Below are 54,876 nucleotides of genomic sequence, written 5' to 3' on the forward strand. Positions count from 1 at the left end.
CTGGGCGAGCACGTCGAGGTCCGCCAGACCGATGACGAGGCCGAGCTGATCGGCTGGCTGCACGAGGCCGCCGACGGCCGCATCCCGGTCGTGCTCAACCCGGCCGCGTTCACCCACTACTCCTATGCGGTGCGCGACGCCATCGCCCAGCGTACGGCGCCGCTCGTCGAGGTCCACCTCACCAATCCCGCGGCCAGGGAAGAGTTCCGGCACAACTCCGTCGTCGCCGGGGTGGCGACGGGCACCATCGCCGGCTTCGGACTACAGTCGTACGTCCTTGCGCTGCACGCTATCGCGGAGTTGAACACCACCTCATGAGGCACTACAAGTCCTTCGTCGCGCTCGGCGACAGCTTCACGGAAGGACTGAACGACCCGGGCCCCCACGGCCACTACCGTGGCTGGGCCGACCGGGTCGCCGAGCGGCTGGCCGCCGACGACCCCTCCTTCCGCTACGCCAACCTCGCGGTACGCGGCAAGCTGCTCGACCAGATCATCGCCGAGCAGGTGCCCGTGGCCGTCGAGATGGCGCCCGACCTGGTCAGCTTCTGCGCCGGCGGCAACGATCTGCTCAGGCCGGGCAGCGACCCCGACGTGATGGCGAAGAAGCTCGCCCGCGCGGTGCGGGAGCTGCGGGCGGGCGGGGCCGACGTGCTGCTGTTCACCGGCGTCGATCCGCGCGACACGCCGCTCATGCGCCGGCTGCGGGGCCGCTTCGCCGTCTTCTACCTGCACCTGCGCTCGATCGCCGACCTCTACGGGTGCCGGTTGGTCGACCAGTGGTCCATGCAGGGGCTGCGCGACTGGCGGGCCTGGAGCCCGGACCGGCTGCACATGAACGAGGACGGGCACCGGCTGGTGGCCGCCCGGGTCCTGGACGTGCTGGGCGTGCCGTTCGACGACTGGCGCAAGGACTGGCCGGAGCGGTCCGTCGACCCGCGGGCGCGGCGGCGCGAGGACGCCCAGTGGATCCGCGAGTACCTGGTGCCCTGGGTGGGGCGCCGACTGCGGGGCGTCTCCTCGGGCGACGGCTTGTCCCCCAAACGCCCCGAACTCACCCCCTGGGGCTGACCCCCGCCCTCCACCTCACGTCCTGGGCGGCGGCCGCCCTCCGCCTCACACCTTGGGCGGCGGCCGCCCTCCACCTCACATCTTGGGCGGCGGCCGCCCTCCACCTCACACCCTGAGCTGCGGCGGGCCTGCGGCTCACGCCCTGAACGGCCGCCGGCCTGCGGCTCACGCCCTGAGCGGCCCCGGCGTCCGGCTCGCGTCCTGGGCGCTGCGACGTCTGGCACACGTGCTGGATGGCCGTCGGCCTGCAGCTCGCGTGCCCGGTGGCCATTGGCATCCGGCCTCAAGTCCTGGAGGCCGCCAACCCTTCAGGACGTGGGCCATCGGCTGAGCGCTCGCCTCGGCTCAAGCTCCGGGCCAAGCACCTGCGGGCCGTCCGCTGTGCTTCGGTGGGGGCGGCCCTTCGCAAGCCTCAGGCGTCGGCTGGTTCCGTTGACTCGGCGGCCAGGCGCTTCAGGGCGGCGCGGGGGATCGCCGGGTCGGTGGTGCGCCAGAACGGGGGCAGCGAGTTCAGCAGGAAGCCGCTGTAGCGGGCCGTCACCAGGCGCGGGTCGAGGACCGCGATGACGCCCTTGTCGTGCTGCGAGCGCAGCAGCCGCCCCGCCCCCTGGGCCAGCAGCAGCGCGGCGTGGTTGGCGGCCACCGCCATGAAGCCGTTGCCGCCCCGCGCGGCCACGTGCCGCTGGCGGGCGGAGGTCAGCGGGTCGTCGGGGCGCGGGAACGGCACCCGGTCGATGATGACCAGCCGCAGCGACGGCCCTGGCACGTCGACGCCCTGCCACAGCGACAGCGTGCCGAACAGGCAGGTGGGCTCGTCCTCGGCGAACTGCTTGACCAGCAGCATCGTCGAGTCGTCGCCCTGGCACAGCAGCGGCACGTCGAGCCGGTCGCGCAGCGCCTCGGTGGCGGCCTTGGCGGCCCGCATCGAGGAGAACAGGCCCAGCGTGCGCCCTCCGGCCGCCTCGATCAGCTCGGTGATCTCGTCGAGGTATTGCTGCGGCAGGCCGTCGCGGCCGGGCTGGGGGAGGTGCTTGGCGACGTAGAGGATGCCTGACCTGGGGTGGTCGAAGGGGGAGCCGACGTCGATGCCCTGCCACTCGCCGGGCCCGCTGAGCCCCCACTGCGCGGCCAGCGCGTCGAACGTGCCGCCCAGCGCGAGCGTGGCGGAGGTGAGGACCACCGTACGCTCGCCGAACAGCTTGTCGCGCAGCATGCCGCTGACGGTGAGCGGCGCGACGCGCAGCGCGGGCGGCCGGCGGTCGGTGCCCCCGTCGAGCCAGACGACCTCGGCGCGGTCGGCCTCGGAGGCGTGGCCGTAGGCGTCCAGCATGCGCACCGCCGTGTCGTGCACCTCGTCGAGGGCGGTGAACGCGGCCTTGCGCTGGCCCGCCTTGTCGGGGTCGTCCTTGTCGGCGTTGCGCGGCCCGAGCGCCGTGACGCAGCGCCAGGCGGTGTCGCGGATGAGCTGGAGGGTCAGCCCCAGCACCTGGGGCAGCTCGTCGACGCGCCCCGGAGGGGCGGCGGCGAGCAGCGCCTTCAGGTCCTCGCCGGCCTCCTGGAGCTGGTCGGCGACCGACTGCTCGATGAGCCGGCCGACCCGTCGTACGGCCAGCGACACGGTCAGCTCCGACAGCTCGCCGGTGACGACGGACGTGACCCGGTCGACCAGCTCGTGCGCCTCGTCGACGACCACGACCTTGTGCTCGGGCAGCACCGGCAGCTCGCCCATGGCGTCGATGGCGAGCAGCGCGTGGTTGGTGACCACGACGTCGACCTCGCCGGCCCGCTGCCGGGCCAGCTCGGCGAAGCACTCGGCCCCGCTGGGACACCGGTTGGCGCCCAGGCACTCCTGCGCGCTGACCGAGAACTGCCGCCAGGCCTGCTCGCTCACGCCCGGCACCAGCTCGTCGCGGTCGCCGGTCTCGGTCTCCTCGGCCCACTCCTGGATGCGCTGCACCATGCGGCCGGTGGCGCTCACCTCCCGCGGGTCGAAGAGCTGGTCCTGCTCGTCGTCCTCGGGCCAGCCGGCGGTCGCCTTGTAGCGGCACAGGTAGTTGCGCCGGCCCTTGAGTATGGCGAACGTCGGCTCGTGCGGCAGCTCCTTGCCCAGCGCCTCGGCCAGGCGGGGCAGGTCGCGGTCGACGAGCTGGCGCTGCAGCGCGATCGTGGCCGTGGAGACGACCACGGGCTTGTCGCTGTCCATGGCGTGGCGGATCGACGGGACGAGGTAGGCCAGCGACTTGCCGGTGCCCGTGCCGGCCTGCACGGCCAGATGCTCGTCGGCGTCGATGGCCTGCTGCACGGCGCGGACCATGGTGACCTGGCCCTGCCGCTCGCTCCCTCCGACGGCGTTGACGGCGATGCTGAGCAGTTCGTCGACTGACGGGAGATGGGAGTCCGGCACGGCAGTAAACGCTACCCGCATTTGCCGGGTCGCCGCGCCGAACGCGGTGTGATCGGCCAGACGCATCCCGGCATTCCCGAACGCGTGCGGCGGCGGGCGTGGCACACTGGGCGATCGGGACCCCAACAAGTCGGACACGCGCTCACGGTGGTTGACGAGGGGGCCTGGGGTGTGTATGGGAGAGCCGGTTCAGTAGGGTTTTCCGGGGTTGAGTGGACGCATAAAGGCTGGTTAATACAGTATGTCTGCCATGTCGGAAGTTGTCCCGTTGCCGTCGTTCGGCGAAGTCTTCTTCGATGCACGAGGTCAGGAGCGCTGTCTCCGGGTCACGTGGCACGAGGGCACCTTGGTGCTCAGCCTGTGGCGTGGGGAGATGTGCACAGCGAGCTTCCGCATGCCGATGGAGGACGTCGGCCGGCTGCTCGACACCCTCGACGAGGGCTTCGCCGAGGCCACGGGCGAGCAGCCCGCCGTGCCCGAGCACGACCCGGGCACGGAGGTCATGCCGGGCACCGGCCAGTACCAACGCCCGGCGCAGCCCCTCCACCAGCCGCAGCCGCCGCTCGACGAACGGCCGGTCGCGCTGTCCCCGAACGACGTCCTCGTGGCCCGGGGCCCCGCGCCCCAGGACAAACTCGTGGCCGGGTTCGGCGAGACGACCGGGTCGAGGGAGCAGACCCCCGCCTACGGCGAGCGGGCGCCCTTCACCGGCCCTCAGTACGTCGAGAGCACCGGCCCCCAGCCCCGCTACACCGGCGACCCCTACAGCGGCCCGCAGTACACCGGCGACCCGGCGAGCGGCCCCCACTACTCCGGCGACCCCGCCAGCGGCCCCCAGTACACCGGCGACCCGTTCAGCGGCCCGCAGTACACCGCCGACCGGCCGGCCTACCAGCCGCCGCAGCAGCAGCCCGACCGCTTCACCGGCCCCCAGTACGCCGAGCCCCAGTACGCCGAGCCCCAGTACGCCGAGAACGAGCCCCTCTACCAGATGCCCGGCGCCGACCAGCGCCGCCCGGCGCCGCTCAGCACCGACCCCCTCGGCTTCCCGTCGCAGGCCGCCGGCACGTACGCAGGGAGCGGGCAGCAGGCCCAGCCCTACCAGCCGGACCCGTACGGGTCGGACTCCTACGGATCGGACTCCTACGGCCGCCGGGACTCCTACGCCCAGCAGCCGGCTCAGCAGCAGAGCCAGGGCGCCTCCGGCGGGGCCGGGCTCGGCACGCCCATGCACGGCATCCCCGGCGCGGGCCGCCGCCGCAGCGCCCCCCAGCAGTCCGCCCCCCAGCAGCCCTCCGCCGGCTACGGCGCCGACTACCGGGACGACTACGGCTCCTACCAGCAGCCCCAGCCCAACCCGGTGGACCCGCTGCTCGCCCTCGGCCGCCAGGAGCAGTACCAGCAGCAGCCCGACCCCGGCATGACCCGCCCGTACGTCGGGGACCCCATGTTCTCCACGGGCGAGCGCCTGCGCCCCGACCAGCCCGACTACCACGAGCGGAGCGACCGCAGGGACTGGTGAGCGGACTGCGGAGTCCGCGCGGCCAGGTACGCTCTCGTCGGCGAATCCGATCAGCCGACGGGGGGAGGCACAGCGGTGAGTCCCATCATGGGCCTGCAACTGCTGCTGGTGGCGGGCGGCGCGATCGCCGTCGCCGCGGTGGCGAGGCGCAAGGGCTGGCCCGCGCCGCTGCTGCTGGTGGCCGCCGGGCTGCTGGTGTCCCCGCTGGTGCCGTTCGTGCCGCTCGACCCGGAGCTGGTCCTCTTCGTCTTCCTGCCCCCGCTGCTCTACTCCGCCGCCCTCGACAGCTCCTACCTGCGCCTGCGTGACGCCAGGCGGGCCGTGGGGCTGCTGTCGATCGGGCTGGTGCTGTTCACCGCGGCGGCGGTCGGCTTCGTCGTGCACCTGCTGCTGCCGGACCTGCCGCTGGCGCTGGCGTTCGCGCTGGGCGCCATCATCGCGCCGCCCGACGCGGTCGCCGCCGTGGCGGTCGGGCGGCGGCTCGGGCTGCCGCGCCGCACGCTGACCCTCCTCATCGGCGAGAGCCTGTTCAACGACGCGACCGCGCTGACGGCCTACCGGGTGGCGATCGGCGCGTTCCTGGGCGGCACCGTCGATCTGCTGCACAGCGTCGGGGAGTTCCTGCTGGCGGCGGTCGGCGGCGTGGCGATCGGGCTGGCGCTGGCCCTGGTGTTCGCCTGGCTGTTCACGCTGACCCGCGACTCGCTGGTCGAGAACACGCTGACGCTGCTCATCCCGTTCGCCGCCTACCTCGCGGCCGAGTCGGTGCACGCCTCCGGCGTGATCGCGGTGGTCATCGTCGGCCTCTACCTCGGCTCCCGCATGCATCTGCGCGGGTTCGGCACGCGGCTGGTGTCCGACGCGGTGTGGCAGGTCACCGCCTTCTTCCTCGAGACGATCGTGTTCGCGCTGATCGGGCTGCAGCTCGTCACCGTGATCCGCGGCATCTCCGGCTACAGCGCCTGGGAGGTGGCCGGCTACGCCGCCGCGGTGCTCGGCGCGACCATCCTGACCAGGTTCGTGTGGGTGTTCGCCGCCACGTTCCTGATCAAGGCGCGGGGCGGTCCGGCCGGGCCCGGCCGGCAGCAGGCCGTCCTACTGGGCTGGGCGGGCATGCGCGGCGTGGTGTCGCTGGCGGCGGCCTTCGCCATCCCGCCCGAGGTGCCGCCGCGCGACCGGGCGATGCTGCTGTTCCTGACCTTCACCACCGTCATCGGCACCCTGCTCATCCAGGGCACCACGTTCCCCGCGCTGATCAGGCGGCTCGGCGTGTCCAGCGAGCAGGAGCGCTACGAGGACCGGCTGTCCGAGGCGGCGGCCCAGCAGGCGGCGCTGGAGGCGGGCCTCGCCGAGCTCGACCGGCTGGTGGCCGAGCTCGGGAGCGAGCCCGACGAGATCCAGAAGCAGGTCGTCGACCAGCTCAGGGAGAAGTCCTGGCGGCGCTCGCTCACCGCGTGGGAGCGGCTCGGCGGCGGCACCGGGCAGGGCGGCGCGGAGACGCCGAGCACGCTCTACCGGCGGCTGCGCCGCGACATGCTGCAGGCCGAGCGCCAGGTGTTCGTCCGCCTGCGCGACGAGCGGCGCCTCGACGACGAGGTGCTGCGCGAGGTGATGGCCCAGCTCGACTTCGAGGAGGCCATCCTGGAGCGCTGAGGCCGGCCGGCCTCAGCCCATCTGATTGTCCACGAAGCACCAGCGCCAGTTCTCGCCCCGCTCGAACGACTGCATCACCGGATGCCCGGTGTCGTGGAAGTGGGCGGTGGCGTGCTTGCTCGGCGAGGAGTCGCAGCAGCCGACGTGCCCGCACTCCAGGCAGCGCCGCAGATGGACCCACCGGCCGCCCGCCGCCAGGCACTCCTCGCAGCCGTCAGGAGTGCGCGCCGCAGGGTCGTCGGCCTGGGAAAGATGTTCGCAACTAGCCATATCAATCATCCTAGTACGCGGTGACAAAGGCGATCATTGGGGCGTTCTTCCTGCTCACCGCCCTTGCGGCCGATCCTCGGGAGGCGTCTCCTCCTGGCTCTCCCGCTCCGGATCGGTGTCCCCGGCCGGACGGCAGTGGGCCGCGCAGCCCTCGAAGCGGTCCCGGTCGATCGGGGTGAACGACGTCGGAGGGACGTTCTTCAGCGCCGCGAGCATCGTCGCCTTCCAGATCGGCCCGGGAAGGCTCGCCCCGGCGACGATCCCGTAGTACCGGCCGCCGATCGTCATCCCCACCAGCTTGTGCCGCTGCGAGCCCCGCGGGTCGCCGATGCTCACCGCCGCCGCCAGATCGGGGGTGAAACCGGCGAACCAGGCGGTCGCATAGTCGTCGGTGGTGCCGGTCTTGCCGGCCGCGTCCCGGCCGATGCCGCCGACGCCGCGCATCGTGCCCTGGGTGAACACGCCGGACAGGACGTCCGCCGTGGCGTCCGCGACGGCCGGTTCGAGGGCCTGGCGGCACTTCGGCCGGTAGCGGGCGGTCTTGCCGTTCCTGTCGGTGATGGCGGTGATGGCCATCGGCGCGCAGTACGTGCCGCGAGCCGCGATCGCCGCGTACGCGGTGGCCACGGTGACCGGGTCCATCTCGTTGATGCCGAGCGTGAACGTCTCGTACTCCTGGAGCGGGCGGCCGTCGGCGCGGCGGATGCCGAGCGACTTGGCCGTGGTCACCGTCTCGCAGAGGCCGGCCCGGCGCTCCAGCTCCATGAAGAACGTGTTCACCGACCCCCACGTGCCCGTCCTGAGGGTCTTCCAGCCGGGGGAGCCCTCGTCGTTGGTGACCGTGTGGGACGGGTCGCCGACGTTCTCGCCCGCGCAGTTCTTGAACGTCGCGTACGCGGGCGCGCGGTAGCCCGCGCCAACGGTGAACCCGTCGTCCACCTTCATGCCCTGCTTCAGCGCGCTGATCAGGGTGAACGTCTTGAACGTCGAGCCCGCCTGGAACCCGATCCCGCCGCCGTGCGCCGCGTCGGCGACCACGTTGTACGAGATCTCGTGGCGGGCGGCCCGGTTGCCGTAGGGGCGGCTGGCCGCCATCGCCTCGATCGCGCCGGTGCCCGGCCGGACCAGGGCCTCGGCGGCGACCGGGCCGTCGGAGGCGTGGACGTACGCGCGGATCGCCCGCTCGGCGGCCGCCTGCTTGACCGGGTCGAGGGTCGTCCTGATGGTGAGGCCGCCGCGGTTCAGGGTGGCGAGGCGGGCCTTGGCGGACCGGCCGAAGTCGGGGTTGTTGAGGATCTCCTGGCGGACGTACAGGCAAAAATAGGGATATTTGCTGACTTCGCAGCCGCCGGGAAGCTTCGTGCCCTTGTAACCGAGCTTGGTGCGCTTCGCCCGGTCGGCCGCCGCCTGGGTGATCTTCCCCAGCTCCGCCATCCGGTCGAGCACCACGTTGCGCCGCTTCAGCAAGCGGGCCCGCTGCTCACGGCCCAGGTTGGGGTCGGTCGCGTTCGGGTCCTGCACGGCGCCGGCCAGCGTGGCGGCCTGCGGCAGGGTCAGCCGGGCGGCGTGGACGCCGAAGAAGCGCCTGGCCGCCGCCTCGACCCCGTACGCACCGGCGCCGAAGTACGCGATGTTCAGATATTTCTCAAGAATCTGGTCCTTGGTGTATTTCTTCTCCACGCCCATCGCATAACGCAGCTCGTTCAGCTTGCGCGTGTAGCTGGCCTCCAGGGCGGCCTCGCGCTCGGCGTCGGTGCCGGCGGAGTTGAGCAGCACCTGCTTGACGTACTGCTGGGTGATGCTCGAACCGCCCTGCGCGACCTTGCCCGCCCGCAGGTTCGTGGCGAGCGCGCGCAGCGTGCCCTCCACGTCGATCGCGCCGTGCTCGTAGAAGCGGTAGTCCTCGATCGCCACGATGGCCGTCTTCATGACCTCGGCGATGGCGTCGAAGCCGACCACCTCGCGGTACTCCTCGTAGAAACGCGCGATCTCGCGGCCCTTCGCGTCCCGCACGATCGTGACCTCGGCGGGCGGCGGCTCGACCAGGTCGACCGGCTTGAGGTCCACCTCGTCGGCCGCCGCCACCAGCCCGAACCCGGCCCCGCCCACGGCCGGGACGGCGATCCCGGCCATGAGCACGCCCGCCGCGGCCCCCGCGGCGGCCAGGCGTACGATCTTCGTCCCCCGGCCCGCCATCAGAGCCTGCCGAGCCCGCGGGCGAGCACGGTCGCGGTCTTCGCGAGCACCTTGTCGTCCACCGCGGGCGTCGAGCGGGTGGTGTAGACGGCCATGATGATCGGGGCGGCCGCCTTGTCCGGCCACACGACGGCGATGTCGTTGGCGCCGCCGACCTCGGCGTTCGTGCCGGTCTTGTCGCCGATCGTCCAGCTCTTGGGCAGGCCGGCGCGGATGCGCTTGTCGCCGGTCCGGTTGGCCCGCAGCCAGCCGTTGAGCCGTCGCCGGTCCTTGGCGTTGAGCGCGTCGCCCCAGGTGAGCAGGGACAGGTCGCGGGAGATGGCGGCGGGCGTGGTGGTGTCCCGCTTGTCCTTCGCGGTCCAGTCGTTCAGCTCGGTCTCCCAGCGGTCGAGGCGCGAGACCGGGTCCTTCAGCGACCGGAAGTAGCGGGTGAGCCCGGCCGGGCCGCCGATCTGCTTGAGCACCATGTTGCCCGCGGTGTTGTCGCTGAGGGTGATGGTCGCCTCGCAGAGCTGGGCGACGGTCAGGCCGTCGGCGACGTGCTTCTCCGTCGTCGGCGAGTTGGGCTTGAGCTCGTCCTTCGTCCACTTGACGACCTTGTCCATCAGGCCGGGCTCGGACGTGCGGGCCTTGTGCAGCGCCGCCGCGCAGGCCGGCGCCTTGAACGTGGACAGCAGCGGGAACCGCTCGCCCGAGCGGTAGCCGACCGTCCGGCCGGTGGCGGTGTCGATGGCGTACGCCCCGATCCGTCCCTTGTAGGACTTCTCCAGCGCCCGCAGCTCCTTCGTCACCTGAGCCTGCCCGCCCCGCTGCGGCGCGACGGCGGCGTCCGCGGTCGCGGCCGTCGCCGTTCCCAGTGTGCTCCCGGTGAGCAGCGTGGCCGCGAGGGCGGCGGCGAGGCGGCGGGCGGAGGCGTGTCGCATGTGACCTGTCCTAACTGTCGTCCGTCAGAAGGCAGCAGCACACCAGACCGGATCACCAGATGTCTAATAGCGATATCGGCAATCAGGCGATATCCATTTCGATATCACCCCTGGTCGGGATGTCCGCGAATTTCGGCGACCGCGCGTCGGCACCTGCTTGGGTAGGGTCGGGGCATGCGACTCCACAAGAGCCGATTGCTGTCCCTCGCGGTCCTCTCCGCCGCCGCCCTCGCCGTCGCGGGATGCGGCGAGGTCAACCAGACCATCGACAAGGCCCAGGCGTGCCTGGAGGCGCCGAAGATCGTCACCGACCTGGGCGCGCAGATCACCAAGCTCACCGACGATCCCCAGGCCATGGACAAGGCGCTCGACGACGCCGCGGCCAAGCTCGGCGACGTGGCCGACCAGGCCGCCAACACCACGCTCAAGGAGGCCTCCGACAACCTGGCCGACAAGCTGAGCGGCATCTCGGTCCAGAACGTCAACGACGCCGTCGACGCGGCCCAGCAGGTGGGCAAGGAGACGGTCGCGTACCTGGAGACGGTCCGGCAGGCCTGCACCAACTGAGCGGGCGGGCAATCCCGCCTTCTCTAGGGGAAAAGTGGACGAATTACCGTTTTTCCCATGGAACCCGACCCGCGTTTCACCTTGGCCAACGAACGCACCTTCCTCACCTGGCTGAGCACGGCGCTGGCGCTCAGCGCGGGCGGGGTGGCGATGGCGGCGTTGCCCGCCGACGTGTTCGTGCCGTGGATCCGCACCGCGCTGGCCGTCGTGCTCGTCGCGCTCTCGGCGCTGGCCGCCGGCCTGGCCTACCCCCGCTGGCGCAACATCCAGCGCGCCCTGCGCGCCCAGGCGCCGCTGCCGCCGCCCGCGCTCGCCGCCGTGTTCGGCTACGGCGTGGCGCTGGTGGCGGTCATCGCGCTCGTCCTCGTCCTCCTCGCGGCCTGACGGGGGTACGCGGCCATGGGGAGCGCGCCGGAGGAGGAGGTCTGGGACAGCGGCCTGCAGAGCGAGCGGACCCGGCTGGCCTGGGTGCGCACGGCGGTGCTGCTGGCCACCGGCGGGCTCGGCGCGGCCGGGGTGGCGCTGCGCAACGGCCTGCCGGTCGCCGCGGTGGCGGTGTTCGCGACGGCCTCGTTCTGCGGCGGCGTGCTGCTCATCAGGACGCGCGCCCGCTACCGCCGGGTGCAGGCGGCGCTGCACGGCGGCCGGCCGCTCGACCACGGCGCGGACGTGCTGGTCGCCTGGCTCGGCACCCTCTGCGTGGTCCTGGGCGCGGCCGTCTTCGTCGCGTCGCGCACCCTCTGACCTGCGAAGAGCCGGTTTGCGTGATCCGGCGTCCAGGGCGGAGACTCTAGATGAGGGGGTGATTTCGTTGGAGGAAGAACGCAGAAACGTGCCCTTCGAGTGCCGCAGCTGCTGGCACGTGTGGGAGGAGGAATACCTCGTCCGGCACGTCGAGGACGAGCACGGCAACGAGGCGACGCTCTGGTTGCGCAACAGGGTTCCGGTCCCGCCGCCCTCCCCGGGGGCCAGGTGCCCGAGGTGCGGCTGCGAGCACGCGACCACGTTCCCCGAGGGTTACCTGCTGCGGCATCCCGAGCTGGTCCCGCCGGATGCCGCGGCGGCGCCCGACGAGACGCCGTTGCTGAGCCCCGTCCCGAGGCGGCTCTATTAGGGCAAACCTGACGGTTGGTGAGCTTTCCCTGACGTCAGGTGTCACAAGACCGCCTTGCCGGTCCAATGTGACCAGGCGGACACTGAGGGCGAACGGCGATCCGCGGTCGGGGGTGATCATCGTGCCCGATGGGTTCGAGACCCGGGTGTCATGGCTTTTCGAGTGCCTGCGTTGCTTACACGTGTGGGAGGAGGACTACCTCCTCCGCACCGTCGTCGACGCGCGCGGCAACGAGAGGCAGATCTGGCTGAGCTCCGGTGTGGCGGTGCAGCCGCCCTGGTCGGGGCCGTCCTGCCCGGGATGCGGCGCCTACCGGGTCACCTCGTTCCCGTCCGGCTACCTGAGCCGCCACCCCGAGCTGGTGGCGGCCCAGGAACCGGACCCCGACCCCGTACGGGTGCCGGCCGTCAGGCCGCCGGACCGGGTGGCCGCCGTGGAGCGGGTCACCCTGCCCGGCCGGCTGCTGGTGGCGCTCGGGGCGCCGATCGCGTTGTTCGTCGGCTACGAGCTGTATGCCGCGATCGTGCGGCCCGTGCACCACTGACGGGTCAGCTGCTCAGGCTGTCCAGCCACGCCTGGTGCAGACCGGCGAACCGGCCCGCGGAGGCGATGAGCCGGTCGGGCGGCCCGTCCTCGACGATCTGGCCGCGCTCCATGACCAGCACCCGGTCGGCGATCTCGACGGTCGACAGCCGGTGCGCGATGATCAGCGCCGTACGGTCGGCCAGGATGGTCCGCAGCGCGCGCTGCACCAGCCGCTCGCTGGGCACGTCGAGGCTGGAGGTCGCCTCGTCGAGGATGAGCACCGCGGGGTCGGCCAGGAACGCCCGCGCGAACGCGATGAGCTGCCGCTGCCCCGCGGACATCCGGCCGCCGCGCTTGCCGACCTCGGTGTCGTAGCCGTCGGGCAGGCTCGTGACGAACTCGTGCGCGCCGATCGCCTTGGCGGCCTCGCGCACCTCCCGGTCGGAGGCCCCCGGACGGCCGAACCTGATGTTGTCCGCCACCGTGCCGCTGAACAGGAAGTTCTCCTGGGTCACCATGACCACGGCCCCACGCAGCGTCGGCTCGTCCAGCGTGCGCAGGTCCACGCCGTCGAGCAGCACCCGGCCCTCGGTCGGGTCGTAGAAGCGCGAGATCAGCTTGGCGAGCGTCGTCTTGCCCGCGCCCGTCGAGCCGACCAGCGCCACCGTCTGCCCGGCGGGGACCGTCAGGTCGAGGTCGGGCAGGATCGGCATCTCCTCCACGTAGGCGAACCTGACGTGCTCGAAACGGATCCGGCCGCGCGCCCGGCCCTGCGGAAGCGGCTGCGGATCGCGCGGCTCGGGCACCGACGGCTCCTCCTCCAGCACGCCCGACAGCTTCTCCAGGGCGGCGCTCGCCGACTGCAGCGTGTTGTAGAACTGGCTGACCTCCTGCATCGGCTCGTAGAACTGGCGCAGGTAGAGCAGGAACGCGGCGAGCACGCCGACCTTGACCTCGTCGTGCAGCGCCAGGTAGCCGCCGTAGAGCAGCACCCCGCCGACCGTGAGGTTGCCGACCAGCCTGATGCCGGTCATGAACGTCGCGCCGAGCTTCATGCCGCCCGCGTTGGCGTCGCGGTAGTCGTCGTTGAGCTGCTCGAAGATCTCCTGGTTGCGCGGCTCCCTGCGGAAGGCCTGCACCGCGCGGATGCCGGTCATCGACTCCACGAAGTGAACGATCACCAAGGCGACCGTCTCACGGGTGCGCCGGTAGACGATGGCCGACTGCCGGCGGAACCAGCGGGTGAACAGCAGCAGCAACGGCAGCGGGAGCAGCGCCATCAGGCCGAGGTGCGCGTCCAGCACCAGCAGCAGCACGGCGGTGCCGACCATGGTCAGCAGGGCGCGTACGAGCGCGTCGAAGCCCGACTGCAGCAGCTCGGCGATGCTCTCGATGTCCGAGGTGAGCCGCGAGATGACCCGCCCCGAGGTGTACTGCTCGTGGAAGCTCAGCGACAGCCTCTGGAAGTGGTCGAAGACCCGGCGGCGCAGCTCCAGCAGGGTGTTCTGGCCGATCCGGCCGGACATGTTGAGGAACGTCTGCCTGGTCACCGCCTGCACGAGGGTGGCGAACAGGATCACCCCGACCACGGTCAGCAGGACCGCCGGGCCGTCGCCGCGGGAGAGCGGCGGGATGCCCTCGTCGATGCCGATCGAGACCAGGAACGGGATGGACAGCCCGGCCGCGCTGGAGAGCACGATGGTGGCCACGAGCAGCGCGATCTGCTTGCGGTAGGGCCGCAGCAGCGCGCCGAGCAGCCGCCGCGACCGGTCGCGCAGCAGGACGGAGACCTTCTCCGGCAGCTCGTCCTGGTCCTCGGAGGCGACCCCGCGCCAGGACGCCCGCGAGGACCCGGTGGTGGTGGTGCTCATCGCAGCGCTCCTTCCGAGGCGTCGTCGAGGTCGGCGTCCTGGGCCAGCAGCTCGCGATATTCGGGCACCTCGGCCAGCAGCTCGTGGTGCTGCCCGACGTGGGTGATCGTGCCGTCGCGCAGCAGCGCCACCTTGTCGGCCAGCAGCACGGTGGAGGCGCGGTGGGCGACCACGATGCCGGTCGCGTCGCGCAGCACGTGCCGCAGCGCCTCCTCCACCAGGGCCTCGGTCTCCACGTCGAGCGCGGACAGGGTGTCGTCGAGCACCAGGATGCGCGGCCTGCTGAGCACGGCGCGGGCCAGGGCCAGGCGCTGGCGCTGGCCGCCGGACAGGGACAGGCCCTGCTCGCCGATGCGGGTGTCGAGACCCCACGGCAGGTCGTGGACGAACCCGGCCTGCGCGGTGCGGATGGCCTCGGCCAGCTCCTCCTCGGTCGCGTCGGGCCGGCCGAGCATGAGGTTCTCGCGCACGCTCATCGAGAACAGCGTCGGCTCCTCGAACGCCGTGGCCACCACCGTGCGCAGGGCGGTGAGCTCCAGGTCGCGCACGTCGTGCCCGTCGATCGTGACCCGGCCCTCGGTCGGGTCGAGCAGGCGGGGCACCAGGGCCGTCAGCGTCGTCTTGCCCGCGCCGGTCGGGCCCACGATCGCCACGGTCTCGCCGGGCCGCACCTCCAGCCGGACGTCGCGCAGCACCGGCCGCTCGGCGCCGGGGAAGCTGAACCCGACGCCCTCGAAACGCAGGTGGCCGCGGGGCCGCTCGATGGTCTCGGTGCCGCTCTCGATGGACGGGACGGTGTCCATGACCTCCATGAGGCGGTCGGCCGAGGTCATCGCCTCCTGGGCCATCGCCAGGATGTAGCCGAGGCTCGCGATCGGCCACACGAGCTGCAGCATCAGCGTGGTGAAGGCGACCAACGCGCCGAGCGTCAGCCCGCCGCCGCCGACCGCGAGCGCCCCGAGCAGCAGCACCAGGGCGAGCGTGACGTTGGGGATCACCTCCAGGAAGGAGAAGAAGCGGGCCGACATGCGCACCTTGGCGAGCGAGGTGTCGTACACCTTGAGCGCCGCGTCGTCGTAGCGGTCGTAGACGTGGTGGCGGCGGCCGAACGCCTTGATGGTGCGGATGCCGAGCGCGGACTCCTCCACGAGGGTGGCGAGGTCGCCCTGCTCGTCCTGGACCTGGCGGGAGATGCGGATGTAGCGCTTCTCGAAGCGCAGCGACGTCCACACGATCGGCACGGCCGAGGCGAGCACCAGCAGCCCGAGCGGCCAGTACATGTTGAGCAGCAGCACGGTGACGGTGATGAGCTGCAGGATGTTCATGACCAGGAACAGCAGGCCGAAGCCGAGGAAGCGGCGGATGGTCGACAGGTCCGTGGTCGCCCGCGACAGGAGCTGGCCCGACTGCCAGTCGCCGTGGAAGCGCATGGGCAGGCGCTGCAGGTGCTGGTAGAGGTCGTCGCGGATGGCGGTCTCCAGGCCGAGCACCGGTTTCACCTGGGCCCACCGCCGCAGCCAGATCAGCCCCGCCTCGATCACGCCGACGCCGAGCGCGAGCAGCCCGAGGGGGAGCAGCGCGCCGGCGTCCTTGTGGTAGACGGGGCCGTCGATGACCTGTTTGCTGATCAGGGGGAGGGCGATGCTCGCGCCTATGCCGATGATCGCCGACAGCCAGATGAAGATCAGCCTGACGACGTAGGGGCGGAGGTAGGACTTCATCCGCCACAGGGAGTTGGAGGAGAGTGAGGAGAGCAGGGGACGGCGAGGTACGTCAGTATCGGGAGGCATCCCCTCAAGGCTAATACCGGCGATCAACCCGTTTTTTGTGGCCCCGAGGTGCGTTTCACGTATGTGACCTGGGAAAACGTGAAGGATCATGCACAATGCGCGGCGTAGACTGAGAAGATGATCTCCGAAATCGACCTCGGCCATCTGCGCCGCTGCGTGGAGCTGGCCGCCGCGGCCCTGGAGGCGGGCGACGAGCCGTTCGGCTCCGTGCTCGTCTCCGCCGACGGCGAGGTGCTGTTCGAGGACCACAACCGGGTGGCCGGCGGCGACCGCACGCGGCATCCGGAGTTCGCGGCGGCCCGCTGGTCGGCCGCGCACCTCACGCCGGCCGCGCGGGCCGCGGCCACCGTCTACACCTCGGGCGAGCACTGCCCGATGTGCGCGGCCGCGCACGGTTGGGTGGGGCTCGGCCGCATCGTGTACGTCGCCTCGTCGGCGCAGCTCGCCGCCTGGCTGGGCGAGCTGGGCGTGCCGGCGCCGCCCGTCCGTACGCTGCCGATCGCCGAGATCGTGCCCGGCGTGCCGGTCGAGGGCCCGGTGCCCGAACTGGCCGAGCAGGTCAGGGAGCTGCACCGCCGCTTCCACGGCGGGACCTGACGACCTCCTCCTTGCCCTTCTGGTACAGAATGAGCCATGCCCACGAAGCCGCTCTCCCGAGCCCGGATCGTCGCGGCCGCCATCGACCTCATCGAGCGCGAGGGCGCGGACGCGGTCTCGATGCGCCGCATCGCCGCCGAGCTGGGCGTCGGCGTGATGTCCCTCTACAACCACGTGCCCAGCAAGGACGCCCTGCTGAGCGGCGTGGCCGAGGCGGTGCTGAGCGAGATCGAGTTCACCGACGACCCCGACGCCCACTGGGCCGACCGGGTGCGCGTGCAGGCGCGGGCCTTCCGGCAGATCGCCGGCCACTACCCGCGCTCGACGATGCTGGTGGTCAGCAGGCAGCTCCACTCCGCCGCCGGGCTGCTGCCGGTCGAACGGGCGCTGGCCACGCTGCGCAGCGCCGGGTTCGACGGCGCGGAGGCGGTCAGCATGCTGCGGGTGTTCATCGCCTACATCGTGGGGTCGCTGCTGCGCGAGGTCGGGGTGACGCCGGCGTTCGCGCCCGCGAGCGCCCCGGCGCTCCCGCCGGCGGGCGTGGATCCCGCGCTGTTCCCCGAGGTCGGCGCGATGGCGTCGCTGCTCGGCACGTGCGACCACGAAGGGGAGTTCGAGTTCGGGCTGGAGATGCTCATCCAGGCGGCCACGGCCCGCGCGCCGGGCACGCAGATAGGCAGGTGAGCCGGGAGGGCGCCCGTTGACCGGGCGCCCTCCCGGGCGTCGGCGAATCAGGCGTCAATACCAGTTGTGCGACCTCCAATGTCCCCATGCGCCGCACGGCCTGCCGTAGCGTCCCTTGATGTAGGCGAGGCCCCAGCGGATCTGCGTCTCCGGGTTGGACCGCCAGTCGCGGCCGGCGCCGCTCATCTTGCCCGCGGGCAGCGCCTGCGGGATGCCGTACGCGCCGGACGAGCGGTTGTAGGCGTGATGGTTCCAGTTGCTCTCCCTGGTCCAGAGCTGGTCCAGGCAGCGGAACTCCCTGAGGTTCCACGATCGCTGGACGACGTGGCCGAGGGCTATCCGCTTGTTTCTATTGGCCGGCACGACGGCCGGGATGACGGGTTGCGCTGATGTCGTCCACGTCCTGGTTCTGATCGGGAACGGCGTCTCCGCCGTCCCCGCCCAGGCCGTGGGCGTGGTGATCGTGCTGAGCGCGATCACGGGCGCGGTGAACGCGGTCAGGCCGATGAGCGTGCCGCCGCGCGCGCGTTTGCTGTCCAAAGCGATCCTTGCTTCCGGGTCGCGCGCGGACGGGCGCCCCGCAGAAACGGGGCGCCCTGCCGCTCCGCGTACGTGGCGCGCACGCGAAGGGGTCCGCCGGCTCTCCGGGATTCTGGTTCCGCCTGATCCTGCTGGGCGGCCCGGAGGGCACCGCGACGTGTCCTTTAGCACGATTCCTATTACGCGGTGTCACCACGGGTCATACATCGGGACACGCGAAGGACAGGCCTTTGTGTGATCGTTGCGGATAAAAGGCGGCCTCGCTGGGCCGGTATTGCCGGGCCGGTCGCGGCACTGACGAGGTCTTGCCGCAAAGTGCGGACAATCCTGGGGTTTGGGTCAGTACCAGTTGTGGGAGAGGAAGTGTCCCCACGCGCCGCACGGCGTGCCGTATCGCTGCTTGATATATCCGAGGCCCCATTTGATCTGGGTGCGGGGGTTCGTGCGCCAGTCGCGGCCCGATGAGGACATCTTGACGCCGGGGAGCGCCTGCGGGATGCCGTAGGCGCCGGAGCCGTTCGCGGCCCGGTGGTTCCACCCGCTCTCGCGGGCCCAGAGCCGCTCCAGGCACCTGAACTGGACGCTGTTCCAGCCGCGCGCGGCCACCATGGGCTTGGCGATCGACTTGTTCCTGCTGCTGCTCGTCTGGGAGCTCTGCGCCTGTGCGGCCGAGGCGCCGCCCGCCGCCACCAGGGTGGCGGTCAGGACGAGGACGCCGGTACGGCGGAGCATGGGCATGGATTCCCTTTCGAAGGTGACATGGACCGCGTCACCCTGCCCGATAAGCACCTTTCGTTGCGAATTGACCATGAAAGAGTAGATCGTTAGTAAAGGTAGTCGTATCTCGCTGTCCAGGGGTTTTGTCAGCTAAATGAGGTCTGCGTCACATTTTGGGCGGACCGACCGCCGAGCGGGGTTCTGTATCGTCGGATCATGAGCCTCAGTGACATCCCGCTCCGCACGCTCGCCGACGCCCCCACCACGCTCCGCGAGCTCACGTCGGGCCGCCCCGCCCTCATCGTCAACGTCGCCTCGCGCTGCGGCCTGACGCCGCAGTACAGCGGCCTGGTCAAGCTCCAGGAGCAGTACGGCCCGCGCGGCCTCACCGTCATCGGCGTGCCGTGCAACCAGTTCGCCGGGCAGGAGCCGGGCTCAGCGGAGGAGATCCAGACCTTCTGCGCCACGACGTACGGCGTGGACTTCCCGCTCCTCGCCAAGACCGAGGTCAACGGCCCCGGCCGGCACCCTCTCTACGCGGAGCTCACCCAGCTCGCCGACGCCGAGGGCGAGGCCGGCGACGTGCAGTGGAACTTCGAGAAGTTCCTGGTCGACGGCGAGGGCGCCCCGGTCGCCCGCTTCCGCCCCCGCACCACGCCGGAGGACCCGGCCGTCACCTCGGCCATCGACAAGCTCCTGAGCTGAGAGAGATCGTCCGGTTACGGTACGCGATTTCCGCTGCGGGGTATCGGTGACCCATGACGAGCAACCCGTACGCAGGAGCCCACGTCGGCTACGCCGCCGAACCCGCCGCCGCGCCGTACTCGATCGTCGAGCTGATGCCCGGCGTCCGTAACGCGCTGGACTACCTGCGGCTGCGGGCAGGGGAGCGGGTGCTGCTCATGATGGAGCACGCCGTCGACCCGGTCGTGGTGCAGGCGTTCGCGGCGGCGGCCGCGTTCCGTGACGCGGACGTGCGGATCCTGTCGGTGCCGCCGTTCAGCGCCGGCGGATGGGACCGGGAGGCGCCGCTCACCATCGAGACCGCCGCCTTCCGCGAGGCCGACGTCATCATCGCCGGGACGTGGTGGGGCGAGGTGCACACGGCCCCGCTGTTCTTCGACCAGATCAAGGCCCGCCCCTCGCGCTGGCTGTCGCTGCACATGACGGCCACCGCAGGGGCGCTGCTGACCGGCGGCCGGCTGCCCGCCGAGGTCTTCTACGCCCTGCTGCGGCGGACGCTGGAGCGCCTCTCGCCGGCCCGTTCGATCCGGGTGACCAGCGACCGGGGCACCGACGTGACCTACTCGGGGTTCACCTTCGACCCCGATCCGGGGGCGATGCGGCCGGGGGACTGGCGGCCCTTCCCGTACGGCGGCGCCAACTTCTGGCCCACGGACACCGAGGGCGTGATCGTCATCGAGGACTCCACGGTCACCGGCGTGCCCGAGGAGCCGCTGCGCGTCACGCTGGAGGGCAACCTGGTCCGCAAGATCGAGGGCGGCATGGGGGCCGAGCAGCTCCGCCGCTACGCGCCCGGCGGCTTCTACATGCGCCACGGCCTCCTCGGGCTCAACCCGAAAGTACGCGTGGCGGGCGGCACCCAGTTCGAGCGGGAGAAGCACGCGGGCGCCTTCTACTGCGGCCTCGACGGACTGACCGACGGCGTGCCGGTCACGAGCGGGCCCGGCTTCGCCCACTGCGACATCCAGGTGGACCGGCCGACGATGGTGGTGGACGGCGAGCTGTTCATCGAGCGGGGGCGGCTGCTGCTGCTCGACGATCCGGAGATCAGGGAGGTGGCGGCGCGGTTCGGGCCGCCGGAGGTCATCCTGGACGACAACCCGACGATGATCCTGCCGCGCCGCTACACCGGAGCCGTGACGGACACGGGTGCGGAGCCGGTCAGCGGCGCGGGCCGCAGCTTCCCCGGATGATCAGCTCGGTCGGCAGCACCACCGTGCGCGGCCGTCGGCCGCCAGGACGCAGCACCAGCTCGGCGGCCCGGTAGCCCATGTCGCGCCCCGGCTGCGCGATCACCGTGAGCGGCGGGGAGCAGAGCTCGGCCCACGGCACGTCGTCGTACATGACGAGCGAGACGTCCCGGGGCACCCGCAGGTCGAGCTCCCTGGCCGCCAGCACCGCCGCCTCGCCGAGCACGTTGCCCCCGGCCACCACCGCCGTCAGGTCGGGACGGCTCTGGAACAGCCCGGAGGCCGCCGCGTAGGCCGAGTCGCGGCTGCCGGTGGCGAAGACCACCAGCTCCTCGTCCACCGGCGCGCCCACCGCCTCGCGGAAGGCCGCCACCCGCCGGTCGTGCCCGGGGCCGCCGAGGAAGGCGATGCGCCGGTGCCCGAGGCCGCGCAGGTAGCGCACGGCGGTGCGGATGCCGGCGCGGTCGTCGGCCAGCACCGACGGCACGTCCGGCGGGCGCGGGCGCGCGGCGGGGATCAGGCCGTCGAGGCGCATGAGGTCGTCCACCGCGTCCTGCTGCTCCTCCTCGGCGGGCCGCGCGGGCAGACGGTCGGCGAAGACCACCGTCATCCCCGCCCGTACGGCCGGCGCCCAGGTCTCGGCGTCGCCCGTGGGGACCGCGATCAGCCGGTCCACGCTCTGCTCCAGCAGCATCCCGATCAGCTCCGACTCCTGCTCGGGGTCGTCGCCCGTGGAGCCGACCACCACGGGCTCGCCCGTCGAGCGGGCGCAGGCCAGCACGCCCTCGGCGAGCTGGCCGTAGAAGGTGTCGGTGAGATCGGGGACGAGCAGGCCCATGCCGCCGGTGCGGCGCTGGCGCAGGTTGCGGCCGAGCGCGCTCGGCCGGTAGTCGAGCTGCGCGGCGACGGCGAGCACGTGCTCCCGTGTGCGGGGGCTGGCCGAGCCGCCGGACAGCACCCTGGAGACGGTCGCGACGCCCACGCCGGCCGCCTCGGCCACATCCTTGATGGTCGCCCGCTTCTCCATGGAAACGATTCCATCATGGTTTCCGCGAAGAGGGAAGCTACGCATGCTGCCAACGCCTGGTCACACGGGAACTCTTGACACGGATCACCCTTTCCGGTGAGATGTTTGAAAACGTATCCACGTACGTGGGGACACGCTACCAATCCGGGCTTCAACGCGCCCTGGAGCACGAAGGACTGTCATGGCATCCATCGTTCTGAGCAACGTCGACAAGATCTACGCCGGTGGCGTGAAGGCCGTGAACGGACTCAACCTTGAGATCAAGGACGGCGAGTTCATGGTGCTGGTCGGCCCGTCCGGTTGCGGTAAGTCGACCGCGCTCCGGATGATCGCCGGCCTTGAGGACATCAGCGGGGGCGAGATCTCCATCGGCGAGAAGGTGGTCAACCACCTGCCGCCGAAGGACCGCGACATCGCGATGGTCTTCCAGAACTACGCGCTCTACCCGCACATGACCGTCGAGGAGAACCTCGCCTTCGGCCTCAAGCTGCGCAAGATGCCGAAGCCGGAGATCCAGAAGCGCGTCAACGAGGCCGCCAAGATGCTCGGCCTGGAGCAGTACCTCAAGCGCAAGCCGGCCGCCCTCTCCGGTGGTCAGCGCCAGCGTGTCGCCATGGGCCGCGCGATCGTGCGTGAGCCGCAGGCCTTCCTCATGGACGAGCCGCTGTCCAACCTCGACGCCAAGCTGCGCGTCTCGATGCGCGCCTCGCTCAACCAGATGCACGAGCGCCTCGGCGTCACCACCGTGTACGTCACCCACGACCAGGTCGAGGCCATGACCCTCGGCGACCGCGTCTGCGTGCTGCGCGACGGCATCCTCCAGCAGGTCGACACCCCGCAGAACCTGTTCGACAAGCCGGTCAACCTGTTCGTGGCGGGCTTCATGGGCTCCCCGGCGATGAACTTCGTCACCGCCGAGCTGGTCCGCGACGAGGGCGGCGCCGCCGTGGCCTTCGCCGGCTACAAGCTGCCCATCCCCGACTCCACCTTCACCGACAAGCCAGGCCTCGACCAGTACGTCGGCAAGAAGATCATCCTCGGCATCCGCCCGTCCGACTTCGAGGACGCGAACTCCGCCGGCAACCACGCCAACGGCTGGGCCACCCTGCCGGTCCGCGTGGAGGTCACCGAGGAGCTGGGCTCCGAGATCAACGTGCTGTTCCTCATCGACGCCCCGCCGGTCGAGCACAAGGACACCGTCGCCGCCGCCGACACCGGTGACGACGAGGAGGCGACGCTGCCGCTGGCGGGCGACAAGTCGCTGTGGACCGCCCGCGTCAACGCCCGCAGCCACGCGCGCTCCGGCCAGAGCCTCGACCTGGTCGTCGACACGCACAACCTGCACTTCTTCGACACGACCTCCGGCCTGTCCATCGGCCACGAGGCCAACCGCTGAGCGGGCTTCCCGTCTCCTGAATCCCGGCCGTGAGCTCCGCTCACGGCCGTTGGGCCCCCACCGCGACCCCCTCCCGCGGCGGGGGCCCGTTCTCATGCGGAGCCGTCAGCGGCCGATGCGGGAGGAGACGTAGCGCTGCAGGCCGCGCGGCACCAGCCGGCCGACCGCCACGATCGCCTTGTAGCGCGGGTCGGGCACGGACACCCGCTTGCCCAGCGCCAGGTCGCGCAGCCCCTCGCGGACCACGTCGTCGGCCCTGAGCCACAGGAAGCCCGGGATGCCGTTGGTGTCCATGCCGGCCCGCTGGTGGAACTCGGTGCGCACGAACCCCGGGCAGAGCGCCATGATCTTGATGCGCGGGTTGCCGACCTCGTTCGCGGCCGACTCGCTGAAGTTGACCACCCACGCCTTGGACGCGCTGTAGGTGCCCCGCGTGAAGAACGCCGCCACCGACGCGACGTTGACGATCGCGCCCCGGTCGCGCTCGCGCATGCCGGGCAGCGCGGCCAGGGTGAGCCGCAGCACCGCCTCGCAGTGCAGCCGCAGCATGCGCACCTCGTCGGCGACCGGCACCTCGGGGAAATGGCCGCGGTTGCCGAAACCGGCGTTGTTGACCAGCAGGTCGACGCCGTCGCGGACGCGCGACTCGACCGCCGCCAGGCCCTCCTCCGTCGTCAGGTCGGCGGGCAGCACCTCGACGCTCACGCCGTACCTCAGCTTGAGCTGGCCGGCGGTCTCGGTGAGGCGGGCCTCGTCACGGGCGACCAGGACGAGCGAGAAGGACTCGGCGGCCAGGCGGCGGGCGAAGGCGGCGCCGAGGCCCGCGGTGGCGCCGGTGATCAGAGCGGTGGGCATGCCCGCAACCCTAACGCCTACCCCGCGTGCCCCGCGGCACCGGAGCGGGGCCGGCCGGCGCGTTCGATCAGGCTCTCCACCTGGTCGTTGAGGCGCGCTCCCCGCGCCCAGCCGGCGTAGTGGGACAGGAACACGACCACCTCGCGCAGCTCCGTCTCGGTGAGCTCGCCGGTGCGGAGCGCGGCGTCCAGATGGATCTCCACCTGATCGTCCAGGCCCTGGCCGACGAGCAGTCCGAGGAGGAGCATCCTTCGCTCCCTGACCGGCAGGACGGTCCTCGCCCACACGTCGGCGAACCGGCGCTCGGCCATCATGCCGAAGGAGTCGACGATCTGCATTGCGGGTTCCGTCATCACGAGCTCCGGGTCGATAGGGATCCTCATATCTTTCGCTACTTCCTGGATTGAACCAATGGGGGTTGCATGAACGTTGTAGTGACCCCGACGCCACCGGAGACTCCGCCTCTCGGGCGGATCTGTAACAAATCGAGCCAAGAGCCGGGCAAGATTTGGTCAAGATTTCTCATTCCGTCGCGGGCTCATTCCCTCTGCAAAGCGGGCACAACAACTCCGTCGGTCCGTAAACCGGAGGTAAGCCCTGGTGACCAAGACACGGGCTTTGATCGCGCTCATGGTGACGGTGACCTTGCTGTCCGCCTGCGGGCAGCCGGAGTTCACCTACGTCCGTGACCGCGACGGGACGACATACTTCAAGGTGCCGTCCTCGTTCAAGCAACTCGACGCCAACCCCATCGAGCAGTATCTGTCGGGCGACCACCCGGGCTCGGCGGCGGCGGCAGTGCGCGCCCAGCGGGTCTGGTCGACGGCCTTCGACCAGTCGGCCGACCCCTCGGTCGACCATCTGCTGGGCTCCAAGGACCCCTTCGTCTACGCCACCGTGCACCAGCTCACCGAGGAGCAGCGCGACGGCATCTCGCTCAACCGGCTGCGCGACTTCGTGCTGCCGGTCACCGAGCAGGTACGCGAGCTCTACGCGCAGCAGGCCGCCGCCACCGGGCAGCCGCCGGTCTTCAGGAACTTCGAGCTCCTCGACGACCAGGTCCTGAGCCTCGACGACGGCGCCAAGGGCGTACGGGTGCGGTTCAACTACCAGATCGGCGGGGACGTCCAGACCTTCGACCACACCGCCATCCTCGGCGCGAAGGGCGACACGGTCTCCGTCATGCTCATCGCCTGCCAGACGACCTGCTACCGGCAGCGCGCCGACGAGTTCGACAGGATCGCGAGTTCCTTCAAGCTGCTCCGGCTGCCTGGATGAGGGAGCACCATTGACCAATCACCTTGAAGGGCTGCGCGCACCCGGCAGCGGGCCCTCCGATCCCGAATCCGCGACCAGGAAGAAGATGCAGTTCTGGGACCGGAGCAAGTTCCTCATCGCCCTGGTGCTCGCCTTTCTCGTCCTGGCGTGGAAGGAGACGGTCGACTTCACGGGCATCATGCCCTTCATCGACGGCATGCGGGAGATCGCCAGGAAATACCCGTGGATCTTCTGGCTGCTGGGCATCGAGTCCGTGCGTCAGCTGCACTTCCTCGTCAGCGAGCACTGGTCCGGCTACCACCGCTTCTGGAGCCAGGGGGTCTTCGGCGGCTTCGAACGGTGGGCGCACCGGCGTTTCGACGACTGGACCCGCTACCGGCTCTCCCGCGCGCTCAAGATCGCCTTTCTGATCGCGCTGGCCGCCCTGGTGCTGGGGGCGGTGCTGGGCGTCAGCCCGTTCACCGCGCTGCTGCAGGCGCCCGCGCTGATCTGGCAGGCGCTGCCGTTCTTCCTCCAGATCGTCTTCCTGTTCTTCTTCGTCATCATCCAGTTCGTCGGCCTGTTCTGGTTCCTGTCGCGCGGCGGCGTCGAGACGTACTTCCCCGACGACATCAAGACCCGCTTCGACGACGTGTGGGGGCAGGACCACGTGGTGGAGCGGGTCCGCGAGAACATCGTCTTCCTGGAACGGCCCGACGAGATCGAGCGGCGCGGCGGGTACGTCCCGAGCGGCCTGCTGCTGTGGGGCCCGCCCGGAACCGGCAAGACCCTCATGGCCGAGGCCGTGGCCGGCGAGACCGGCAAGCCGTACGTGTTCGTGGACCCGGGCGCGTTCACGAACATGTTCATGGGCATCGGCATCCTCAAGGTCAAGACGCTGTTCAGGAAGCTGCGCAAGCTGGCGCTCCGCTACGGCGGCGTCATCGTCTTCTTCGACGAGGCCGACTCGCTCGGCAAGCGCGGCCGGCTCGCCCAGCAGGGCCCCAACGTGCCCGGCGGCGGCTTCTCCGCGATGACGGACGCGCACGGCTGCCACGGCTTCGGCTACCTGTCGGAGCCGACCCGGCAGATGCTCACCTTCCGCTCCCGGCGCGAGGAGCGCGACGAGCCCGGCACGCGCGAGCGCTTCATGATGGGCGGCGGCATGATGGGCGGCGGCGACCCCGGCACCCTCCAGGCGCTGCTCACCGAGCTGTCCGGGCTCAAGAAACCGCGCGGCTTCGTCAACCGGTTCGTCCGCCGGCTGCTCGGCATGCGGCCCAAGCCGCCGCCCAAATACCGCATCCTCGTCATGATGGCCACCAACCGGCCCGACGCGCTCGACGAGGCGCTGCTGCGGCCCGGCCGCATCGACCGCATCTACAAGGTCGGCTATCCGTCCAAGGCCGGGCGGGTGCGCACCTACCAGGGCTACTTCGACAAGGTCTGGCACGAGCTCACCCCGGAGCAGATCGACAAGCTCGCCACCATCACCCCGTACGCGACGGGCGCCACGATCAAGGACCTGGTCAACGAGTCCCTGATCACCGCCATCCGCGACGGCAGGGAGATCATCACCTGGTCCGACGTGCTGCGCGCCAAGCGGCTCAAGCAGCTCGGCCCGCCCGAGGACGTCGAGTACATCGAGCGCGAGCGGCACGCCGTCGCCGTGCACGAGGCCTGTCATGCCGTGGTGGCGTACGCGACCAGGTTCCACCTGGAGATCGACATCGCCACCATCGAGAAGGGCGCCGACTACCTCGGCATGGTCGCCTCGATCAAGCCCGAGGACCAGTTCACCCGATGGAAGTCCGAGCACGAGGCCGACATCATGGTGTCGCTGGCGTCGCTGGCCGGCGAGCGCATGTTCTTCGGCGAGGACAACTCCTCCGGCGTCTCCGGCGACCTGTTCTCAGCGACCTATCTGACGGCCATGATGGAGTCGTACTGGGGCATGGGGTCGGGCGTCACCTCGCTGCCCGCGCTCCAGGAGCTGGAGATCCTGGGCGGCAAGGCCGTGCGCAAGCGCCCGGCCGGCGGGGGCGGCGGCATCGGCATCACCGACAGGGAGCCGGCCAGGCGCGAGCCCGACCTCACCCCCGACGTGCTGGGGGAGCGGATCGAGTTCAACCTGGTACGGCTGCTGGAGCGGACCGAGGAGCTGCTGCGCGAGCACCGCAGGGAGGTGCTCTGCGTGGCGCACGCGCTGGAGACGCACAAGACGCTCAACGGCGACGACGTCGTGGCGATCATCCGGCGCGAGCCGGGGCCGCTCGTCGACGGCACCGTCTACGCCTCCGACACGCTCTACGAGGAGCTGGAGGAGTACCACGCGGAGGCGGCGCGGGCGCACCGGGAGCACAGCCGGGTCGAGCGCGAGCTGCCGGGCCCGGCCCGCGCGCCCGTCCCGGCGGCGGCGGCCCACGCGGGGGGCACCGTCGCGACGACCGTCCAGATCGGACCCCCGCCCCCGCCCCCGGGGGTGATCGTGCCGCCCCCGACCCCACCTCCCGCAGCCCCGGGGGAGGGCGTCGAGCGGCCGGAGTTCGTGCCGTGGGCGGCCGAGCAGCGGCCGCCCACGCCGGCGGCGCCGGTGGTGGTCGGGCCGGCGGCCACCGTGCCGGGGCCCTCGCGGGGACGCCGGGCCGCGGGCAGGGTGTGGCTGGTCGTCGCCAGCCTGCTCGGCCTGGTCGTGCTGTCCGTCATCGCCGCGCTGGCCGTGACGGGCGCGGGCGGCGACCTGCTCAACGCCGCCGGTTCCCCGGGGATCGCCTCTCCGGGGCTGCTGCTGGTGCTGTTCGTGGTGATCGTCGCGGTCATCGTGGGCGGCGGGCTCGCGCTGGTCGCGGTCAAGGGCGTGCGCGCGGCCCAGGCGAAGGCCGAGCGAGAGCGCGACGAGGCGCACGCGCGGGCCCAGCTCCTCGCCGCCGCCATGGACCCGGACACCGCGCTGCGGCTGCTCGGCTACGACGGCAACGGGAACGGCAACGGGCGCGACGGCCGTACCTGACCCCGGGCCCGAGGAGCGCGGCCGGAGCCTTCAGCGGCTCCGGTCGCGCTCCTCGCGTTCCTGGTGCCGGTCGTGCTCCTCGTGGACCCGGCGCAGCAGCGCCAGCAGCTTGTCCTCCTCGCGGATGCGCCTGCGGTACTTCTCCGGCAGCTCCCGCAGGTCCCGCTCCTTGGCGCACACCTTCGCGAACAGCTCCGCCCGCCGCTTCGGGTCGTGCTCGACCTCCAGGTACTCCTGGGTGTAGCGGCGCGCGGCCGAGACGGTGCTCTGCGCCCGGCCCTTCGGGCTGGCCAGCGAGGCGACCACGGTGATCAGCAGGACGGAGATGATCACTATCAGGGACAGGCCGGTGCTGATCTCGACGACCGGCACGGGCTCGCCGTCGTTGATGAACGGCACGTTGTTCTCGTGCAGCGCGTGCAGGATCAGCTTGACCCCGATGAAGCCCAGGATGACGGCCAGGCCGTAGGCCAGGTAGATCAGCCGGTCGAGCAGGTCGTCGATGAGGAAGTAGAGCTGGCGCAGCCCCAGCAGCGAGAACGCGGTGGCGGTGAAGACGATGTAGACGTTCTGGGTGAGGCCGAAGATCGCGGGGATCGAGTCGAGCGCGAACAGGATGTCGGTGCCGCCGATGGCGATCATCACCAGCAGCATCGGCGTCATGACCCGCCGGCCGTCCTTGACGGTGAACAGCCGGTCGCCGTCGTAGGCGTCCGTCGCGGGGAAGACCCGGCGGGCCAGGCGCACCATGAGGTTGTCGGGGGAGTGGCTCTCCTCGCTCTCGGGCTTGAGCAGGTTGCCCGCGGTGAGCAGCAAGATCAGGCCGAACAGGTAGAACACCCAGGCGAAGGTGTTGATCAGGGCCGCGCCCAGCAGGATGAACAGCGTCCGCGCGACGAGCGAGAACACGATGCCGAACAGCAGCGCCTTCTGCTGGTCGGCGCGCGGCACCTTGAAGCTCGACATGATGACGAGGAAGACGAAGAGGTTGTCGACCGACAGCGCCTTCTCCGTCACGTAGCCGGCGAAGTACTCGGCGCCGGGGTCGGAGCCGCCGAAGAACCACACGCCGGCGCCGAAGACGAGGGCGATGCCGACGTACAGGGCCGACCAGAGCGACGCCTCGCGCAGCGTGGGGATGTGCGCCTTGCGCACGTGGAAGAAGAAGTCGAACAGCAGCAGCGCGACGATCCCGGCGATCGTGAGACCCCAGACCAGCGGCGAGACGCTCATGAGTAACGTCTGTCCCACCTTCCGCTGGTTATGCCTCCCGTGACCCTCCCGTGAGGCTGCCTGCGCCTTAACACGGCGTTCACATTCGGGCAAAAAGCGGGAAACGGCCGTCCGCAAGACTCGGCGTGGCTGGAAGAGACGTGAAAGGGACCACCGTGAGCTACAAGGCTGAGTACATCTGGATCGACGGCACCGAGCCGACCGCCCTGCTGCGCTCGAAGACCAAGATCGTGGCTGACGGGGTCGAGCCGCCGGTGTGGGGCTTCGACGGCTCCAGCACCAACCAGGCCCAGGGCCACGCGTCCGACCGCGTGCTCCGCCCGGTCTTCACCTGTCCCGACCCGATCCGCGGCGGCGACGCCAAGCTCGTGCTGTGCGAGGTCGAGGAGATCAACGGCGAGCCGCACGCCAGCAACACCCGCGCCCTGCTGCGTCCGATCGCCGAGCAGTTCGCCGACCAGGAGTCCTGGTTCGGCATCGAGCAGGAGTACACCTTCTTCAAGGGCAGCCGCCCGCTCGGCTTCCCCGAGGGCGGTTTCCCCGCCCCGCAGGGCCACTACTACTGCGGCGTGGGCGCCGAGGCCGTGTTCGGCCGCGAGATCGTCGAGCTGCACCTCGACCGCTGCCTGGCCGCCGGCCTGAAGATCTCCGGCATCAACGCCGAGGTCATGCCCGGCCAGTGGGAGTTCCAGGTCGGCCCGGCGGGCCCGGTCGAGGTCGCCGACCACCTGTGGGTCGCCCGCTACCTGCTCTACCGGACCGCCGAGGAGTTCGGCGTGGAGGCCACCCTCGACGCCAAGCCCGCCCGCGGCGACTGGAACGGCGCCGGCGCCCACACCAACTTCTCGACCAAGGCCATGCGTGAGGGCTACGACGCCATCATCACCGCCTGCGAGGCGCTCGGCGAGGGCGACAAGCCGATGGAGCACGTGCGCCAGTACGGCGCCGACATCGAGCTCCGCCTCACCGGCCACCACGAGACCGCCCCCTGGAACAAGTACACCTACGGCGTCTCCGACCGCGGCGCCTCGGTGCGCATCCCGTGGCAGGTCGAGGTGGACAGGAAGGGCTACATCGAGGACCGCCGCCCCAACGCCAACGTCGACCCGTACGTGGTCACCCGCCTGCTGGTGAACACCTGCTGCGCGGCGCTGGAGAAGGCCGGCCAGGTCTGATCCCAGACGTGAAAGGGGGCTCCCGCCGGGCGGGAGCCCCCTCTTCGCGCGCTCAGGGCAGGCGGGTCTCGGCGAGCCGGAAGTCCAAGTCGGGGACGATCTCCGCGACGTCCATCTGCGCCTTCTGCAGCCGGCCCGAGTGGTCCCAGTTCATCGCCTGCCAGCGGGTGAACTGGTCGAGCACCCACATGCCCGACTGGCGGCTGCCGTTGCCCGACTTGCCGTTGCCGCCGAACGGCAGGTGCGCCTCGGCCCCGGAGGTGGAGTTGTTGACGCTGACCATGCCGGCCGAGACGCCCTCGCGGAAGCGGAAGGCGCTGCGCGCATCGCTCGTGTAGATCGAGCTGGACAGGCCGTAGCCGGGCAGGTTGGCCAGCTCGACGGCCTCGTCCAGGGTGCTGAACGTCGTGACGCCCACGATCGGGCCGAACGTCTCCTCCATGAACAGGCGGTCGCCGGGACGTACGCCGTCCACGACCACCGGGTGGTAGTAGAGGCCCTCGCCGCCGTCGAAGCCGCCGCGCGGGTTGTCCTTCGTGATGCGCCCCACCGGCCCCGACACCACCGTGTGGTGCGGCTGGATCCAGGTGAGGTATTCCTCGTAGCGGTCGGCGAACTTGCGGTCGAGCAGCGGCCCGGCCAGCACGTCACCGGTGGGGTCGCCGACGGTGGCGGCCGCCAGCGCCCGCACCAGCCGCTCGACGAACGCGTCGTGGACGCTCTCGTGCACGATCGCCGTGCCGAGGCTGGTGCAGCGCTGACCCGCGGTGCCGAAGCCGGAGAACAGCGCGCCCTCGGCGGCGAGGTCGAGGTCGGCGTCCGGCATGATCACCATGGGGTTCTTGCCGCCCAGCTCCAGGCAGGCCGACTGCAGGTGCCGGCCGGTCAGCTCGCCGACGCGCCGCCCGACCTCGCTGGAGCCGGTGAAGCCCACCTTGTGCACGGTGCCCTCCCCGAGCGCCCGCTCCAGGCCCGCGAACGTCTCCGCGCCGTCCGCGAAGAGCACGTTGAGCACGCCGTCGGGCAGGCCGGCCGCGGTGAAGAGCTGGAACATGGCGTGGGCGGAGGCGGCGGCGTACTCTGCGGGCTTCCACACCACCGCGTTGCCGCACAGCAGGGCCGGGACGAGATACCACGAGGGGACGGCAACCGGGAAGTTGCCCGCCGTGATGACCGCCGCCACGCCGACCGGGTTGCGGAAAGTGAACAGGTTCTTGTCCGGCATCTCCGACGGCACCGTCTGGCCGTACAGCCGGCGGCCCTCGCCCAGGAAGAAGTCACAGGTGTCGACGATCTCGCGGACCTCGCCCAGCGCCTCCGCGTACGGCTTGCCGATCTCCTCGGTCACCAGCCGGGCCAGCGCCTCGGCGTTGGCCTCCACCAGCCGCCCGATCGAGGCGATCACCCGGCCGCGCACCGGCGCCGGCACCTTCGCCCACTCGCGCTGCGCCTCCGCCGCGGTGCGGCAGGCGGCGGCGAACGTGGCGGCGTCCGCCAGGCCGACCCGCGCCACGACCTCGGCCGGCCTGGCCGGGTTGGTCGAGTCGTACGTGGCCGTGCTCGCGGCCTCCTTGCCGCCCACGACGGACATGATTTGTCGGCTCACCGGGCCTCCTCCGTAAGTGTTGCGGTAGACGTTAGCCCTCCTGAGCCAATTTACGTAGCTCCGGCCCATAGGCGGGATCGGCGAGCGCGGCGGCGAACTGTGCCTTCAGGTAGTTGAGCGGAGTGCCGGTGTCCCACCAGGTGCCGTCGATGACCTGCCCGTAGACCGGGTTGCCGGCGGCGGCGTGGCGGTGCAGGGCGTCGGTGAGGTAGATCTCGCCCTCGGGGTGCTCGTGCCAGCGGCGGGTGGCGGCCTCCAGCTCCGCCACCACGCCCGGGGTGACGACGTAGCCGCCGATGGCGGCGTAACGGGACGGGGCCTCCTCCGGGCGCGGCTTCTCCACCAGCCCCGAGATGCGCAGCCGGCCGCCGCCGAGATCCTCCTCGACCACGGGGACGCCGTAGCGGGAGGCGTCCTCGACCGCCATCGGCATCAGGGCCAGCACCGGGGCCCCCGTCGCCTCGTAGGCGGACTTGAGCTGCCGGGCGCGCGGCACCTCGGCCACGAACACGTCGTCGGCCCACAGCACCATGAACGGCTCGTCGCCGATGACGCGGGCGGCGTTGAGCACCGGCGTGCCGTTGCCGTAGGGGCCGTTCTGGTACAGGTACGTGATGTGGGCCAGCGACGACAGCTCGGCCATCGCCGCCGCCAGCTCGTCCTTGCCGGCCGCGGCCAGTTGCGCCTCCAGGTCGGCGTCGGGCGCGAAGTGCCGCTGGACCAGCTCCTTGCGTGAGGAGGTGACGATGGTGATGTCGTCGATGCCCGACTCCACCAGCTCCCTGATCGTGTGCTCGATGACGGGCTTGTCGCCGATCGGCAGCATCTCCTTCGGCAGCGCCTTGGTCAGAGGCAGCAGCCTCGTGCCCAGACCGGCCACCGGGATCACGGCTTTGCGCACCACGTGGGTCTCCTTCGCGAGGTGTGGGCACGTCACCGGGATCATTTCATGACGAAATCACCACGAACGGTTCGGTGCGGACGTCTCGGCCGAGCTCGCGATGTCCTTCCGCGTGGTCAGCGCCAGCTGTTCCGCGAGGTCGGCGAGGGCCCGCGAGGCCGCCAGCTCGTCGCCGATCAGGGGCACCGACGGGTCCGACGGGTTGCGTCGCGCCCGCCCCTGGCCCGTCACCTCGACACCGGCGTCGGTCACCAGTTCCGCCCGCGCCGAGGTGTCGTCGCCGTCCTCGGTCAGCTCCAGGCGTACGTTCCATTCTTTCGCTCTCATGGCACCCGGCTGCCCACCCGCGGCTCGAGGAAACTCCGCCGGAACTCGCGTTCGGCCAGTGTCTTCACGGCGGCCAGCCGGCCGCGTACGGCGAGGAAGTCGGCCGACTGCGACAGCAGCAGATAGACGAGGCCCGGCACGCCCGGGCGGCAGCGGATCCGCTGCCGCGACACCAGCCGCGTGCGCCCCTCGCCGAGGTCGCGCAGCGCGATCGTCCAGGCCAGCGTGACGTGGAAGGCGCGGATGGACAGCACCAGCAGCCGGTCCGGCTCCGCCTGCGTCACCCGGTAGCCCACGTCGCCGCCTTTGGCAGGCAACAGGTCGCCGACCCCGAGCTTCCCCGGCTCCGGCGCGAAACCCTGGTCAGGGCCGCTCACCTGCGCCAGCCACGGCCACACCGCCTCCGGCGGCGCCTCGATCGTGACGGCGCGGGTCGCGACGACGTGCGGGTGCGTCACCAGCTCGTCGCCCGGCAGCGCCGCGCGGGCCTCCTCGCGGGTCGCGCCCCAGCGCAGCAGCCGGGGACGGACGAGCAGCAGGTACGCGACCGGCACGGCCGCCCACCAGAACGGCCGGGGGTTGGAGAAACCTCTCATGTCTTCAGTGTCCGTTCTGCCCCTTGACGGCGGCCAGTGCCGAAGGGCGGTGGCGGGGCGGACGTTCGGATGGGCGTGCGGAGGGTCCTTCGGCCCCCGCCTGATGGACCTCCGGCCCTGCGCCCTGCGCCCGCCCGCGCGCTGCGATGGAAGGACGAGAGGAGGCCATCATGATCGTGGTGGGTGTGGACGGATCGATGACCGCGCGGGCGGCGGTGGACTGGGCGGCCGCGGACGCCTTCCGCGCTCACCTGCCGCTGCGGATCGTGCACGCGGTGGACCGCTCGCCGTACCAGGTGGACAGGTCCGGCGGTTCAGGGGGCGCCGACACGCTGGTCCGCGAGGGGCAGCGGGTGCTGCGCGAGGCCGTCGCCCTGGCGCGCGAGCGGCAGCCCTCGGTCGAGGTGACGACGCGGGACCTCGAAGGCTCGCCCGTGGCCGTGCTGCGCGAGCAGGCGGAGCGGGCCGGCGAGATCGTGCTCGGCAGCCGGGGGCTCGGCGGCTTCGCCGGGACGCTGCTCGGCTCCGTCAGCGCGCAGGTGGCCGGGCAGGCGCGCTGCCCCGTCGTCGTCGTACGCGGCGAACGGCGGCCCCGGCAGGGCAGGATCGTGGCCGGCGTGGACGACTCGCCCGCGTCGGAGCCCGCGCTCGCCTACGCCTTCCAGCAGGCGGACCTGCGCGGCAGCGCCCTCCAGGTCGTGCACGCCTTCGCGCCGGAGATCGCCCGCGACCTCGACGAGGTGTGCGCCGACCGGCACCGGGTCGTCCAGAAGCGGCTGCGGGCCTTCCGCGAGCGCTATCCGCACCTGGAGGTCGAGGAGACCGTCAGGTTCGCCCACCCGGTGGACGCGCTCACCGCGGCCTCCGCCGAGGCCGACCTGGTGGTGGTCGGCTCCCACGGGCGCGGGCCGTTCGGCGCGGCGGTGCTCGGCTCGGTCAGCCGGGGCGTCCTGCACCACGCCCGCTGCACCGTCGCCGTCGTACGGGCTCCGGGAGCGGACGTCCCCGCGCAGAGGACTTAAGCCACCACCGGCACGGGACGTTCGCCGGTGACGGGCACGCCCGCGGGTAGCGGAGCGTGGGAGGGGAAAGCGAGGTGGGAAGAGCATGACCATCGAAGTCAAGGACCTCATGGGACGGGTGGCCATCGCCGTCAGGCAGGACGCGTCGTTCGCCGACATCGTGGCCGCGATGAGGCGGTTCGCGGTCGGGGCCGTCACCGTCATCGACGCCGAGCGGCGTCCCGTGGGCGTGGTCACCGCGGACGATCTCCTCATGAAGGAGACCGACCAGGTGCGCCACAGCGTCTCGATGTACGAGTCGCACCGGCAGCGGGCGGAGCACGAGAAGGCGGCGGCGGTCACGGCCGCCCGGCTCATGACCTCGCCGGCGATCACCGTCACGCCCCGCGACCCGGTGCGGGTGGCGGCCCGGCTGATGCACGACAGGCGCATCAAGCAGCTCCCCGTGGTCGACCCGGACACCGGCAGGATCGTCGGCACCCTCCACCAGCGGGACGTGCTGCGCGTCTTCACCCGGCCGGGCGAGGAGCTGGCGGCCGACGTGCGGGCCGTGCTGCCCGAGCGGGGGGGGTACACGATCGAGATCGACCGGGGCGTGGTGCGCGTCGCCGGCGAGGCCGAACGGCGCTCGCAGGTGATCGCGCTCGTGGAGCGGCTGCGCGCGGTGGAGGGCGTCATCGACGTGGTCGCGGACGTGCGCTGCGCCGTGGACGACCTCGTGGCCATGCCGCCGGGTTGAGGACCAAAGGCCCCGCCAGGCGGGTCGTACGGCTCTGCGTCAAAACCAGGTGAAGCGATGTCCTTGAGATACCGGAAATCGACGCGATCTCCACGAAAGGACGCCGTCATGACCGCCACCGCCAGCAAGCACGCCACCCGGGCCCACGTCGCCACCGAAAGCGCACGCCGCCCCGTGGACTACGTCTGGGCCGCCGCCCGCATCGCCCTCGGCTGGGTCTTCCTCTGGGCCTTCCTGGACAAGACCTTCGGCTGGGGCTTCGCCACCCCGGCGGCCAAGGCCTGGATCAACGGCGGCAGCCCCACCACCGGCTTCCTCAAGGGCACCGGCGAGAACGCCCTCGGCGGCCTGTTCACCGCGCTGGCCGGACAGGTCTGGGTGGACTGGCTGTTCATGCTCGGCCTGCTCGGCGTCGGCGCCGCGCTCGTCCTCGGGGTCGGCACCCGGATCGCCGCCGTCGCCGGGACCGTGATGCTGGTGCTCATGTGGGCGGCCGAGCTGCCCCTCACCACGAACCCGTTCATGGACGAGCACATCATCTACGCGATCGTCCTCGCCGGCCTGGCCCTCGCCGACGCCGGCGCCACCCTCGGCCTCGGCAACCTGCGCATCGTCCGCGAGCACGCGTGGCTCAGGTAGCCGGACCGCCCGCCCCGGAGCCGGCTTCCCGCAGAACGGACACACCCGCCAGAACGTGGCCGACCACATGGTCGGCCACGTTCGCGTCCACCGGCCGGACGCCGTGGTCGATCCACACGCTGCGCAGCCCGGCCGCCCTCGCGCCCGCGACGTCCGTGGCCGGGTCGTCGCCCACCATCCAGCCCCCGGCCGCCAGGTCCGCCCCGCAGCGCCGGGCCGCGATCGCGAACAGCTCCGCCGCCGGTTTGTGCACGCCCTCCGCCCCGGAGATCGCGTAACCGTCGATCAGCGTGTCCAGCCCCGTCCGCCGGATCTTGGCGAGCTGGCGCTCGCCCGAGCCGTTCGTGGCGATCCCCACCCGCCAGCCGCCGGCGCGCAGCTCCGCCAGCGCCTCGCGGACCCCCGGATAGCAGTCCACCAGGGACGGCAGCCGCCGCCGGAACGCCTCCCACAGCTCGTCCGCCGGCTCGGGCAGCCCGAACCGCCGCCGCACCCCCGCGAAGAACCGCGCCCGGTCCGCACCCGCCTCGGCGTCCAGCGCCGTGATCAGCCCGGCCGCCTCCGGCCCGAGCTTCCGCTCCTCCGCCAGCTCGGCGGCCCATCCGGCCACCGCCGTGTCCAGGTCGAGAAGGGTCCGGTCCAGGTCGAAGAGCACGAGCGGCGCCATGCCCGCCAGCCTACGGCCGCGTACATGCCCGGAGGTCCCTCACGAAAAGGACTTTCGCCGCTGGGCCCGCCGCCCGCCCCGGCGATGTCATGGGAGCCGGAGTGATCAGGAGGCTGTGATGAGCATGGTGGGGTCCGACGGCTCCCGTACGGCACACGACACCGGGCCGCAGGCCGACCGGCTCGGCGACTACCTGGCCCGCATCGGCGGCACGCCGCTGCTGACCGCCGAGGAGGAGGTCGCGCTGGCCGGGCGCGTCGCGGCCGGCAGGTCCGCCGCCCGCCTGCTCGCCGCCGGCGACGCGCGGCCCGGCCTGGAGGAGCTGGCCGCCGACGGCCGGGCCGCGCGGGAGCACCTCATCCGGGCGAACCTGCGCCTCGTGGTCTCCGTCGCCAAGCGGTACGCCTACCGCGGCATGTCCTGGGCCGACGTCGTCCAGGACGGCAACCTGGGCCTCATGGAGGCCGTCGAACGCTTCGACCACACCCGCGGCCACCGCTTCGCCACCTGCGCCACCTGGTGGATCCGCAAGCACATCCAGCAAGGACTGGAGTACGCGCACACCGTGCGGCTGCCGATCGGCGTCCAGGACGAGCTCGGCAGGCTGGCGCGGGCCGAGAGCGCCGTCGCGCAGCGCCTCGGCCGCACCCCCACCGAGGACGAGCTGGCCGCCCACCTCAGCGAGAAGCCGGCCAGGCTCGTCCTGCTGCGGCGGATCTCCCAGGGCTGCGTCAGCCTCGACCTGGCGCCCGGCGACCTCGTCGAGGACCCCGGCGGACCGGCGCCCGTGGAGAGCGCCGAGCGGGAGGCGCTGAAGGACGTGCTGACGGCGCTGGTGGCCGGGCTGGCGCCGCGCCAGGCGATGATCGTACGGATGCGCTACGGCCTGGACGGCCAGGACGAGCACACCCCCCGCCAGATCGCCGACCGGATGGGCGTGACCCCGCACTGGGTGCGCCAGCTCGAACGCGAGTCGCTGGCCCGCCTGTGCCGGCGCGGCACGAGGGCGGGCCTGACGGCCTGGATCGGCTGAATCGGCGCGTCCGGGCCTCGGCGGCGTCAGGCCGTGAAGTCGGCGAAGTCGAAGCCCGGCGAGACGACGCAGCTCACCAGCACCGGCTCGCCGGCCGCCGGCCGGGCCGACTGCGTGACGCCGCCGGGGACGACGGCCTGCGGGACCTCGCCGTCCTCGACCCGCGGCCCCAGGACGACCGTGCGCTCGCCGATCGTCAGCTCCAGCGGCCCGCCCCGGTGCCACAGCCAGACCTCGTCCGACTTCACCACGTGCGGCACGGACTCCTCGCCCGGGTTGAGCAGGAAGTAGATGCCGGTCGCGGTGGCGCGGGGACCGGCGTAGCCGGGCGGCTCGAAGGTCACCCCCGTACGCCAGGTCTCCCTGAACCACCCGCCCTCCGGGTGGGGGAGAAGGTCCAGGGCGGCGGCCACGGGCGGGCGCTCGACGAACGCGACCGGGGCGCCGGTGACGTCCCTGCGCAGGAAGCGGGTGCCGTCGAGGACGAGCTGTCCGGGCAGGCCGGCGGCCAGCGCGGCGGCCTCGTCGGCGACGTGGACGGACGGCCCGTCGGGGTAGGTCTTGAGCTCCACCCGGCCGAGTCTAGGGGGCCGCGAAATGTCGGTCGGAGTGGCTAGTCTGCGACGGGTGATCGAACGGTGGAGCCGTGATCAGGTGCTCGCCCTCGCCCCCGACGCCGCCTCCCGCAAGGCCGCGCAGGGCGTGGCGTCGCCCGGGAAATGGCAGGTGCGCGGCGTGGCCGGCGCGCTTCTCTACGGCGCGTGCCGCGGCAGCGGCGCCACGCCCTACCTGGCGTGCGTCGACCTGACCGGGCCCGCCTACCGCTGCACCTGCCCCAGCCGGAAGTTCCCCTGCAAGCACGCGCTGGGGCTGCTGCTGCTGTGGGCGGGCGACGCCCTCCCGGAGGGAACCCAGGCCCCGGCCTGGGCCACCGAGTGGCTCACCGCCCGCACCGCCCGAGCAACCTCCACCCGACCCCCGGCGCAGCCCCCCACCGAGCCCGAACCGGCGCCGGAGCGTTGGCCCGCCGAGGATCGACTGGGGCCGGAGCAGCGGGTTGACGGGGCGCTGAGGCGGCAGGCCGCCGGGGCCTCGTCGGGGCCTGAGCGACGCCCCGACGAGGCGGAGGTCGGGTCGGAGCGGCAACTCGCCGAAGCCGGGGCAGGGCGGCAGGCCGAGGTAGGGACCGAGCAGCCGGCCGATGGGGTCGAGGTGGGGCCGGCGCGGCAGCCCTCTGGGGCGGAGTCGGTGCGGCATGGGCGGGTGGGTGCGGGGCTGGCCGAGGTGGAGCGGTGGCTGGCTGACCAGGTCAGGCAGGGCCTCGCGGGAGCGGCCGAGCACGAGTGGGACGGCCTGGCCAAACGCCTCATCGACGCGCAGGCCCCCGGCGTCGCGGGCATGGTGTCTCGGCTGGCCCAGGTGCGGGCGGGCGACGACTGGCCGGGCCGGCTGCTGGCCGAGTACGCGCTGATCAACCTGCTCGCCGTCGCCTACCGGCGGCGCGCCGAGCTGCCCGCTCCGCTGGCCCGTACCGTCCTCATCCGCGCCGGATTCCCCGTCACCCGGGAGGAGGTGCTGGCCGGCCCGGCCCACCGCGACCACTGGGACGTCCTGGGCCGCCGCGACGAGGTGCAGGACCGCCTGACCGCGCGCCGCGTGTGGCTGCGCGGGCGACGCAGCGGGCGGGCCGCGCTGGTGCTGTCGTTCGCGCCGCAGGGCCAGCCGCTGGACGCCTCCCTGGTCACGGGCATCACCCTCGACGCCGACGTCGCCTTCTACCCCGGCGCGGCCCCCTTGCGGGCCCTGGTCGCCGACCGGCACGGCACCGTCCCCGCCGCCGGCCCGCCGCCCGGCGGCCCGCCCGAGGAGGCGCTGGAGGAGGTCGCCAGCGCCGTGGCGGAGGACCCGTGGGTGGAGTCGTGGCCGGTGGTGCTGACGGACGTCGTCCCCGAGCGGACCGCGCTCGGCGGGCTCCCGCTGCACCCCGCCGCCCACGACCCCTGGCGACTGCTCGCGGTGTCGGGCGGCCATCCGCTCACGGTGGCGGCCGAGTGGACGCCGCGGGGCCTGCGCCCCCTCACCACCTGGGACGACGACGGCACGGCGGTGATCCTGTGAGCGTACGAGGGCCGGTGCGAGCAGTGAGGGAGGGGGCTCGGTGAGCCGGTGGGACGAGTTGACGTCGGCGGCGCTCGTGGGCACCGATCGGCGGCCGTACCACGGTGTGCTGCTGGAGGACGCGGCCGTAGAGGTGGCGCGCCTGCGGGCGGGGCGGCGCCTCGGCCCGCTCGCGCCTCCGGACCCCGCGCCCGCCGAGGACCGCCCGGCCGTCGGACGGCAGGCGGCCGAGCGCCTGGCCCGCATCCTGGGCGGCGAGCACGAGCGGCTGCTGCCCGAGTGGCTGGCCGCCGCCGCGGCGACCGGCCGCCGTGTCCCTCCGCGCATGCTGCCCGACCTGCTCGACCGAGGCCGGCGCGACGGCTCCATCCGGGCGCACCTCGGCGTGCTGGCCGGGCGGCGCGGCAGGTGGCTGGCCGCGCTCAACCCGGCGTGGGCCTACCTGCTGGCCGAGCCCACGGGCGAGACCTGGGAGCTCGGCGGCCCCGCCGACCGCCGCGCCCACCTGCGGGCGCTGCGCGCGGCCGACCCCGGCGAGGCGAGGCTGCTGCTGGAGAGCACGTGGGAGCGCGAGACCCCGGACGACCGGGCCGAGTTCGTCGCGCTGCTGGCCGACGGGCTGAGCATGGCCGACGAGCCGTTCCTGGAGGCCGCGCTCGACGACCGCCGCCGCGAAGTACGCCAGACCGCCGCCAACCTCCTCACCCGCCTCCCCGCCTCCCGCATGGCGCGGCGGATGGCCGAGCGGCTGCGGTCGTGTGTCACCGTCACCGGCGACGTCATCGTCATCGAGGCCCCCGAGGCGTGCGACAAGGCGATGGAACGCGACGGCATCCGTCCGAAGCCCCCGCGCGGCCTCGGCGAGCGCGCCTGGTGGCTCCAGCAGCTCATCTCCCGCGCCCCTCTCGCGGCATGGGGCCACCCGCCCGAGCGGCTGCTGGCCATGCGCGTTCCTGACTGGGACGCCGAGGTCAGGACCGCCTGGGTACGCGCCGCCGTGCTCCAGCGCGACCCCGCCTGGGCGCGGGCGATGTTCGGCTGGGACCCGATCGCCGACCTGCTGGTGTCGCTGCCGCCGCAGGAGCAGCAGGACCTGGCGGCCGGTTTCGTACGCGGCCACGAACCCGACAGCCAGCTCATCATGGTGCTCGGCGGCGTGTCGTCCCCGTGGAAGGAGGAGCTGGCCACGGCCGTCCTCCACAAGATCGTCAAGGTGTCGGCCACACAGCCGTGGAACCTCGGCGAGCTGGTCAAGCTGGCCGGCGAGCACATCGACCCCGCGCTGTTCCCGCTGGCCGAGAGCTATTCGCCGGTCGAGCCGATCCAGCAGGTCGCGGCCCTGCTGCGGTTCCGCGCCGACCTGCACAAGGAGTTGTTGCCCGAGATGTCCGACAGCGCCCCGGTCATGAGACCGACGAAGGAGCACCCATGACCGTTCTGCGCCCGCACGCGGAAGACCAGTACGCCGAGGAGCTCGCCCTCCTCGCCAAGGACGACGACCGGCCACGGCCGCCGGGCTGGCGGCTGTCGCCGTGGGCGGTCACCACCTACGTGCTGGGCGACGGCGACCGCGTCAGCCCCAAGTACATCGGTCCCCGCCGCATCGTCGAGGTCGCCGTCGCCACGCTCGCCACCGACCGCGCGCTGCTGCTGCTCGGCGTGCCCGGCACCGCCAAGACGTGGCTGTCGGAGCATCTCGCCGCCGCCGTCAGCGGCGACTCCACGCTGCTCGTGCAGGGCACGGCCGGCACCGCCGAGGAAGCCGTACGCTACGGCTGGAACTACGCCCGCCTCCTCGCCGAGGGCCCCTCGCTCGACGCGCTCACCCCGTCGCCCGTCATGCGGGCCATGGCCGAGGGACGCATCGCCAGGGTCGAGGAGCTGACCCGCATGCCGTCCGACGTCCAGGACGCGCTGATCACCGTGCTCTCGGAGAAGACGCTGCCGATCCCCGAGCTCAACCGCGAGGTGCAGGCCGAACGCGGCTTCAACGTCATCGCCACCGCCAACGACCGCGACCGCGGCGTCAACGAGCTGTCCAGCGCCCTGCGCCGCCGCTTCAACACCGTGGTGCTGCCGGTGCCGGCGACCGCCGAGGAGGAGGTCGACATCGTCGCCCGGCGCGTCGCCCAGCTCGGGCGCTCGCTGGAGCTGCCGGAGACGGCCACGGGGCTGGAGGAGATCCGGCGGGTGGTGACGGTCTTCCGCGAGCTGCGCATGGGCGTCACCGAGGACGGGCGCACCAAGCTCAAGTCGCCGAGCGGCACGCTGTCCACGGCCGAGGCCATCTCCGTGCTGACCAGCGGCATCGCGCTCGCCGCCCACTTCGGCGACGGCGTCCTGCGCCCGGCCGACGTCGCCGCGGGCATCGTCGGGGCCGTGGTGCAGGAGCCGGTGTCCGACCGGGTGGTGTGGCGCGAATACCTGGAGACCGTGGTCCGCGAGCGCTCCGACTGGCGCGACTTCTACCGAGCCTGCCGCGAGGCCACATGACCACGTCCGGAGCGCTGGTGGTGGGGGAGGCGCGCGTGACGGTGCTCGGCGTGCGCCACCACGGGCCGGGCTCGGCCAGGGCCGTCCGCGCCGAGCTCGAACGCCTGCGCCCCGACGCGATCCTCATCGAGGGGCCGCCCGAGGCCGACCCGCTCGTCCGCCTCGCCCCTGGTCTCGACCCGCCCGTCGCGCTGCTGGCGCACGTGCCGGGAGCGCCGTCGCGCGCGGCGTTCTGGCCGTTCGCCGGGTTCTCGCCGGAGTGGCAGGCGATCCTGTACGGGGTGTCGGCCGGCGTACCGGTGCGCTTCTGCGACCTGCCGGCCGCGCACACCCTGGCCGAGGACCCGCGAGGCGGCGAGGACCAGCCGACCGCCGCACGACCGGCCGACCCCATCGGCGCACTGGCCGCCGCGGCCGGCTACGACGACCCGGAACGCTGGTGGGAGGACGTCGTCGAGCACCGGCCCGGCCCCACCGCCGAAGCGCCGGCGCCCTGGTTCGAGGTGATCGCCGAGGCCATGGCCGCCGTACGCGAGGGTCACGTGCCCGACGAGCGGGAGGCCAGGCGCGAGGCCCACATGCGCAGGACCGTCCGCGCCGCGCTCAAACAGGGCCACACCCGCGTCGCGGTCGTCTGCGGCGCCTGGCACGTGCCCGCGCTCACCGGCCCGCAGCCGTCCGCCGCGGCCGACAACGCGCTGCTGCGCGGCCTGCCCAAGGTGAAGGTGGAGCTGACCTGGGTGCCGTGGACGTACGGCCGGCTCGCCTCCTGGAGTGGCTACGGCGCGGGCGTCACCTCGCCGGGCTGGTACCACCACCTTTTCACCGTGCCCGACCACCCGGTGGAGCGGTGGCTGGCCGAGGCGGCCGGGGTGCTGCGCGGCGAAGGGCTCGCGGTGTCGTCCGCGCACGTCATCGAGTCCGTACGGCTCGCCGAGAGCCTGGCCGCGCTCCGCGGCCGGCCCCTGGCCGGGCTGAGCGAGGTCACCGAGGCGGCACGAGCGGTCCTGTGCGAGGGCGACGACCTGGCGGTGGAGCTGATCCAGCGGCGGCTGGTCGTCGGCGACCGGCTCGGCCGCGTACCGGACGGCGTGCCGATGGTGCCGCTCCAGCGCGACCTGCGCGACCAGCAACGGCGACTGCGGCTGCGGCCCGAGGCGCTCGACCGCGAGCTCGACCTCGACCTGCGCAAGCCCCTCGACCTCGAACGCAGCCACCTGCTGCACCGGCTGCGGCTGCTGGAGGTGGGCTGGGGCACGCCGGGGCAGGCGCGCGGCAAGGGCACCTTCCGCGAGACGTGGACCCTGCGGTGGCGGCCGGAGCACGATCTCGCGCTCATCGAGCACGCCGCGCTCGGCACCACCGTCGCGGCGGCGGCCACGCGGCGGGCCGCCGACCGCGCCGGGGGCGGCTCGGCGGCGCTGGCGGAGCTGACGGCGCTGGTCGAGCACTGCCTGCTGGCCGACCTGCCGGACGCGCTGCCCGCCGTGCTTGCCGCACTGTCGGCGCGGGCCGCCCTGGACACCGACGTCACGCACCTCATGGCGGCACTGCCCGCGATGGTCCGCGCCCACCGGTACGGCGACGTACGCGGCACTCCGGCCGAGGGGCTGGCGGTGATCGTCCGTTCGATGCTGGACCGGATCAGGATCGGGCTGCCGGTCGCCGTGACCGGCCTGGACGACGACGCCGCGGCCGACCTGCTCAAACACATCGACGCCGTCCACGCCGCCGTCGCCCTCCTCACCGAACACGTGGACGGGACGGAACATGCGGAGCCCGTCGAGCGGCCCGAGGGGGGACGGGAGCGGGAACGTTGGCTGGCGACGTTGCGTGGGCTCAGCGACCGGCAGGATCTGCACGGCCTCATCGAAGGCCGGCTCACCCGGATCCTCCTCGACTGCGGCGAGCTCGACGACGCCGGCGACCGCATGTCCCGGGCCATGTCCCGCGGACAGGCGCCGGCGCGGGCCGCATCCTGGGTGGAGGGTTTCCTGAGCGGGGGAGGCCTGCTGCTGGTGCACGACCCTCGGCTGCTCTCCCTGGTGGACGGCTGGCTCACCGGGCTGTCCGGCGACCAGTTCACCGACGTGCTGCCGCTGCTGCGCCGTACGTTCGGCGCGTTCGCCGCCCCCGAGCGCCGTTCGATCGGCGAGCGCCTGCGTTCGGCGGGACGCGAACGGGACCGGGACGACGCCCACGACCTGGACGACCGCCGCGCGGCCGGCGCCGTCGCCACCGTCCTGTCGATCATCGGCCGCACACCCGCCCGCACCACCGAGGGGGAACGATGAACGACGAGCGGATGCGGCGCTGGCGGCTGGTGCTGGGAGGCGGCGACGCCGACGGGGTCGGGTTCGGGCTGCAGGGGGACGACGCCCACATGGACGCCGCCCTCGCCGCCGTCTACGACCACGGCGAGGGCGGCAGCGCCGGGACCGGCGGCGGCAGAGAGGGCGGGCTGGGGGCGTCGGCCCCGCGCGTGGCGCGCTGGCTCGGCGACATCCGGACCTACTTCCCCGCCACGGTCGTCCAGGTGATGCAGAAGGACGCGATCGAGCGGCTCAACCTCACCAGGCTCCTGCTGGAGCCGGAGATGCTGGAGGCCGTGGAGCCCGACGTGCACCTGGTCGGCACCCTGCTCGCGCTCAACAAGGTGATGCCCGACCAGGCCAGGGAGTCGGCGCGGGCGGTGGTCCGCACGGTGGTGGCGGAGCTGGAGCGCCGGCTGGCGCAGCGGACGCGGGCGGCGGTGGCGGGCGCGCTCGACCGCTCGGCGCGCACGCACCGCCCGAAGCGGACGGCCGACATCGACTGGGACCGTACGATCCGGGCGAATCTCAAGCACTACCTGCCCGACCGCAACACGGTGGTCCCGTCCCGGCTGGTCGGCTACGCCCGGCGCAGGCGGGCGGTGCAGCGGGAGGTCGTGCTGTGCGTCGACCAGAGCGGGTCGATGGCGGCGTCGGTGGTGTACTCAAGCGTGTTCGGGGCGGTGCTGGCCTCGATGAGGTCGTTGCGGACGTCGCTCGTGGTGTTCGACACGGCGGTGGTGGACCTCACGGACCAGTTGCACGACCCGGTGGAGCTGCTGTTCGGCACCCAGCTCGGCGGCGGCACCGACATCAACCGGGCCGTCGCCTACTGCCAGGGCCTCATCACCCGTCCGGCCGACTCGATCTTCGTCCTGGTCAGCGACCTGTACGAGGGCGGCGTCCGGCAGGAGATGCTGCGCCGGGTGGCGGCGATGAAGGAGGCCGGCGTGCAGGTGATCGTGCTGCTGGCGCTGTCCGACGAGGGGGCGCCCTTCTACGATCACGAGAACGCCGCCGCGCTGGCCGCGATGGGGGTGCCGGCGTTCGCCTGCACCCCCGACGCCTTTCCCGGGCTGATGGCGGCGGCGATCGAGCGCCGCGACATCGGCCGCTGGGCGGAGCACACCTTCGGAGCCTGATCCCACAGCCCTGCCGCCCGTCCTGCCGTCCGCCCTGCCGTCCTCATGGCCGGCGGGGCTCAGTGGGCGGGTTCCTGGTCGGGATGGGCGTGCCGCGGCAGCAGGAACGACAGCGCGAACGTCAGCACCAGCAGCCCGACCTCGACCCACACCGTGACCTCCATCGAGGCACCGAACCCCCACTGGTCGGCGAGCAGGTTGAAGAACAGCGTCCCCAGCAGGGCGCTGCCGAGCGCGCCGCCGAGCTGCTGCACGGCGGTCAGCGTCCCGGACGCCGAGCCGGACTCGTGCGGCTCGACCCCGGCGAGCACGATGTCGAAGAACGGCGCCATGGTGAGCCCCATGCCGATGCCGACGAGGCCGAGGCCGGGGGCGAGCTGCCAGACGGTGACGTCGAGCCCGGCGAAGTGGATGGTGAGCGCGAGCACGGCCGCCCCCGCCCCCATCACGGTCGCGCCGATCTGCAGCAGCCCGCGCCCGAGCTTCTCCTGCAGCCCGGACATCGCCAGGCCGAAGCCGACCACGCCCCCGACGGCCTGCGGCAGCCCGGCGAGGCCCGCCTTGAGCGGGGAGAAGCCGAGCCCCATCTGGGTGTAGAGGGCGAAGACCAGGCCGATGCCCATCATGCCGGTGAAGAAGGCGAGCCCGGCGACGAGCCCGCCGGTGAAGGCGCGCTTGCGGAACAGGCCGGGGACGACCAGCGGGTCCTTGCCGGAGGCGGCGCGGCGGGTCTCGTACCGGGCGAACACGGCGAAGACCACGATCGAGGCGGCCATGGACGCGAACGTCCACCAGGGCCAGCCCTGCTCGCGCCCCTGGATGAGCGGGTAGATGAGCAGCAGCGCGGCGAGCGAGACCAGCCCGACGCCGCCGAGGTCGAGCCGGGTGGCGTTGGACAGGCGGAACTCGGGCAGGAAGCGGATCCCGGCGAGCGCGGCGGCGAGGCCGAGCGGCAGGTTGATCAGGAAGATCATGCGCCAGCCGGTGCCGAAGAAGTCGGCGTCGACGAGCCAGCCGGCCAGCACCGGGCCGCCGACCGACGAGATGGTCATGACCGGCCCGAACATGCCGAACGCCTTGCCCATCTCGTGCGGCGGGAACATTTCCTTGATCAGGCCCAGCCCTTGGGGCAGCATCACGGCGCCGAACAGGCCCTGCAGCACCCGTGCGGCGATCAGCATCTCGGGGCTGACGGCGATGCCGCACAGCAGCGAGGCCGCGGTGAAGCCGAAGGCGCCGATGAGGAACATGCGCTTGCGGCCGTAGAGGTCGCCGAGCCGGCCGCCGGTGATGAGGCCGACGGCCATGGCGAGCGTGTAGCCGGCGCCGAGCCACTGCACGAGGCTGTCGCTCCCGCCCAGGTCGCGCTGGATGGTGGGGGCGGCGATGGTGGTGACCAGGGCGTCGAGCAGGTCCATGACCTCGGCGGCGAGGATCACGAAGAGCGCGACCCATCGCCACCGGTAGCCCTGGGCCTCGCCTGTCTCCTGGGAGGCGGTGACGGTCATCTTGGTAACTCCTGACGGATGAAACAGTGTTCTGCGGAACGAACGGTGTTCGTCACGAACACCGTTTTAGTAGCGAACACCGTTCGTGTCAAGTACAGTGTTCGGTATGGACCGGACGAGGACGACCGACGGCGTGCCCGCCCCTCCCTGGCGCAAGTCACGCCGGCAGCCGCAGCCCAAGCGCCAGCTCAGCCAGGACCTCATCGTCGAGGCCGGGCTGCGGATCCTGGACGACGAGGGGTTCGAGGCGCTCAGCATGCGGCGCGTCGCCCAGGAGCTCGACACCGGCCCCGCGTCCTTGTACGCGCACGTCGCGAACAAGGAGGAGCTGCTGGAGCTGATCTACGACCGGGTGCTCGGCGAGATCCGGCTGCCCGAGCGCGACGCGGCCCACTGGAAGGAGCAGCTGCGCGCGTACTGCCTGGAGGTGCACCGCGTCCTCGGCCACCACTCCGACGTGGCCCGCGCGGCGCTGGCGAGCATCCCCACCGGCCCCAACTCCCTGCGCGCGGGCGAGTTCGTCTACGGGCTGCTCATCGAGGCCGGCATGCACCCGAGGGAGGCGTCGCTGGTCATGGACCGCCTCTCGCTCTACCTCATCGGCGACGCCTACGAGGGCTCCCTGCACCGCGCCAGGATGCGCGCCGCCGGGCTGACCGACCCGCAGGAGTACTTCGAGCGGTTCTCCGGCCAGATCGCCACCTACTACCGCGCACTGCCCGCCTCCACCTTCCCGCACCTGCACCAGCACATCGACGAGCTGGTCGCCGACGACGGCGAGAACCGCTTCATGTACGGGCTGGAGCTGATGCTCGACGGCCTGGAGAACCGCATGCCCGGCGCCTGATCCGGCCCCGGTCCAGAGCCTGATCTAGGTCCAAGTGCCGAGAGGCGGCTAGGACCAGCGGCCGATGTGCTGAGCTGTGCCTTCGCCCTAGCGTGACCGGCATGACGACGATCGTTGAGGAGAAGCCGGCCCCGGCCGGCGTGGTGTCGGCGCCGTACCGTGCGCTGAGTTTCGGGCTCGTGGCCATCGTGACCCTGCTGGCGTTCGAGGCGATGGCGGTGGCCACGGCCATGCCGGTGGTGGCCCGCGAGCTGGACGGCATGCCCCTGTACAACCTGGCCTTCAGCGCCACCCTGGCGGCCAGCGTGATCGCGACCGTGCTGGGCGGGCGGTGGAGCGACCGGCGCGGGCCGCTCGAACCGATCGCGGCCGGGGTGGTGACGTTCGTGGCCGGGCTGCTGCTGGCGGGGTTCGCGCCGACCATGGAGGTGTTCGTGGCCGGCCGGTTCGTGCAGGGGCTCGGCGCCGGGGCCACCCAGGTCGCCTTGTACGTGCTGGTCGCCCGCGTCTACCCCGCCGCGCTGCATCCGAAGGTGTTCGCGCTGTTCTCGGCCGCGTGGGTGGTGCCGTCGATGGTGGGGCCGGCGATCGCCGGGTTCGTGGTGCAGAACGCCGACTGGCGGTGGATCTTCCTCGGCGTCTCGCTCATCGTCGTCCCGTCGGCGCTGCTGCTCTGGCGCGGCACCACCGGCCGCGACCTCGGCGCAGGCTCCGGAGAGCCCGCGCCGGGCGCCGACCCCGCCCCCGCTCTCGGCCGCAAGCTGGTCTGGGCCGCGGTGACGGCCGTGGCCGCCGCGCTCATCCAGTACGGCAGCGCCCTGGAGCTGGCCGGCCTGCCCCTGCTCGCGGCGGGCGTCGTCCTGCTGGCCGTGGCACTGCCCAGGCTGCTGCCGACCGGCTCGCTGCGGGCCGCGCCCGGCCTGCCGAGCGCGCCGGTGCTGCGCGGGCTGGCGTTCGGCTCGCTCACCGCCGCCCAGGTGCTGATCCCCCTCATGCTGATCAACGAGCGCGGGCTCAGCGCCACCGCCGCCGGCATCGTCCTCACGGTCGGCGCGCTCGGCTGGTCCACCGGCTCCTGGCTCAAGGGCCGCGGCCGGATCAGCAACCTGCTCGCGGTCCGCGGCGGAGCCGCCCTGCTCGCGACCGGCCTCGCGCTGGTCACGCTCGTGCTGGTGGACTCGGTGCCGCTGGCGCTCGCGCACGTCGCCATGGCCATCGCCGGACTCGGCATCGGCATGCTGCACCCGACGGTCTCGGTGCTGGTGCTGGAGATGTCCGCGCCGGGGGAGGAGGGCCAGAACAGCGCCGCCGTGGGCGTCGGCGAGTCGGTCTTCACCGTGGTCGCCGTCGCGGCCAGCGGCGCGATCTTCACGGCCTCCGGCGGCAGCTACGCGGCCGGTCTGCTCACCGCCGTGGCGCTGGCCGTGCTGGCGTTCGCGCTGGCCCCCCGTTTGGTCCGGTCCCGCACAGCAGGCACTATGGAGGTGACCGTGCCCTGAAGTGGGCCGTAAGAGGGGGGTACATGCCGCGCGTGCGTGAGCTCGAGGTCTTCCGGCTCGTCCTGCCGTACGGCAGGAGGTCGGAGACCCTGCTCGTGAAGCTCACCGACCAAGGCGGCATGACCGGGTGGGGCGAAGCGCTCTCCCCTCAGCCCAAGACCTGGTCGAAGCTGGAAGAGACGCTGGCCGCCCTGCTCATCGGCGTCGACTGGGAGCACCCCGACGCCGTCCCGAGCGGCGATCCGGCGGTCGACATGGCCTGCTGGGACCTGTGGACGAGGATGCGCGGCGTGCCGCTCGCCGAGGCGATCGGCGGCACCCGCACCTCCCTCATGGCCACCGTCCGCCTGTCGCCCGACCCGTCCACGGAGAGCCTGGTCAGCCGGGTCAACCAGCAGGTCTGCGCCGGCTACGGGCACGTCACGCTCGACGTGCGTCCCGGCTGGGACGTCGAGCCCGTACGCGCCGTCCGGGCCGCCTACCCCGCGCTGACCCTCGCCGTCGACTGCGGCAACGCCTACACCGAGCAGGGCCAGCTCGTCGCCCTCGACTCCTACGGCCTGGAGGTCATCGAGCGGCCGTTCGCCACCGGCGACGTCTACGCCCACGCCGCGCTCCAGGACGAGGTGACGGCCTCCGTGGCCGTCGAGGTCGCCTCCACCGCCGAGCTCGACGACTTCCTCACCGTACGGGCCGCGCGGGTGCTGCTGCTGCGGCCCACGGCCTTCCCGTCCCTGAGCGAGGCCCGCCGCGCCCACGACCGGGCGGCGGCGGCCGGCTGGGACATCCAGTGCGCGGGCGGCCAGGGGATGGGGCTGGCCAGGGCGGCCACCGTCGCCGTCGCCAGCCTGCCCGGCTGCACGCTGCCCTGCGACGTCACCCAGCCGCCCCGGCAGAACCAGCTCGTCACCCCGATCGTGGGGGCGAACGCGGGCGTCATCGCCGTCCCGCTGACGCAGTCCGGGCTCGGCCACGACATCGACGAGACCCGCCTGCGCCGGATGGCGAAGGAGACCTTCCACGCCTGAGGCCGGTGTTCGCCGAACGCGTACCGGCCGGGCGGCCCGGCGGACGCGCCGACGTGGTGGAGTTGGCCTGAGAGCCGGGCGCGGCGGGACGTCCGGGCTGCTGCCGGAGGTGGGCTGATGGCGAGGGACGCCGACGAGGACGCGATCCGGCTGGCCGGGGAGTCGCTGGCGGCCGGCGATCCGCTGGGCTGGTTCGAACGCCTCTACGCCGAGTCGGCGTCCGGCGAGGCGATCGTGCCCTGGGACTCGCGCGCCCCGCACCCCCTGCTCGCCGAGTGGGCCGAGGCCCACGCCGACGGAAAGGGGCGGGCGCTCGTCGTGGGGGCGGGGCTCGGCGACGACGCCGAACACCTCGCCGGGCTCGGCTACGACACCGTCGCCTTCGACGTGAGCGAGTCGGCCGTGCGGCTGGCGCGCGAGCGGTTCCCCGGGAGCCGGGTGCGCTACGAGGTGGCCGACCTGCTGCGCCCGCCGGAGGAGTGGCGGCGGGCGTACGATCTGGTGGTGGAGATCATGACGGTGCAGGCGCTGCCGGAGCCGCTGCACGCCGCCGCCACCGAGGCGATCGCCGAGTTCGTCGGCCCCGGCGGCACACTGCTGGTGATCGCGACCGGGCGGGAGGAGGGCGGGCCGGTGTTCGCGCCGCCGTGGCCGCTGACGCCGTCCGAGATCGCCGCGTTCGCGACGGACGGCCTGGAGCGGGGCACGGTCGAGGACCTGCGGGACGGCGGTCGCCACCGCTGGCGGGCCACCTTCCACCGCTCGCTCACGGCATGAACGGGCCGAGCGCCGTGCTGCCCGAGGAGGCGCTGCACCTCAGCAACGGCGACGCCACCGACGTGCCGGGCACCGGGCTCGCCCGGCGCGTGGTCTACTGGCGCGACGTCCTGCACGAGGGCCCGGTGCCGGAGGTCGCCCCGGCCGAGCTGCGCCGCGTCCGCGCCGACCACCTCACGGCCTGCCACGGCGCCGAGCGCGAGGCGACGCTGCGCGCCTTCGCCGAACGCGACCAGGCCCTTGAGGGCAACCGCGACGGCGCGTACGTCCTGTGGTTCGAGGCCGACCTGTACGACCAGCTCCAGATCGTGGAGATCCTCGCCCGCCTGGCCGCCCTGGGCGTTCCCGCAGAGCGGGTGACGCTCATCTGCATCGGCGAATACCCCGGCATCGCTCAGTTCGGCGGCCTCGGGCAGCTCACCGCCGAGCAACTGCGCGAGCTGCCCGGCACCGGAGCGTGCGCCCGGCTGACCCCGGCGGCGCTGGAGCTGGCCACCCGCGCGTGGGCGGCCTTCCGCGCGCCGACGCCCGAGGGCCTGGCCGCCATCGCCGCGGCCCGGCTGGGGGAGCTGCGCTTCCTGGGCGAGGCGTTCGACCGGCTCGGCCGCGAATACCCCTCCACCCGGGACGGGCTGTCGCTGTCCGAGCGCCGGGTGCTGGCCGCCGTCGCCGCCGGCGCGCCCGACGCGGGCACGGCCTTCGTCCGGGCCGCGGCACGCGAGCCGCGGCCCTTCATGGGCGATCTCACCTGCTTCGACCGGATGGAACGGCTGGCGCGGGGCCCGCACCCGCTGCTCGACCTCGACCCGGCCGCCGGCCCGGTGACGCGGACGACCCGACTGCGCCTGACCGACACCGGCGCGCGCGTCCTCGCCGGCCAGGCCGACCAGGTCACGCTCAACGGCGTCGACCGGTGGATCGGCGGCGTCCACCTGCACGGCCACCAGGTGGCGTGGCGCTGGAACGAGGCCACGGAAACCGTCACCCCCGCCGCGAAGGAGCAGGAGAGTCAGTGAACGAACGTGACGCCTACACCATCACCGCCGGCAGGAGCGGCCCCTGGTGGGCGTTGACCGTCCACGGGCCCGGCCTCAAGCGCGGCTACCACACTCAGGTGAAGCGTCTGGAGCACGCCGAGGAGATGGCTCGCGATCTCGCGGCCACGATGCTGGACGTCGACGTCTCCGACCTCGACGCCGATTTTGAGCTGGCGGTGGCCGACGAGGTCGCGTCCACCTGACCGCAGGCTGCCGGGATCATCGCGGTCAGAGGGCGATGAGCCGTACGCGGCCACCGCAAAGGCGGGCCAGGTCGTCGATGTCGGAGGTGAGGATGGCGACCGGTCCGGGCTGCCGCAGGGCGACCTCCGCCACGGTCGCGTCGATCGCGTACTTGTGACCGTGCAGTCCCGCGGTCTGAAGCAGCTTCGCGGAAGCCTTGGCCGCCCTCGCGGTCACCGGCTCGATCCTGACCCGCGAGAGCGCCCACTGCAGACGGGACAGGTTCACCCGCGCGTGGCTGACCTCCACGATGGTGTTGGCGCTGATGACGAGGTCCGCGCCCATGCCGTGGAACACCTGGAACATCGCGAGCACCTTACGGTCTTGCGCGATCCAGGCGGCCAGCCCTTCGGAGTCCAGGACGACGGTCTCGACGTGGCCGATCACTCCGGGCCCGCCTCGTGGCCGTGACCCCTTGCACCGAGGATCCTCGACCGGGCCTCAGCGAGTTCTTCCTCGGTGAACCTGCCGTGCTCCTCCTGGTAATGGAGCAGGTCGGCGCCGAGGAGCTGATGCCGGAGCTGGCGCGCCACCGCTTCGGCCACATAGGCGGAGAGGTTGTCGGTGATCTTCTTGAGCTCGGCCACCTGGTCGTTCGGCAGGGTCACCGTGATGCGCGTCGTCTCGGCCATGGACCCAGCATACCGTGGTATGCGCGGGTCAGGTGGGCGGGCAGGCGCCGGGCAGCACCAGGTGGATCAGCCGGGAGCGGCGGCGCATCCGGTAGCTGCGGGCGGTGTCGAGCGGGCGAGGGCTAGCGAGGTGGAGTTGTCGAACCCGGCGCCCACCTGGCCGCTGACGACGGCGGGGACGATGGCGCTCAGAGGGCGCCGCCGCAGCCCTCCGTCAGGCCCTTGACCGGGTCGTCGTCCGTCCCGGACTGCTGCTTCTTCTTCGGGGTCTTCTTCTCCGGAGTCTTGGTCGGCGAGGGGTCGGCCGACGCGCCGCTGTCGGCGTTCGCCGGCGTGGCGGGCCCGGTGGCCGCGACGGCCGGGCTCGCGGCGGAGGAGTCGCGGATGGCCTTGGCCGTGATGCCGCGGATCTTGTCCCAGTCGGGATAGCCCGTGTTGATCAGCGGCGGCACGAACTGCACGCTCGACACCTTCGCGTTCTTGACCTTGAGAGCCAGCGGCACCAGGTTCTTCAGCATCGAGAACGGGATGTCGGTCCTGATCAGCTCCTTGGTGGCCAGCGCGATGCGGTTGAAGCGGGTCAGCACCGTCGCCGGGTCGGCCTGGGTCAGCAGCGCGCCGAGCACGCACCGCTGGCGGCGCATCCGGGTGAAGTCGTCGCTGTTGGTGCGCGAGCGGGCGTACCACATCGCGTCGGCGCCCTTGAGCTTGCGCGTGCCGGCCTTGACCAGGCCCTCGTTGTAGCGGCCGAACACGACGTCCGTCTCGACGGTGAGCGTGATGCCGCCGATGGCGTCGATGAGGCGGGCGAAACCCCACATGTTGACCAGGGCGTACCAGTCGACCCTGAGACCGAGGGTGTAGCCGATCGTGTCCATCAGGACCTTGGGGCCCTGGTGCTGCTTGCCGCCGAAGATCTCCGGGTGCGCGTCGGCGTACTCCCAGACGCTGTTGAGCAGGTCGCTGCGGCCGCCGCCGGGGTCGGCCGGCAGGCGGAAGCCGCTGGGGAAGCGCTCGGCCATCGGCGTGCCGGGGCGGAAACGCACGTCCTCCAGGTTGCGCGGCAGGCTGAACAGCACGGTGTTGCCGGTCTCCACGTCCACGCTGGCCAGGTTCATGCTGTCGGTGCGGACCCCCACGCGGTGGTCGTCGGCGTCGCCGCCCAGCAGCAGGATGTTGACCCGCTTGCGCCCCGCCCACGGGTCCTCGGGCGAGGGCTGGGCCGTGGCCGGGGTGCCGGCGTCGGCGCTGAGCCCGGTGCCCGGGTCGGCGGCGGCGGGCTCCTGGAAGATGTCGTTGATCGTCGCCTGGGCGGTCCACGCGAGGTTGCCGAGCGCGCCGAACGGCACCACGACGAGCACCGCCATCAGCCCCGCGAGC

54 protein-coding genes (2 of these 54 running past the window's edge) are annotated in these 54,876 nt (G+C 72.3%); 32 read left to right on the plus strand and 22 right to left on the minus strand.

The window, feature by feature from the left end; all coding sequences use genetic code 11:
• Together aroQ and ACBR40_RS18050 are read left to right on the plus strand one after the other, a co-directional pair.
• Positions 1-318, plus strand: partial view of a type II 3-dehydroquinate dehydratase gene (gene aroQ / locus ACBR40_RS18045; protein WP_371249465.1) — the 3' portion only. The gene continues 117 nt to the left of window position 1, outside the view; only the last 318 of its 435 coding nucleotides appear in the window; the start codon falls outside the window, past its left edge; it ends in the stop codon at positions 316-318.
• A complete protein-coding gene (locus tag ACBR40_RS18050; RefSeq protein ID WP_344212067.1) occupies positions 315-1,070 on the plus strand; it encodes an SGNH/GDSL hydrolase family protein in 756 nt (251 codons plus the stop codon). Before aroQ ends, ACBR40_RS18050 begins: the two co-directional genes overlap by 4 nt.
• Positions 1,071-1,482: 412 nt before the next feature.
• Here the strand turns inward: ACBR40_RS18050 and ACBR40_RS18055 are convergent, their stop codons facing one another.
• On the minus strand, positions 1,483-3,495 hold the full coding sequence (locus ACBR40_RS18055) for an ATP-dependent DNA helicase (RefSeq protein ID WP_371249622.1): 2,013 nt from the start codon (positions 3,493-3,495) through the stop codon (positions 1,483-1,485).
• Between the two features lie 373 nt (positions 3,496-3,868).
• Between ACBR40_RS18055 and ACBR40_RS18060 the strand changes: the two genes are divergently transcribed.
• Both ACBR40_RS18060 and ACBR40_RS18065 read left to right on the plus strand, forming a co-directional pair.
• Entirely contained in the window at positions 3,869-4,996 is a 1,128-nt protein-coding gene (locus tag ACBR40_RS18060) for a hypothetical protein (protein ID WP_371249466.1), read from the plus strand.
• A 75-nt stretch (positions 4,997-5,071) separates the two neighbouring features.
• Positions 5,072-6,649 (plus strand): Na+/H+ antiporter, encoded by a 1,578-nt coding sequence (locus ACBR40_RS18065; protein ID WP_344212063.1) that lies wholly within the window; start codon positions 5,072-5,074, stop codon positions 6,647-6,649.
• A gap of 12 nt (positions 6,650-6,661) precedes the next feature.
• Here ACBR40_RS18065 and ACBR40_RS18070 read toward each other — a convergent pair whose 3' ends face one another.
• The 3 genes from ACBR40_RS18070 to bla are packed head-to-tail and all read right to left on the minus strand — an operon-like array spanning position 6,662 to position 10,038.
• Positions 6,662-6,919 (minus strand): ubiquitin carboxyl-terminal hydrolase 14, encoded by a 258-nt coding sequence (locus ACBR40_RS18070; RefSeq protein WP_371249467.1) that lies wholly within the window; start codon positions 6,917-6,919, stop codon positions 6,662-6,664.
• A gap of 54 nt (positions 6,920-6,973) precedes the next feature.
• Positions 6,974-9,115, minus strand: a complete 2,142-nt coding sequence (locus ACBR40_RS18075; protein ID WP_371249468.1) for a transglycosylase domain-containing protein — start codon at positions 9,113-9,115, stop codon at positions 6,974-6,976.
• Positions 9,115-10,038 (minus strand): class A beta-lactamase, encoded by a 924-nt coding sequence (gene bla, locus ACBR40_RS18080; RefSeq protein ID WP_371249469.1) that lies wholly within the window; start codon positions 10,036-10,038, stop codon positions 9,115-9,117. Before bla ends, ACBR40_RS18075 begins: the two co-directional genes overlap by 1 nt.
• Before the next feature lie 174 nt (positions 10,039-10,212).
• Between bla and ACBR40_RS18085 the strand changes: the two genes are divergently transcribed.
• The 5 genes from ACBR40_RS18085 to ACBR40_RS18105 all read left to right on the plus strand — a co-directional run bounded on the left by ACBR40_RS18085 (position 10,213) and on the right by ACBR40_RS18105 (position 12,263).
• Positions 10,213-10,605: a hypothetical protein gene (locus ACBR40_RS18085; protein ID WP_344212055.1), complete on the plus strand. Its 393-nt coding sequence runs from the start codon at positions 10,213-10,215 to the stop codon at positions 10,603-10,605.
• Between the two features lie 57 nt (positions 10,606-10,662).
• A complete protein-coding gene (locus tag ACBR40_RS18090) occupies positions 10,663-10,989 on the plus strand; it encodes a DUF202 domain-containing protein (RefSeq protein WP_344212053.1) in 327 nt (108 codons plus the stop codon).
• 15 nt (positions 10,990-11,004) lie between these two features.
• Positions 11,005-11,349 (plus strand): DUF202 domain-containing protein, encoded by a 345-nt coding sequence (locus ACBR40_RS18095; protein WP_344212051.1) that lies wholly within the window; start codon positions 11,005-11,007, stop codon positions 11,347-11,349.
• Between the two features lie 88 nt (positions 11,350-11,437).
• Positions 11,438-11,719, plus strand: a complete 282-nt coding sequence (locus tag ACBR40_RS18100) for a hypothetical protein (RefSeq protein WP_344212049.1) — start codon at positions 11,438-11,440, stop codon at positions 11,717-11,719.
• A 181-nt stretch (positions 11,720-11,900) separates the two neighbouring features.
• On the plus strand, positions 11,901-12,263 hold the full coding sequence (locus ACBR40_RS18105) for a hypothetical protein (protein ID WP_344212047.1): 363 nt from the start codon (positions 11,901-11,903) through the stop codon (positions 12,261-12,263).
• A 4-nt stretch (positions 12,264-12,267) separates the two neighbouring features.
• On the opposite strand, the gene ACBR40_RS18110 is transcribed toward ACBR40_RS18105, so the two are convergent.
• Both ACBR40_RS18110 and ACBR40_RS18115 read right to left on the minus strand, forming a co-directional pair.
• The gene (locus ACBR40_RS18110; RefSeq protein WP_344212045.1) at positions 12,268-14,115 is read right to left on the minus strand and encodes an ABC transporter ATP-binding protein; all 1,848 of its coding nucleotides are present in this window, start codon (positions 14,113-14,115) and stop codon (positions 12,268-12,270) included.
• Positions 14,112-15,836, minus strand: coding sequence for an ABC transporter ATP-binding protein (locus tag ACBR40_RS18115; RefSeq protein WP_371249470.1), 1,725 nt, complete (start codon positions 15,834-15,836; stop codon positions 14,112-14,114). Before ACBR40_RS18115 ends, ACBR40_RS18110 begins: the two co-directional genes overlap by 4 nt.
• Before the next feature lie 186 nt (positions 15,837-16,022).
• On the opposite strand from ACBR40_RS18115, the gene ACBR40_RS18120 reads away from it, so the two are divergent.
• Positions 16,023-16,502 (plus strand): nucleoside deaminase, encoded by a 480-nt coding sequence (locus tag ACBR40_RS18120; RefSeq protein WP_371249471.1) that lies wholly within the window; start codon positions 16,023-16,025, stop codon positions 16,500-16,502.
• A gap of 36 nt (positions 16,503-16,538) precedes the next feature.
• Positions 16,539-17,186 (plus strand): TetR/AcrR family transcriptional regulator C-terminal domain-containing protein, encoded by a 648-nt coding sequence (locus ACBR40_RS18125; protein ID WP_344212039.1) that lies wholly within the window; start codon positions 16,539-16,541, stop codon positions 17,184-17,186.
• Positions 17,187-17,240: 54 nt separating this feature from the next.
• Here ACBR40_RS18125 and ACBR40_RS18130 read toward each other — a convergent pair whose 3' ends face one another.
• Positions 17,241-17,726 (minus strand): transglycosylase SLT domain-containing protein, encoded by a 486-nt coding sequence (locus tag ACBR40_RS18130; protein WP_364444590.1) that lies wholly within the window; start codon positions 17,724-17,726, stop codon positions 17,241-17,243.
• A gap of 339 nt (positions 17,727-18,065) precedes the next feature.
• A complete protein-coding gene (locus ACBR40_RS18135; RefSeq protein WP_344212035.1) occupies positions 18,066-18,458 on the minus strand; it encodes a transglycosylase SLT domain-containing protein in 393 nt (130 codons plus the stop codon).
• 201 nt (positions 18,459-18,659) lie between these two features.
• Between ACBR40_RS18135 and ACBR40_RS18140 the strand changes: the two genes are divergently transcribed.
• Both ACBR40_RS18140 and ACBR40_RS18145 read left to right on the plus strand, forming a co-directional pair.
• Positions 18,660-19,148 (plus strand): glutathione peroxidase, encoded by a 489-nt coding sequence (locus tag ACBR40_RS18140; RefSeq protein WP_344212033.1) that lies wholly within the window; start codon positions 18,660-18,662, stop codon positions 19,146-19,148.
• Between the two features lie 53 nt (positions 19,149-19,201).
• Positions 19,202-20,380, plus strand: coding sequence for a hypothetical protein (locus ACBR40_RS18145; protein ID WP_344212031.1), 1,179 nt, complete (start codon positions 19,202-19,204; stop codon positions 20,378-20,380).
• Here ACBR40_RS18145 and ACBR40_RS18150 read toward each other — a convergent pair.
• Positions 20,349-21,404 (minus strand): LacI family DNA-binding transcriptional regulator, encoded by a 1,056-nt coding sequence (locus tag ACBR40_RS18150; protein ID WP_371249472.1) that lies wholly within the window; start codon positions 21,402-21,404, stop codon positions 20,349-20,351. The two genes, ACBR40_RS18145 and ACBR40_RS18150, sit on opposite strands and share 32 nt — an antisense overlap.
• A gap of 181 nt (positions 21,405-21,585) precedes the next feature.
• Here ACBR40_RS18150 and ACBR40_RS18155 point away from each other — a divergent pair, with 181 nt between their 5' ends.
• Positions 21,586-22,800 carry a sn-glycerol-3-phosphate ABC transporter ATP-binding protein UgpC gene (locus tag ACBR40_RS18155; RefSeq protein WP_329574150.1) on the plus strand — a complete coding sequence of 405 codons (1,215 nt, stop codon included), beginning with the start codon at positions 21,586-21,588 and terminating at the stop codon, positions 22,798-22,800.
• Between the two features lie 105 nt (positions 22,801-22,905).
• On the opposite strand, the gene ACBR40_RS18160 is transcribed toward ACBR40_RS18155, so the two are convergent.
• Together ACBR40_RS18160 and ACBR40_RS18165 are read right to left on the minus strand one after the other, a co-directional pair.
• Positions 22,906-23,655, minus strand: a complete 750-nt coding sequence (locus tag ACBR40_RS18160) for an SDR family oxidoreductase (protein WP_344212026.1) — start codon at positions 23,653-23,655, stop codon at positions 22,906-22,908.
• Between the two features lie 17 nt (positions 23,656-23,672).
• The gene (locus tag ACBR40_RS18165; protein ID WP_344212024.1) at positions 23,673-24,008 is read right to left on the minus strand and encodes a carboxymuconolactone decarboxylase family protein; all 336 of its coding nucleotides are present in this window, start codon (positions 24,006-24,008) and stop codon (positions 23,673-23,675) included.
• 247 nt (positions 24,009-24,255) lie between these two features.
• Here ACBR40_RS18165 and ACBR40_RS18170 point away from each other — a divergent pair, with 247 nt between their 5' ends.
• Positions 24,256-24,933, plus strand: coding sequence for a hypothetical protein (locus ACBR40_RS18170; RefSeq protein ID WP_344212022.1), 678 nt, complete (start codon positions 24,256-24,258; stop codon positions 24,931-24,933).
• A 10-nt stretch (positions 24,934-24,943) separates the two neighbouring features.
• Positions 24,944-27,922, plus strand: a complete 2,979-nt coding sequence (locus ACBR40_RS18175; RefSeq protein WP_371249473.1) for an AAA family ATPase — start codon at positions 24,944-24,946, stop codon at positions 27,920-27,922.
• A 30-nt stretch (positions 27,923-27,952) separates the two neighbouring features.
• On the opposite strand, the gene ACBR40_RS18180 is transcribed toward ACBR40_RS18175, so the two are convergent.
• Positions 27,953-29,173, minus strand: coding sequence for a TerC family protein (locus ACBR40_RS18180; RefSeq protein WP_344212018.1), 1,221 nt, complete (start codon positions 29,171-29,173; stop codon positions 27,953-27,955).
• 137 nt (positions 29,174-29,310) lie between these two features.
• Between ACBR40_RS18180 and glnII the strand changes: the two genes are divergently transcribed.
• Positions 29,311-30,330, plus strand: a complete 1,020-nt coding sequence (glnII, locus tag ACBR40_RS18185) for a glutamine synthetase (RefSeq protein ID WP_344212016.1) — start codon at positions 29,311-29,313, stop codon at positions 30,328-30,330.
• Positions 30,331-30,382: 52 nt separating this feature from the next.
• Here the strand turns inward: glnII and ACBR40_RS18190 are convergent, their stop codons facing one another.
• From ACBR40_RS18190 to ACBR40_RS18205, 4 genes are read right to left on the minus strand one after another with little or no spacing between them, the layout of a single operon-like run.
• Positions 30,383-31,936: an aldehyde dehydrogenase family protein gene (locus tag ACBR40_RS18190; protein WP_371249474.1), complete on the minus strand. Its 1,554-nt coding sequence runs from the start codon at positions 31,934-31,936 to the stop codon at positions 30,383-30,385.
• A 31-nt stretch (positions 31,937-31,967) separates the two neighbouring features.
• The gene (locus ACBR40_RS18195) at positions 31,968-32,840 is read right to left on the minus strand and encodes a UTP--glucose-1-phosphate uridylyltransferase (protein WP_371249476.1); all 873 of its coding nucleotides are present in this window, start codon (positions 32,838-32,840) and stop codon (positions 31,968-31,970) included.
• Between the two features lie 54 nt (positions 32,841-32,894).
• Complete coding sequence (locus tag ACBR40_RS18200; protein WP_344212010.1) at positions 32,895-33,164, minus strand: DUF1876 domain-containing protein; 270 nt, start codon at positions 33,162-33,164, stop codon at positions 32,895-32,897.
• Positions 33,161-33,760, minus strand: coding sequence for a hypothetical protein (locus ACBR40_RS18205; protein WP_371249477.1), 600 nt, complete (start codon positions 33,758-33,760; stop codon positions 33,161-33,163). Before ACBR40_RS18205 ends, ACBR40_RS18200 begins: the two co-directional genes overlap by 4 nt.
• Positions 33,761-33,930: 170 nt before the next feature.
• Between ACBR40_RS18205 and ACBR40_RS18210 the strand changes: the two genes are divergently transcribed.
• The 3 genes from ACBR40_RS18210 (at position 33,931) to ACBR40_RS18220 (ending at position 36,160) form a co-directional block, all read left to right on the plus strand.
• Positions 33,931-34,782 (plus strand): universal stress protein, encoded by an 852-nt coding sequence (locus tag ACBR40_RS18210; protein WP_371249478.1) that lies wholly within the window; start codon positions 33,931-33,933, stop codon positions 34,780-34,782.
• Between the two features lie 85 nt (positions 34,783-34,867).
• Positions 34,868-35,521, plus strand: a complete 654-nt coding sequence (locus ACBR40_RS18215; protein WP_371249479.1) for a CBS domain-containing protein — start codon at positions 34,868-34,870, stop codon at positions 35,519-35,521.
• Between the two features lie 108 nt (positions 35,522-35,629).
• A complete protein-coding gene (locus ACBR40_RS18220; RefSeq protein WP_371249480.1) occupies positions 35,630-36,160 on the plus strand; it encodes a hypothetical protein in 531 nt (176 codons plus the stop codon).
• Here the strand turns inward: ACBR40_RS18220 and ACBR40_RS18225 are convergent.
• The gene (locus ACBR40_RS18225; RefSeq protein ID WP_371249481.1) at positions 36,153-36,827 is read right to left on the minus strand and encodes an HAD family hydrolase; all 675 of its coding nucleotides are present in this window, start codon (positions 36,825-36,827) and stop codon (positions 36,153-36,155) included. The two genes, ACBR40_RS18220 and ACBR40_RS18225, sit on opposite strands and share 8 nt — an antisense overlap.
• A 118-nt stretch (positions 36,828-36,945) precedes the next feature.
• On the opposite strand from ACBR40_RS18225, the gene ACBR40_RS18230 reads away from it, so the two are divergent.
• On the plus strand, positions 36,946-37,860 hold the full coding sequence (locus tag ACBR40_RS18230) for an RNA polymerase sigma factor RpoD/SigA (RefSeq protein ID WP_371249482.1): 915 nt from the start codon (positions 36,946-36,948) through the stop codon (positions 37,858-37,860).
• Between the two features lie 26 nt (positions 37,861-37,886).
• Here ACBR40_RS18230 and ACBR40_RS18235 read toward each other — a convergent pair whose 3' ends face one another.
• Positions 37,887-38,432, minus strand: a complete 546-nt coding sequence (locus ACBR40_RS18235) for a cupin domain-containing protein (protein ID WP_344211996.1) — start codon at positions 38,430-38,432, stop codon at positions 37,887-37,889.
• 25 nt (positions 38,433-38,457) lie between these two features.
• On the opposite strand from ACBR40_RS18235, the gene ACBR40_RS18240 reads away from it, so the two are divergent.
• The 5 genes from ACBR40_RS18240 to ACBR40_RS18260 are packed head-to-tail and all read left to right on the plus strand — an operon-like array spanning position 38,458 to position 45,925.
• Entirely contained in the window at positions 38,458-39,978 is a 1,521-nt protein-coding gene (locus ACBR40_RS18240; protein WP_371249483.1) for an SWIM zinc finger family protein, read from the plus strand.
• A 40-nt stretch (positions 39,979-40,018) separates the two neighbouring features.
• Positions 40,019-41,410: a DUF5691 domain-containing protein gene (locus ACBR40_RS18245; RefSeq protein WP_371249484.1), complete on the plus strand. Its 1,392-nt coding sequence runs from the start codon at positions 40,019-40,021 to the stop codon at positions 41,408-41,410.
• Complete coding sequence (locus ACBR40_RS18250; RefSeq protein WP_371249485.1) at positions 41,407-42,471, plus strand: AAA family ATPase; 1,065 nt, start codon at positions 41,407-41,409, stop codon at positions 42,469-42,471. The genes ACBR40_RS18245 and ACBR40_RS18250 overlap by 4 nt, the downstream gene beginning before the upstream one ends.
• The gene (locus ACBR40_RS18255; RefSeq protein ID WP_371249486.1) at positions 42,468-44,765 is read left to right on the plus strand and encodes a DUF5682 family protein; all 2,298 of its coding nucleotides are present in this window, start codon (positions 42,468-42,470) and stop codon (positions 44,763-44,765) included. The genes ACBR40_RS18250 and ACBR40_RS18255 overlap by 4 nt, the downstream gene beginning before the upstream one ends.
• A complete protein-coding gene (locus ACBR40_RS18260) occupies positions 44,762-45,925 on the plus strand; it encodes a VWA domain-containing protein (protein ID WP_371249487.1) in 1,164 nt (387 codons plus the stop codon). The genes ACBR40_RS18255 and ACBR40_RS18260 overlap by 4 nt, the downstream gene beginning before the upstream one ends.
• Before the next feature lie 59 nt (positions 45,926-45,984).
• Here the strand turns inward: ACBR40_RS18260 and ACBR40_RS18265 are convergent, their stop codons facing one another.
• On the minus strand, positions 45,985-47,433 hold the full coding sequence (locus tag ACBR40_RS18265) for an MFS transporter (RefSeq protein ID WP_371249488.1): 1,449 nt from the start codon (positions 47,431-47,433) through the stop codon (positions 45,985-45,987).
• A gap of 106 nt (positions 47,434-47,539) precedes the next feature.
• Here ACBR40_RS18265 and ACBR40_RS18270 point away from each other — a divergent pair, with 106 nt between their 5' ends.
• From ACBR40_RS18270 to ACBR40_RS18295, 6 genes are all read left to right on the plus strand, one after another.
• Positions 47,540-48,280 (plus strand): TetR/AcrR family transcriptional regulator, encoded by a 741-nt coding sequence (locus ACBR40_RS18270; RefSeq protein WP_344211982.1) that lies wholly within the window; start codon positions 47,540-47,542, stop codon positions 48,278-48,280.
• A gap of 101 nt (positions 48,281-48,381) precedes the next feature.
• Positions 48,382-49,779, plus strand: a complete 1,398-nt coding sequence (locus tag ACBR40_RS18275) for an MFS transporter (protein WP_371249489.1) — start codon at positions 48,382-48,384, stop codon at positions 49,777-49,779.
• Positions 49,780-49,802: 23 nt separating this feature from the next.
• Complete coding sequence (locus ACBR40_RS18280; RefSeq protein ID WP_364444623.1) at positions 49,803-50,807, plus strand: enolase C-terminal domain-like protein; 1,005 nt, start codon at positions 49,803-49,805, stop codon at positions 50,805-50,807.
• Positions 50,808-50,924: 117 nt separating this feature from the next.
• Positions 50,925-51,584 carry a class I SAM-dependent methyltransferase gene (locus ACBR40_RS18285; protein WP_371249490.1) on the plus strand — a complete coding sequence of 220 codons (660 nt, stop codon included), beginning with the start codon at positions 50,925-50,927 and terminating at the stop codon, positions 51,582-51,584.
• Complete coding sequence (locus tag ACBR40_RS18290; protein WP_371249491.1) at positions 51,581-52,600, plus strand: hypothetical protein; 1,020 nt, start codon at positions 51,581-51,583, stop codon at positions 52,598-52,600. The genes ACBR40_RS18285 and ACBR40_RS18290 overlap by 4 nt, the downstream gene beginning before the upstream one ends.
• A complete protein-coding gene (locus ACBR40_RS18295; RefSeq protein ID WP_371249492.1) occupies positions 52,597-52,824 on the plus strand; it encodes a hypothetical protein in 228 nt (75 codons plus the stop codon). Before ACBR40_RS18290 ends, ACBR40_RS18295 begins: the two co-directional genes overlap by 4 nt.
• A gap of 25 nt (positions 52,825-52,849) precedes the next feature.
• Here ACBR40_RS18295 and ACBR40_RS18300 read toward each other — a convergent pair whose 3' ends face one another.
• The 3 genes from ACBR40_RS18300 to ACBR40_RS18310 form a co-directional block, all read right to left on the minus strand.
• On the minus strand, positions 52,850-53,251 hold the full coding sequence (locus ACBR40_RS18300; RefSeq protein ID WP_344211972.1) for a PIN domain-containing protein: 402 nt from the start codon (positions 53,249-53,251) through the stop codon (positions 52,850-52,852).
• Positions 53,248-53,496, minus strand: a complete 249-nt coding sequence (locus ACBR40_RS18305; RefSeq protein WP_344211970.1) for a hypothetical protein — start codon at positions 53,494-53,496, stop codon at positions 53,248-53,250. The genes ACBR40_RS18300 and ACBR40_RS18305 overlap by 4 nt, the downstream gene beginning before the upstream one ends.
• A gap of 188 nt (positions 53,497-53,684) precedes the next feature.
• Positions 53,685-54,876 carry the 3' portion of an LCP family protein gene (locus ACBR40_RS18310; protein WP_371249493.1) on the minus strand. Its footprint extends 335 nt past the window's final position, so the window shows 1,192 of its 1,527 coding nt (coding positions 336-1,527); its start codon lies beyond the right edge, outside the window; its stop codon occupies positions 53,685-53,687.

The sequence above is a fragment of the Nonomuraea sp. AD125B genome (assembly GCF_041402765.1).
Classification (GTDB): Bacteria; Actinomycetota; Actinomycetes; order Streptosporangiales; family Streptosporangiaceae; genus Nonomuraea; species Nonomuraea bangladeshensis.

Bases quoted from the DNA above. Each gene is read 5' to 3' on its own strand.
- ACBR40_RS18120 (WP_371249471.1), top strand. From the start codon at position 16,023: ATGATCTCCGAAATCGACCTCGGCCATCTGCGCCGCTGCGTGGAGCTG.
- ACBR40_RS18265 (WP_371249488.1), bottom strand. From the start codon at position 47,433: ATGACCGTCACCGCCTCCCAGGAGACAGGCGAGGCCCAGGGCTACCGG.
- ACBR40_RS18060 (WP_371249466.1), top strand. From the start codon at position 3,869: ATGCCGATGGAGGACGTCGGCCGGCTGCTCGACACCCTCGACGAGGGC.
- ACBR40_RS18085 (WP_344212055.1), top strand. From the start codon at position 10,213: ATGCGACTCCACAAGAGCCGATTGCTGTCCCTCGCGGTCCTCTCCGCC.
- ACBR40_RS18305 (WP_344211970.1), bottom strand. From the start codon at position 53,496: ATGGCCGAGACGACGCGCATCACGGTGACCCTGCCGAACGACCAGGTG.
- ACBR40_RS18140 (WP_344212033.1), top strand. From the start codon at position 18,660: ATGAGCCTCAGTGACATCCCGCTCCGCACGCTCGCCGACGCCCCCACC.
- ACBR40_RS18260 (WP_371249487.1), top strand. From the start codon at position 44,762: ATGAACGACGAGCGGATGCGGCGCTGGCGGCTGGTGCTGGGAGGCGGC.
- ACBR40_RS18095 (WP_344212051.1), top strand. From the start codon at position 11,005: ATGGGGAGCGCGCCGGAGGAGGAGGTCTGGGACAGCGGCCTGCAGAGC.
- ACBR40_RS18255 (WP_371249486.1), top strand. From the start codon at position 42,468: ATGACCACGTCCGGAGCGCTGGTGGTGGGGGAGGCGCGCGTGACGGTG.
- ACBR40_RS18135 (WP_344212035.1), bottom strand. From the start codon at position 18,458: ATGCTCCGCCGTACCGGCGTCCTCGTCCTGACCGCCACCCTGGTGGCG.
- ACBR40_RS18070 (WP_371249467.1), bottom strand. From the start codon at position 6,919: ATGGCTAGTTGCGAACATCTTTCCCAGGCCGACGACCCTGCGGCGCGC.
- ACBR40_RS18205 (WP_371249477.1), bottom strand. From the start codon at position 33,760: ATGAGAGGTTTCTCCAACCCCCGGCCGTTCTGGTGGGCGGCCGTGCCG.
- ACBR40_RS18270 (WP_344211982.1), top strand. From the start codon at position 47,540: ATGGACCGGACGAGGACGACCGACGGCGTGCCCGCCCCTCCCTGGCGC.
- bla (WP_371249469.1), bottom strand. From the start codon at position 10,038: ATGCGACACGCCTCCGCCCGCCGCCTCGCCGCCGCCCTCGCGGCCACG.
- ACBR40_RS18220 (WP_371249480.1), top strand. From the start codon at position 35,630: ATGACCGCCACCGCCAGCAAGCACGCCACCCGGGCCCACGTCGCCACC.
- ACBR40_RS18090 (WP_344212053.1), top strand. From the start codon at position 10,663: ATGGAACCCGACCCGCGTTTCACCTTGGCCAACGAACGCACCTTCCTC.
- ACBR40_RS18285 (WP_371249490.1), top strand. From the start codon at position 50,925: ATGGCGAGGGACGCCGACGAGGACGCGATCCGGCTGGCCGGGGAGTCG.
- ACBR40_RS18115 (WP_371249470.1), bottom strand. From the start codon at position 15,836: ATGAAGTCCTACCTCCGCCCCTACGTCGTCAGGCTGATCTTCATCTGG.
- ACBR40_RS18210 (WP_371249478.1), top strand. From the start codon at position 33,931: ATGATCGTGGTGGGTGTGGACGGATCGATGACCGCGCGGGCGGCGGTG.
- ACBR40_RS18200 (WP_344212010.1), bottom strand. From the start codon at position 33,164: ATGAGAGCGAAAGAATGGAACGTACGCCTGGAGCTGACCGAGGACGGC.
- ACBR40_RS18230 (WP_371249482.1), top strand. From the start codon at position 36,946: ATGAGCATGGTGGGGTCCGACGGCTCCCGTACGGCACACGACACCGGG.
- ACBR40_RS18290 (WP_371249491.1), top strand. From the start codon at position 51,581: ATGAACGGGCCGAGCGCCGTGCTGCCCGAGGAGGCGCTGCACCTCAGC.
- ACBR40_RS18215 (WP_371249479.1), top strand. From the start codon at position 34,868: ATGACCATCGAAGTCAAGGACCTCATGGGACGGGTGGCCATCGCCGTC.
- ACBR40_RS18125 (WP_344212039.1), top strand. From the start codon at position 16,539: ATGCCCACGAAGCCGCTCTCCCGAGCCCGGATCGTCGCGGCCGCCATC.
- ACBR40_RS18075 (WP_371249468.1), bottom strand. From the start codon at position 9,115: ATGGCGGGCCGGGGGACGAAGATCGTACGCCTGGCCGCCGCGGGGGCC.
- ACBR40_RS18110 (WP_344212045.1), bottom strand. From the start codon at position 14,115: ATGAGCACCACCACCACCGGGTCCTCGCGGGCGTCCTGGCGCGGGGTC.
- ACBR40_RS18165 (WP_344212024.1), bottom strand. From the start codon at position 24,008: ATGACGGAACCCGCAATGCAGATCGTCGACTCCTTCGGCATGATGGCC.
- ACBR40_RS18145 (WP_344212031.1), top strand. From the start codon at position 19,202: ATGACGAGCAACCCGTACGCAGGAGCCCACGTCGGCTACGCCGCCGAA.
- ACBR40_RS18160 (WP_344212026.1), bottom strand. From the start codon at position 23,655: ATGCCCACCGCTCTGATCACCGGCGCCACCGCGGGCCTCGGCGCCGCC.
- ACBR40_RS18280 (WP_364444623.1), top strand. From the start codon at position 49,803: ATGCCGCGCGTGCGTGAGCTCGAGGTCTTCCGGCTCGTCCTGCCGTAC.
- ACBR40_RS18240 (WP_371249483.1), top strand. From the start codon at position 38,458: ATGTCGGTCGGAGTGGCTAGTCTGCGACGGGTGATCGAACGGTGGAGC.
- ACBR40_RS18155 (WP_329574150.1), top strand. From the start codon at position 21,586: ATGGCATCCATCGTTCTGAGCAACGTCGACAAGATCTACGCCGGTGGC.
- ACBR40_RS18150 (WP_371249472.1), bottom strand. From the start codon at position 21,404: ATGGAGAAGCGGGCGACCATCAAGGATGTGGCCGAGGCGGCCGGCGTG.
- ACBR40_RS18225 (WP_371249481.1), bottom strand. From the start codon at position 36,827: ATGGCGCCGCTCGTGCTCTTCGACCTGGACCGGACCCTTCTCGACCTG.
- ACBR40_RS18275 (WP_371249489.1), top strand. From the start codon at position 48,382: ATGACGACGATCGTTGAGGAGAAGCCGGCCCCGGCCGGCGTGGTGTCG.
- ACBR40_RS18055 (WP_371249622.1), bottom strand. From the start codon at position 3,495: ATGCGGGTAGCGTTTACTGCCGTGCCGGACTCCCATCTCCCGTCAGTC.
- ACBR40_RS18050 (WP_344212067.1), top strand. From the start codon at position 315: ATGAGGCACTACAAGTCCTTCGTCGCGCTCGGCGACAGCTTCACGGAA.
- ACBR40_RS18250 (WP_371249485.1), top strand. From the start codon at position 41,407: ATGACCGTTCTGCGCCCGCACGCGGAAGACCAGTACGCCGAGGAGCTC.